This is a genomic window from Streptomyces shenzhenensis, assembly GCF_003688995.1.
Lineage (GTDB): Bacteria > Actinomycetota > Actinomycetes > Streptomycetales > Streptomycetaceae > Streptomyces > Streptomyces shenzhenensis_A.
On record NZ_PENI01000007.1, the window covers coordinates 1 to 55905 of the forward strand.

Genomic DNA, 55905 nt, shown 5'->3' on the forward strand with positions numbered 1-55905 from the left:
TCACGCACGTAACAGACCAGCACGGCGAAGACCGACAGGGCCGCGAGCCCGGTGAGCTGGGCGATGTGGTTCGAGGTGGCCACCCCGCCACTGCGCGCGGCCAGGAACGTCTGGGCACCCAGCGCCAACGCTCCGATCAGCCCGGTCAGCCGGGGACCGGCGAACGACGTGGTGATGGCGGGCGCCGCCACGAGCAGCGGACCGACATGGACGGACTCCCGGGTGCGGACGTCGGCCACCGTGATCGCCGCGATCAGCAAAAGCGGGATCGCCACCAGCGCGTGGGTGGAATGCCAGCGCTGCCATACACGGACGAGGTAGTGTCCGGCGTCCATAACTCCAATGTGCACGATCCGGCGAGGAAGTCCACCGGTGTCCTCGGAACGGACAGCCTGACGCGGCGACACGGCGCCGCCCCCTCGCCTACCGTGAGCGACGCTGCCGGCACTCCGGGTCTCTCCCGGGGTCGTACACGCTCCCAGGGTCATACATGTGAACACAGCCACGCGATCTGGTCCGAGATCCAGCGGATGCGGGCGGCATCACCCGCGTGCCCCTGTTGATCGGTACGGGGGACGATCTTGACTCCGCCGACCCGGTGCACCTGCTTGCAGAGCTCTTCCCAGTGCTGGGGCCCGGGGGTGCGGTCGGTGTGGGAGACGGCCGGGGAACCGCTGCCCGGCGCGGCTGCTGCCGCCGAGGCGGAGCCTCCGGTGGCGAGGAGTGACGCCACCGCGACGGCCGCGGAGGCGAGTGCGAGAGAGGCCCGGCGGGCGATGCTGCTGGTCATGATGATTCCTTCGTGCTGGTCCCCGGCCGGTGCCGCGGTGTCCCTGCGTTCGGGGGCCGCCCGACCGGGTTACGGCGTGCAGACGTCCATGCGTTCGTCGGCCGCGATCGCCTGAGTGAGATCATCGATCGCCGTCCTGATCTGCTGTTTCGACCTGTCCTGGATCTCGTCGAGGCTCTTCTCGATGATGACGTGTCCCTGCGGGATCCGTCGCCGCGTCCCGGCCGGCACCGTGGATCTCTCTGACGCTGTCGGCGAGGGCATCGGCGTCACTGAGTCAGTTCAGCGACTCCTCGACACTGTCGCAACCTGAGACGAGAGGAGCGCCGAACGCGATGGCATCCGGCGACGACGACGGCGTGGACCAGGACGTCGGTCGCGGGGCGTAGGGCCGCAGCCCCATGTGCGCTTCGATCTTGCTGACTAGGGTCGGCGCCATGCACCACACGAGAACCGTCCCCCGCTCGGTGGCGGAACGTATACGCGAGACTCTGGAACGGCTCGCCACGGAGCGAGACATCTGGCTGGCGACCGCCCACCCCGAACACGGGCCCCACCAGGTCCCGTTGTGGTTCTCGTGGGACGGGCAGGCGGTGTGGGTGTGCACCGGCGCCGCGTCCGCGACGGTGCGGAACGTCCGCGTGGAACCGCGGGTACGCCTGGCGCTGCCGGACTCCTTCGATGTGGTGCTGCTCCTGGGAGAGGCGCGGTGCTTCTCGGAGCAGGACGTACCGGCGGACGCGGCCGACACGTTCGCCGAGAAGTTCGGATGGGATCCGCGCACGGAGGACAAGGCCTTTGTGTACGTGCGTACAGCGCCGACGACGGTGCGTGCCTGGCGCGGCGAACCGGAGCTGTCCGGCCGGGTCATCATGCGCGACGGGGTCTGGGCGGCGCAGTCGCCGTCGTGAGCGGGGACGCCCTTCCCCGGCCCTGAGCCGCCGCGGGGTGCGTCGTGGCGGTGGGCGGAACAGGATGGTGGTTACGGGATCGCCCGAACGGCAGGCGTACCGTCGCGCTCGCCGGTACACCGTCGTGCCGGTCGCAGGCGGACCGTCCGGGCGCACCCGGCCGAGCATTGGGAAGATCTTCGGCGCTGTCGCCGTCCCCCCATCCGAAGGACACCTCATGAGCACCGCTTCCGTTTCCCGTCCCGCCGAGGCTTCCGGCACCTTCTCCCTCGGGGGCGACCTGCCTGTCCACCGCCTCGGATACGGCGCCATGCACTTGACCGGTCCTGGCATTTGGGGCCCGCCCGCGGACCCCGACGAAGCCGTGCGTGTGCTGCGGCGCGCCGTGGAGCTGGGGGTCAACCTCATCGACACCGCGGACTCCTACGGTCCCTTCGTCAGCGAGCAGTTGATCCACAAGGCGCTCCACCCCTACCCGGACGACCTCGTCATCGCCACCAAGGCCGGCCTGACCCGCCCCGGCCCGGACGAATGGCGCGCGGTGGGCCGGCCCGAATACCTGCGCCAGCAGTGCGAGCTGAGCCTGCGTCACCTCGGCCTGGACCGCATCGACCTCTTCCAGCTGCACCGCATCGATCCGAAGGTGCCGCCGGCCGAGCAGCTCGGCGAACTGGTGCTCCTCCAACAGGAGGGCAAGATCCGGCACATCGGGCTGTCCGAGGTCACCGTCGAGCAGCTCGACCAGGCACGCGAGATCGCGACCATCGTCTCGGTGCAGAACCTGTACAACCTCGCCGATCGCGGCGCCGAGGACGTCCTGGACCACGCCGAGCGTGCGAACCTGGCCTTCATCCCGTGGTTCCCCATGGCCACCGGTGAACTCGCCCGTCCGGGCGGCCCGTTGGACAGCGCGGCCAAGAAGCACCAGGTGAGCCCCTCCCAGCTCGCGCTCGCCTGGCTGCTGAGTCGTTCCCCGGTGATGCTGCCCATCCCCGGCACCTCGCGCGTCGCCCACCTGGAACAGAACGTCGCGGCCGCCCTGGTCACCCTCACCGACGAGGAGTTCTCCGCGCTGGCCGACAGCGTCGGCGCCTGACGCGCCGCCGCACCGCAGGCGCTGCCCGACGGCCGGCGCACCGGCGCCGCGACCCCGCCTCGGGTCACGTCATCGTGTCCGGCACGTCCGTCGTCCGTGCGCCGCGGCGGAGGAGGGCGATCACCGGCCCGACGGCGAGCAGGGCCGCCAGGGCCGCATAGCCGTAGGTCAGGGTGGCGAGGGTGGCGATGCCGGCCACGAGCAGCGGGCCTCCGGCGTCGCCGAGTTCGCGGCCGAGTTCAGCGGCGCCCATGGTCTGCCCCAGGCGCTCGGGTGGCGTGCCTGCCGCCAGCGCGGCGAAACCCAGCGGGGTGATGAGCCCGGTGCCCACGCCGATCAGCGCCGCGGCCGGCAGGACGCCGGCCAGGCCCGGCAGCATGGCACACGCCGACCCGGCCGCGGTGATCAGCAGTCCGGCCGCGATGCCGGTACGGGTCGTGAGGCGCCCTTCGTCGAGTGCGCGTCCGGCCTTCGGCTGGACCACCGCGGCACACGCGGCGAGCACGGACACCGCTGCCCCGGTGGCGACCGTGCCGAGGTGGGCGGCCCGGCCCGACACCGGCAGGAAGCCGACGCCGACCGACAGCGCGGCGGTGGCCGCGGCCAGCGCGGCGGTCGGGGCGAGGAAGGCCGGGTCGGCGAGGCGGCGGACCAGATCCAGCAGTGTCTGCCGGGCCTTGGGAAGCGGCTCGACCGAGGGGACGGCCAGCGCGGCCCACCCCGCGACCGCCGCGCCGAGCACCGCCAGGACCGCGAACAGCAGGCGCAGGCCGCCGGCCCACACCAGCACCCCGCCGAGCAGCGGGCCGAGGGTGTAGCCGATCGACTTGTAGAAGCCGTAACTGCCGTACGCGCGACCGTGCCTGGCCGCCGGGTTGAGCCGCGCCACCAGTGCGGAGGCCGACGGCGAGAACGCGGAAGCGGCGGCGCCCTGGCCCAGCCGGGCCGCCCACAGCCAGCCCGGGCTGTCCACGAGGACGTAGAGCGCGGACGCGGCGGCGAAGGCGATCAGACCGCCGAGCAGTACGGGGCGGGCGCCGATCCGGTCGGCGAGGGTGCCGAACACCGGCTTGAGCAGCACCTCGGCGCCGTCGTACAGGGCGAGCAGACCGCCGAGTACGAGCAGGGAGGTGACGGCGTCGTCCGAGAAACCGCCGAGGTTGGCGGCGATGCCGTGCGCGCCGAAGGCGGTCGTGAAGCCGGCCGCGTACAGCGGCCACATCCGTCTGGCCGGGGCCGCCCGCACCGTCTCCGCCCGGGTCATCGGGCGTCCCCCGCTATCCCGTGCAGGGCGGCGATGACGCGTTCGGCGTAGTCCTCGCAGGCGGCGGTGCTCTGCCTCAGGCGTTCGCCGGCCTCGGCGGCTTCCGGCGCGCCGAACACGTCGCGCGCCGTCAGGTCGCGGTGCCAGCGCCGCAGCCGCTCCAGTGACTGCTCCTCTTCCTCCAGCTCGGCCAGGGTGAACTTGGCGATGCGGATCTCCTTGGCCAGTTCCGCCTCGAACTTGCCGCAGTCGGCGAGGAACTCCGCCCAGTCCGCGGAGCGCGCGGCGGTGAACAGCGCCTGGAAGCGGGCGGCGTCCTCAGGGCTGCGTCCGGCCGCCGTCAGGGCCAGCGCCTGGCCGTCGGCCTGCTCGGTCAGGTCGACGGCGCGGGCGATGCCGTCGGCGAAGACCGGTACGTCCGGCACGGCCCACACGCCCTGGCCCACCGACAGCGCACCGATCTTGCGCAGCTCGCGCCACACCGCCACCCGGTGCCGGGACGGCTCGGCGGGGACTCTGATCACGAGGACAAGCCAGCGGCTTGGGGAATCACCATTGACCACACTCAAAAATGTAGCAGGTGTTACATCGGCAGCGGTATCCGTCCGACCCGGCACCGAAGGAGCAGGCGCCGCCCCTGTCTCCTGCTTGGCATGACCGGGCTAAACCGATCCGCAGGCGCCGGGAACTACCGTCCGCCCGAACGACTGCCCACCCGAGAACAGGACATCGCCCATGAGCATCGTCAGCCCCCTGGCCGGCAAGCACGTAGTCGTCATCGGCGGCACCTCCGGCATCGGCCTCGCCATCGCCGAGCACGCCCTGGCCGCGGGGGCCCGGGTCACCGCGGCCAGCCGCAACCCTGGGCGTACCGCGGGCACCGTGCCCAGCGGCATCGCGACCGAGCAGGCCGACATCACCTCGGCGGCCTCGATCGAGTCCCTGCTCGAACGCGTCGGGACCTTCGACCACTTGGCGATATCTGCGGGTACCACCGCCCTCGGCACGGTGCGGGAGCTCGACTCCGGCGCCGCACGGGCGTTCATGGACACCAAGTTCTGGGGCGCCTACGAGGGGGTGCGGGCCGCGGCCGACCGCATCGCGAAGGACGGCTCGATCGTTCTGATCGGGGGGATCGCGAGCCGCAAGCACGGCCCCGGGCGCCCGACGATGGCCGCGATCAACGCCGCCCTGGAGGCCTTCGGCAAGGCCAACGCCGTCGATCTGGCCCCGGTGCGGGTCAATGTCATCGCCCCCGGACTGGTCGAGACTCCCGCCTTCGCGGACGTCCCGGAGGATGTGCGACGGCGCTTGATGACCCAGTACGTGGCCAGCGTGCCCGTCGCTCGCGTCGGCCTGCCCGAGGACATCGCCTCGGCCGCGGTGTTCCTGATGAGCAACGGCTACGCCACCGGATCGGTGGTCGACGTCGACGGCGGTGTGCAGCTCACCTGATCCGCGCGGGCTCCGCCGGACCCGGATCCCCGCCGTGCTCGACCCGTCGTCTGCGCTCGCGCCACGACCGGAGCGCCCGGACCGGGTCCCGGCCCACAGGGGCCCGATGGGGTCCGGGCCGGCGGCAGCGGACACCGCGAGGGTCGCCGTGTGTCAGGGACGGCAGGCGGCCGGTTCCGCCGTGTTCCGGGCGGCGTTCGCGCGGCGCGGGAGCAGCAGCGGGGTGGCCAGGAGGAGGACTCCGGCGGCCGCGCTCGCGACACGGGGGCCGGTGAGGGCGGCCGGCAGACCCCCCACGGGGGTCGGCGAGAGGTGCGTGGCGTATGCCGGGTGGGCGGGCGCTGGGGCGGCGGTTCCGGTGGTGGTGTGGTCATCCCGGGTTTCCGGCCCGGGTGTCGGTGTCGCCATGGCCGGCTTCGGGTGAGCCGCCCATCATGCGGAGCATGGCCGGCCCGCCGGTCCGCAGGAACCGCAGCAGAAGCACGGCGGCCAGGACGAGAAAGACGATGTTGAGCCAGGTGGTGTAGTTCCATCTGACGCCTTCCGTCGGGACCTTCGCGGCCGTCTGGTCCGGGATCAGGCCGAGGCCGCCGAAGGCGAACTCCACAACGTATCCCGCGACGACCATCGCGAGGTAGAAGGTGCCGAGGAGGAAGGCGGCCATCCTGGCGCCGTAGTACTTCCGGTAGATGGTGAGGATCGGAAGGATCAGCAGGTCGGCGAAGATAAACGCCACCACGCCGCCGAAGCTGATCCCGCCCTTCCACAGCACCACCGCCAGCGGCACATTGCCGATGGAACACACGAAGGAGGCCAGCGCCACCAGCGGGCCGACGACGGGTCCCCACAGCTTGGCGGCGAGCGGGTGGCCGTCGAAGAAGAAGGCGCGCCAGAACGAGTCCGGGACCCAGGCGGCGATGGCGCCGGCGATGAGCAGGCCGGCGATCAGGTCGCGCAGGATCGCCGCCCATTCCATCACGAACACATGGCTGGTGGCGGTGAAGCCCTCGCGGGAGAGCAGCCGGCGGGGGAAGGAGCCTTCCCGCTGAACGGACATGTCCATCGCGGCATGGCCCTCCATGGACCCGGCAAGCCCCCGTTCCGCCTGCCGGCGGGCCCGGCGCAGGAGTTCGTCCCGCAGGAACAGCCGGAACAGCACGGCCAGCACGATGATCATGATGGGGCCGCCGGTGAATTCGGCGACGGTGAACTGCCAGCCCATCAGCAGCGCCAGGATGACCCCGAGTTCCACGACGAGATTGGTGGAGGCGATCTCGAAGGCCATCGCGGCGGTGAAGTTCGCGCCTCTGCGGAACAGGGCACGGGCCAGTGCCACCGCGGCATAGGAGCAGGACGAGGACGCCACGCCCAGGCCCGCGGAGACGGCGAGGGTGCGGGGCCGGTCGTCACCGAGCAGCGAGACGACGGTGGACTTGCGGACCACGGCCTGGACGACGGCGGACAGCGCGAAGCCCAGGACGAGGGCCCAGGTGATCTCCCAGGTCATGGACCCGGCGATCGACAGTGCGTGCAGTACGGCGTGCATGCGTGCAGCCTCCCCGCCGGCCCGGCGCGCGCTCGGCGGCCGGGCGGCGCCGGTTCCGCGGCGAACAGGTGGGTCAGGGCAGATACGAGACGGCCACGGCGAGGGCCGCCACCGCGGCGGTCACCGCGGAGACCGTCACCGCGGTGCACCGCAGGCGCAGCCGACGGTAACGCTGCTCGTACTCGCTGCGGAGGTCGGCCGCCCGTTGCACGATCCGCCGCAGATCCTGTTCCTCGCACTGCAGACGGTCACCGATGTACCGCCGCTCGATCTCCACCCGCTGCGAGGTGGTGAGCCAGTCGAAGGCCTCGGTGAACGCCCGGGCCCGGCACTTCGCGTCCTGCACCCGGGTCTGCCACAGGAGGTAGCCCTCCACCTGGTTCGTCCAGTCGGATCCTTCATGTCGCCGAGCGTTCTTCGCTTCGTCGGGCCGGCCCATGGCTGCTCCTCGCCCTCGGCTCAGTGTGATTCCAGGGCGGCCACGTCGGGGTGGTGCAGGTCGTACGCCGGGGATTCACTGCGGATCCGCGGCAGGGTGACGAAGTTGTGCCGCGGCGGCGGGCACGAGGTCGCCCACTCCAGCGAACGGCCGTACCCCCACGGGTCGTCGACCTCGACCTTCTTGCCGTACCGCGCGGTCTTCCACACGTTGTAGAGGAACGGCAGCATCGACAGCCCGAGCAGGAAGGACCCGATGGTGGAGACCGTGTTGAGGGCGGTGAAGCCGTCGGCGACCAGATAGTCCGCGTACCGGCGCGGCATGCCCTCGGCGCCCAGCCAGTGCTGGACCAGGAACGTGGTGTGGAATCCGACGAACAGCGTCCAGAAGGTGATCATGCCGAGGCGCTCGTCCAGCATCTTCCCCGTGAACTTCGGCCACCAGTAGTGGAATCCGGCGAACATCGCGAACACGACCGTGCCGAAGACGACGTAGTGGAAATGCGCCACCACGAAGTACGAGTCCGAGACGTGGAAGTCCATCGGCGGCGAGGCCAGGATGACTCCGGTCAGTCCGCCGAAGAGGAAGGTCACCAGGAAGCCTGACGCCCACAGCATGGGTGTCTCGAAGGACAGTGAGCCCTTCCACATGGTGCCGATCCAGTTGAAGAACTTGACCCCGGTCGGGACCGCGATGAGGAAGGTCATGAAGGAGAAGAACGGCAGCAGCACCCCGCCGGTGACATACATGTGGTGCGCCCACACCGTGATGGACAGGCCCGCGATGGAGATCGTCGCCGCGATCAGGCCCATGTATCCGAAGACCGGCTTGCGCGCGAAGACGGGGATCACATCGCTGACGATGCCGAAGAACGGCAGCGCGATGATGTACACCTCGGGGTGGCCGAAGAACCAGAAGAGGTGCTGCCACAGCAGTGCCCCGCCGTTCGCCGCTTCGAAGACATGTGCCCCGAACTTGCGGTCTGCCTCCAGCACGAGCAGCGCCCCCGCCAGCACCGGGAAGGCGAACAGCACCAGCACACTCGTCAGGAGCACGTTCCAGGTGAAGATGGGCATGCGGAACATGTTCATGCCGGGGGCACGCATGCAGATGATGGTGGTGATGAAGTTGACCGAGCCGATGATGGTGCCGAAACCGGACATGGCCAGACCCATGATCCACAGGTCCGCGCCGACACCCGTGGTCCGGATCGCGTCGGACAGCGGGGAGTAGGCGAACCAGCCGAAGTCGGCCGCGCCCTGCGGGGTGAGGAAGCCGCCCACGGCGATCAGTGACCCGAACAGATAGAGCCAGTAGGCGAGCATGTTCAGCCGGGGGAAGGCCACGTCCGGCGCGCCGATCTGCAGCGGCATGATCCAGTTGGTGAACCCGGCGAACAGCGGGGTGGCGAACATCAGCAGCATGACCGTGCCGTGCATCGTGAACGCCTGGTTGAACTGCTCGTTCGACACGATCTGCAGACCCGGCTGGGCCAGTTCGGCCCGCATCACCAGCGCCATCAGGCCGCCGACGAGGAAGAAGGCGAACGACGTGATGAGGTAGAGGGAGCCGATGGTCTTGTGGTCGGTTGTCGTGAGCCACTTGACCGCGACCTTCCCGGGCCGAATCCTCGAGATGGGCGGCTCCGCCTCGGCGCTCCGCACGGGCTGTTCGACGTCTGCCATGGGTCTGGACACGCTTTCTGATGGCCGGGCGACAGGAGCACCGAACCCGACGGCTCCCGCGGACGCCCCCGAGTATGGCGGCCATCACCCACCGGGATTCCTGCCGACGGCGGGGCGCAGGCACGCATCACTCCAATGGCCCGCGGAGCTGTCTTCGTGAACTCGTCGAACCGTCCGCGGCCCGCGGGTCGCGTCGGGAACGGAAGAGCGCGCCCTTCGCTCCCGCACCGAGGAGCAGCCCCAACTCCCCAGGAGCGGCACGGCTGTTGCCCACGGTCACGGCAGGCCCTGCGCGCACGACGCGATCGGGGACCGCGGGGCGTCTACCCGGTGGTGACCACGTCGCGCACGGCGTCCCGGACGATGTCCACGACCTGGTGGGGCGCGGTGACCAGCGGCGCGTGGTCGACCGGATGCGGCCGGGCGTGGGCGCCCATCCGCTCGGCCATGAAGCGCTGCGTATCCGGGTCGATCATGCGGTCCTGCTCGGCGATCAGGAACCAGCTCGGGCGGTCCTTCCACAGCGGCCGTCCGACCGGTGCACCGATGCCGGCCGCGGCGATGGGGCGCTGCACCGCTGCCAGGACCGCCTGTTCCTCGGGAGCGGCGTGCTGCGCGAAGGCCTCGGCGAAGGAGTCCTCGGGCAGCCAGACCAGCCCGTGGGAGTCCGGCTGGAGCTTCGGCGTCCTCGGGTGCGGCCGGCCACGATGGAAGACATCGCCGACGGTCTCCCCTTCGTCGGGCGCGAGCGCCGCCACGTAGACCAGCCCCGCGGCCTTCGGGTCGCGTGTCGCGCCGATGACGGCACCGGCGTACGCGTGCCCCACCAGGACGATCGGGCCGTCGAGCCGCTCCAGAACCCGGTCGAGCGCCGCGACGTCATCGGCCAGGGAGGTCAGCGGCAAGGGTGCCGCCACGACTTCGACGCCGTCGGCCTTCAGCGGGCCGATCACCTTGGTCCAACTCGATCCGTCGGCCCAGGCGCCGTGCACGAGCACGACACCGACGTGGTGGGTGGGCATGGCTGCTTCCTCCGCCTCTCGCGAGCTGGCCGGAGCCCGAGGGCGGGCCGCGGCCAGCGTGTCACCACGGGGACTCGGCCGGCCTCCCGGACACGCTCCGCGCTCCGGCCGAAGGGCACGATCGGCTCAGCGACGCGGCGGCGGGATCACCGCCGGTGACCCGCTCGACGCCGTGTGGACCGCTGTCCCGACACGGGCGGTTGCCGAACCTCCGTCAGCCAGGTCGCCGGATTGACGGTCGGCCGCACCGGCTTCACTCGTCCGATGGAATGCGCACACAGTAGCGGGACAGTTACGCTGCGTACGTGATCGGTTGGGGTAGCGGGTTGCGTCGCACGACCGCGCGGAGAGCCGTCCTGGCACTGGCCGCCGTGCTGGTGGCGCTGTGCGCCGCGCTCGTGGCCGATCACACCGAAAAGGTCGAGGCGACGGAGAGCGTCGCCTGCGTCGTCGACGCGAGGAAACCGCTCACCACCGGAGGCGGTGCGCGCCCTGACCGGAAAGCCCCGCAGTGCGCCGCGCTCTGCCCGTCCTTCCCCCTCGCGCATCCAGGGGACGGACGGCAGGTTCCTGCCGCCGGGCCGCTGCCCGAGCGCGCGCTCCCCGCCCCTGCCGGCTCTTCCTGCGTCCTGCGCTGCTGAGAGGAACCACGGTGTCAGGTTCCGGTGCCCGCGTGGCACGAGAGGACACCGCTCACGTAACCCCTCTCGCACACCAACGCAGCAGGAGCAGTCATGTCGGCCGACCCTGGACGCGCGCTGGAAGGATATCTGCGCGCCCTGAGTTACCCCACGCCTCCCCGAGAACCCGAACCCGCCCCGATCCTCGAAGGCACCATCGGCGCGCCCGCCGTGGAGCCGGCGCCTCGGGACGTGCCCGACGCCGCACCCCAGCCTCGGCCACGCCCCGCCGACCTGCCGCGCACCCCCGGCCTGTTCGCCAGGCTTCGCGCACGGTGCGGGCGGCGGATCGGAGTGGCCCTGCGGGCACGCCCGTAACTCGCACCAGGCGCGTCAGCCGGTTCCGGGCGGCCCGTGGCACAGCCCCGCCACCCGGGCCGGGCAGGGCAGGGCAGGGAAACACCTGGCGCGATACAAGCAACCGGACCGGAGACCGGCGTAGCGGCTCAGCCGTGCGTGAGATCCTGGAGCCCGACCACGCGCAGCAGTTCGAGTCGCTCGGCGGACTCACTGCCCGGACGGGCGGTGTGGACGATCAGCCGCTGGTCGTGCTCCGGGCTCAGCAGCACCTCGCAGTCCAGCTCCAGCAGGCCCACGACCGGGTGCAGGAACCGCTTGACGTCGGCGCGGCGTACGGCGACTTCGTGGGCGTCCCACAGCGCCGCGAACTCCTCGCTCCCGGCCCGGAGCCTGCGGACGAGCCCCACCAGCCGCGTGTCGTCCGGGCGGCCGGCGAGCGTGGCACGCAACTCCGCCACCGTCACGCGGGCGGCCCGGTCGCGCTCCTCGACCGGGAAGAGCTCACGCGCGGCCGGATTCATGAAGTAGCGCCAGATGACGTTGCGTTCGGCTTCCGGGCGGGCGGATGCGTCACCGGAGAGCGCCTTGGCCATCGCGTTCTGCGCGAGGATGTCGCCGCGGTCGGTCACGACCTGAGCGGGGGTGTCGGTCAGCCGATCGAGGACCAGGAGGAGGCCGGGGCGGACATGCTCCGTGATCGGCCGGTCCCGCGGCGGCTCCTCGCCTGCCAGATGGAAGAGGTGGTCGCGCTCGTCGCGGGTCAGCCGCAGCGCGCGGGCGACGGCGGCGAGCATCTGGCGGGACGGGCGCGAGCTCCTGGCCTGCTCCAGCCGCGTGTAGTGGTCGGTGGACATGCCCGCCAGCTGCGCCACCTCCTCGCGGCGCAGCCCCGGGGTACGGCGCCGCGCGCCCTGCGGCAGTCCCACGGCGGCGGGGGTGAGACGGGCGCGGCAACGGCGCAGGAAGTCGGCCAGCTCGGATCGGTCCACGCCTCCACCATGCCTCCGGACGCCGGACTCAGCCAGGGAGCGCCGGTCCCTGGACAACGGCGTCTCTCCCGCCCGCGCCCGCGCCGCCGCACGCCAACATGCCCTTACCACCCCAAGTTATGAGCCAGGTTCGCGCATCGTTAAATCGCGGAGAAATCTCGTACAACCTTTGGCCATGTGCGCCTGTCTGGCTTACGCAGGGCCTGTGTTGGGGTTGATGAAGAGGAGTTCAGAACGTGACCGTGCGTTCCTTTGCCCGGCGGATGCGACCACGGGTCGAGCGGAAGGCCGCCGAGCGGGTGTGGCAGCTGCGGACCATGCGGCGGCGCCGCAGGGCAGCGGTCACGGACCCGGTGCTGCGCCCGGTGGCGGTGCGCGGCCAGCAGCTCTACGGACGCGTCGTGACCCGGTTCAGCGCGGCCGAGGCCGCCGCAGCCAACCTCGGCCTGGTCGTCGCCGCGCTGGAGCGGGAAGGCATCCCCTACTTCCTGGTGCCGGCCTCTCGTACGCGTCACACCGTCGGCGTGCACGCCGTCGACCGGGAGCGTTTTCTGGACGCCCTGGAGACGCAGAACGCGGGGACGGCGGTGTTCATCGGCAAACCGCTGCCCGGCGGCAAACTCCATCATCCCGCACTGTTCATGGACGGTGTGCTGCCGGCCGCGCTGCGCTCCTCCCCCACGCTGCGGATCGGGGAGAACCACCTCGGCCCCGCGGGCCAGTTGCTCGCCGGGCCGGAACTCGCCTGCGACGTCGAGTTCTGGGACGACGGCGCACAGCTCCTCGCCTCCGCCGACGGGCCCCGGCGGCTGGCCAAGGTGCAGCCGCAGGCGTCGGCGGACATCTTCGCCGAGTCCCTGATCGCGCCGCGGAACAACGGCGTCACGGACGTCCTGCCGGCGGCCGAGCAGCGGCCGGCCACGGTGCGCATCGGCGACCGGGAGCTGCCCAGCTTCGTCCCGTTCACCCGGCCGACCGTGAACGACGTGACCTTTCCCGTCGACGTCGTCTACACCTGGGTGGACGGCGAGGAGCCCGGGATGCGGGCCAAGCGGGCCCGGTACCAGGAGCGCGGCACCGCCGAGATCCTGGACAAGGAGACCAACGCCTCCCGGTACACCAGCCATGACGAGCTGAAGTACTCGCTGCGCTCGCTGGCGATGTACGCCGACTTCGTCCGGCACATCTACCTCGTGACCGACGGTCAGAAGCCGCACTGGCTCGACGACCGGGCCCCGGGGATCACGGTCGTCGACCACCGCGACATCTTCCCGCAGGACGTCCTGCCGGTGTTCAACTCGCACGCGATCGAGACCCGGCTGCACCACATACCGGGGCTGTCGGAGCACTACCTGTACTTCAACGACGACGTGTTCGTCGGCCGCCGGGTCACCGCCGAGCACTTCTTCCACGGCAGCGGCCTCATGAAGATCCCGGTGTCCCCGCTCAAGATCGGCGTCGGCAAGCCGCACGCCGAGGAGACGGCCACCAACTCCGCGAGCAAGAACGTCCGCCGGCTGCTGCTCGACAAGTTCGGGCGGATGACGACGAACAACTTCATGCATACGCCGCTGCCCCAGCAGCGCGGGGCGCTTCGCGCGCTCGAGGAGCTGTTCCCTCAGGACGTGCGCCGCACCACGGCGTCCCGTTTCCGCTCCCCGCAGGACATCGCCATGACGGCCCCCCTGCTGTACCAGTACGCGCTGATGACCGGCCTCGGCGTGCCGGGCAGGTTCAGCTTCCGGTACGTGAACATCAACCGCCCGGACGCCGAGGCGCGCCTGGCCGATCTGCGCCGCAACCGCCGCTTCGACTTCTTCTGCCTCAACGACGTCGATGTGCTGCCCGAGGAGCGGGAGCAGGTCGGCATCCGGATGGGCGAGTTCCTGGAGAACTACTTCCCGTTCCCGAGCCCCTTCGAGAAGCAGAACTGACGGGAACGCCCCCATGGACCTACGCCACCGCCTCGCGGCGCCCGCGGGCCTGCGGGCCGCCCGGGACCTGTTCGGGTATCTCCGGCTCCGGCAGTCCGCCCGGCTCTGGACACTGCGTACCGCCCGGGCCCGGCGCCGGCTGCGCGCCGCCGTCCCCGGGCTGCTCCCGATCGCCTCCGGACCGGTGCGGCTGTACGGACGCACGGTCGCCGACTACACCGCCGCGGATGCCGCCGAAGCGGACCGCGAACGGGTGTGCACGTTGCTGGAGGCGATCGGCGTCCCCTACTTCCTCGTCCCCGCCGACCACGGGTCCGGCGCGCCGGGGCAGGTGATCGGCGTCGAGGAGACGTACCGCGGCACGGTCCTCGCCCGGGCCGGGCAGCGCTTCGCCCGCACCGCCGGGTACGTCGGCGCCGTCGGCCCGGACGGCACCGTGACGACCGCGGTGCTGTGGGCCGACGGGAAGCTGCCGCGGGCGCTGAGGCGGGCCGCGGTGCTCCGCACCGGTATGGTGCGCCTCGGCCCCGCGGGGCAGGTGCTCAGCGGTCTCGAGACGGGGTGCGACATCGAGTTCTGGTGTCGCGGCCAGGACCTGGGCGCCGCCCCGGGTGTGGACCCCTCCTGGCTCACCGTGCCCGGCAGCCGGCTGGCGGACGTCTTCGGCCCTGCGCTCGTCGCCCCGCGCCGTAACCCGGTGTCGGAGGTGCTGCCGGCGGCGGCACGGCAACCGGCCGCGGTGGCGGGCCGCCGCGGCGGCGTGCCGACGTTCGCGCCGTTCGCCGAGCCGGGCATCGACGAGGTGCGCTTCCCCGTCGACGCCGTGTACACCTGGGTCGACGGGGACGATCCGGCCATGGCCGCCAAGCGCCGCGCCCATCAGGCGCACTCCGACAACCCCATCGCCCCGCGGGAGACCGGCGCATCCCGCTACACCAGCCACGACGAACTGAGGTACGCGCTGCGCTCGTTGGAGATGTACGCCGGGTTCGTCCGGCACGTCTACCTCGTGACCGACTCCCAGCTCCCCGGCTGGCTGGATCCGGGCGCGGCCGGCCTGACCGTGATCGATCACCGGGACATCCTCCCGGCCGATGCCCTCCCCGTGTTCAACTCGCACGCGATAGAGAGCCGGCTGCACCACATTCCGGGCCTGTCGGAGCACTACCTGTATTTCAACGACGACGTCTTCGTCAACCGGCCGGTGCGAGCGGAGCACTTCTTCCACGGGAACGGCATCGCCCGGATCCCGCTGTCGCCGTTGAAGCTGGGCGTCGGCGCCCCGCATCCGCTGGAGCCGGCGCCCAACTCCGCCGGCAAGAACGCCCGCGAGGTGATCAGGCGCTTCCACGGCAGATACGTGACGCACAAGTCGCTGCACACCCCGCATCCACAACTGCTGTCGGTCATGCGGGAGATGGAGAACCTCGCGATCGAGGAGCTGGAGCGGACGTCGTACTCGCGCTTCCGCTCCGTCACCGACGTCGCTCCGGCGTCCACCCTCCACCACCACTGGGCGATCGCGACCGGCCGGGCCGTCCCGGCCGACTACCGCTTCCGCTACATACAACTGGGCACACCGGACATGCAGCGGCGCCTGGACCGCCTCGCGGCCGGGGAGGAGGTCGACTTCTTCTGCCTCAACGACGTGGAGACGGCCCCGGAGGCCAGGGCGGCGGCCCGGACCGCCATGCGGGCCTTCCTGGAACGGAAGTTCCCCTTCCCGAGCCGCTTCGAGGGTGCGCCGCGGTCTCTCTCACGGCTGATCGGTCCCCCTGCGGTGGGCCTCCCGCAGCAAGCACGGCTGGAGGACGCACAGCGCCACGAATGACACACCCGTACCCGCAGAGCGCCCGCAGGACGATACGGCCGACACCGAGTCCGATCGGTACGGTCACCCGGGGATCCGTCCGGTCTGCTACGAGGCGGCCAGCCAGAGGTCGGGACCGAACACCTCGTAGTGGATGTCCTGGGCCGGGACACCCCGACGGAGCAGGTCTCCGCGGACGGACCGCATGAACGGCAGCGGGCCGCACAGGTAGGCGGTGACGGACTCGGGCAGTTCGACGGCGGCGAGGTCGGCCAGGCCGGCCGCTGCTTCGGGCTCCTGGCCGTCGGGCTCCTCGTACCACAGATGCAGCCGGGCGTCGGGCAGCGCCCGTACCAGTTGCCTCAACTCCTCGCGGTGGGCGTGGTCGTCCGGCGTGCGATCGGCGTGGACGACCGTGACCGGCCGGGGCGATCCGGTGGCCGCCAGGTGGTTCAGCATGGACAGCACGGGGGTGGTGCCGATTCCGGCGGATGCCAGCAGCAGCGGTCCGTCACCGGGGCGCAGCGTCAGGTCTCCGAACGGGGCCGAGACGGTGAGCGTGTCGCCGACTCGCGCGTTGTGGTGCAGCCAGGACGAGACCTCGCCGTCGGGCAGCGCGGCACCGCCTGCGCGCTTGACGCTGATCCGCCACTCCGGGCGTCCGGGGGCGCAGGAGAGGCTGTACTGGCGGATCTGATGTGCGCCGTCCGGCAGTTCGACCTGCACGCTGACGTACTGGCCCGCCCGGAAGGACGCGCACGGCCGGCCGTCGGTATGCCGCAGGGTGAAGGAGACCACGTCGGGCGACTCCTGGTGCCGCTCGGCGATGGTCATCTGCTGCCATGTCTCGCCCTCGGCCGCACCGGTCTGTGCGTAGAGCCGGGTCTCGAGGGCGATCAGGGCGTTGGCCATCAGCCAGTAGACCTCGTCCCAGGCTTCGGCCACCTCCGTCGTGACGGCGTCGCCGAGCACCTCGCCCATCGCCGCGAACAGGTACTTGTGGACGATCTTGTACTGGTCGGAGGTGATGCCCAGGGAGGCGTGCTTGTGCGCGATGCGGGCGAGCATCGTGTCAGGGCGGACATCGGGGTGGGCCAGCAGTTGTTCGGCGAAGGCCGCGATCGAGCCTGCGAGCGCCTTTCTCTGCTCGCCGTTGGCCTGGTTGCCGCGGTTGAACAGGTCCGCCAGGAGTTCGGGGTGGGCGTCGAACATCCTGCCGTAGAAGACTTCGGCGATCTCGCCGATGGCGGCGCGGACGACGGGCAGGGTTTCGCGGACGACGGGCGTGGACTGCTCGGAGAGCACCGGTACCTCCATGAACTTGCATTTCAGATTCCAATTTTTGGGCGCACGTGCCCGCTGTGCGGGCCCCGGTCACTCCGGGCGGACGCCGACCAGTCCGACCAGCACCGGACCCGTGGGCGACGCCACCAGGTCGGAGACGGTCAGCGGGTCGAGGGCGGCGTAGAACGCCTCCTGAGCGTCACTCAGCGCCCGGCGCAGGCGGCAGGCCCCGCGCAGCGGGCAGGGCGGATCGCCTTCGCAGGCGACGACCTCGCCCTCCCCCTCCAGCGCGCGGACCAGCCAACCGACCGAGGCCTGTCGCCCGCGTTCGGTCAGTTCGAGCCCGCCCCCACGCCCTCGCCGGGCCTCGACCACGCCGAGGTGCTGGAGACGGGCGATCGCCTTCGCCATGTGCGCGTACGGCACCTTCACGACCTCCGCGACCTCACGCGTGGTCAGGGCGTCCCCCTGCGGGGAGACGGCCAGACGCATCACCGCGCGCAGCGCCAGATCCGTGAACTTCGTCAATCGCACGTCGGCACGCTAGCAAATGCGCATGCTAGATTCCAATTCAAGTGCGGCACTCGGCAGTGTGGTGTCCGACACGTGCCCGTACCGCTTCCCCGTCATGACCGCGAACTGGTCACACCCAGCGGGTGGGAGGAGGCTGAAGGGGACGAGGCACAGCCCCCGGCAGCGGTCACGCCCGCGCGGAAGCCGCGACCGGACGGGGTGACGGACGCAAGGGAGAGAGCCATGAAGGTCGGCATACTGACCGGTGGCGGAGACTGTCCCGGCCTGAACGCGGTGATCCGCAGCGTCGTCCGCAAGGGCGTCCAGCAGTACGCCTTCGACTTCGTGGGAGTGCGCGACGGCTGGCGCGGGGCACTCCAGAACGACGTCGTCCCGCTGGACATCTCCAGCGTGCGGGGGATTCTCCCGCGCGGCGGCACCATCCTCGGCTCCTCCCGCACCAATCCGCTCAAGCACGAGGACGGGGTGCGACGCGTGCGGGACACGCTCGCCGCACAGGACCTGGACGCACTCGTCGTGATCGGCGGCGAGGACACGCTCAGCGTGGCCGCCGAACTGGACCGGCAGGGGATCAGACTGGTCGGCGTGCCCAAGACCATCGACAACGACGTGTCGGGCACGGACTACACCTTCGGCTTCGACACCGCCGTCGGCATTGCGACCGAGGCGATAGACCGTCTGCACACCACCGCCGAGTCGCACATGCGGACGCTCGTGGTGGAGGTGATGGGGCGGCACTCCGGGTGGATCGCCCTGCACGCCGGCATCGCGGGCGGCGCCAACGTGATCCTCGTCCCGGAGCGGCCGTTCGACATCGACGAGGTCTGTGCGTGGGTGAAGAGCCGGTTCAAGATCCACTACGCGCCGATCGTCGTGGCGGCGGAAGGCGCGGTCCCCAAAGAGGGGCAGCTGATCCTCAAGGACCGGACGGTGGACGAGTTCGGCCATGTGCGGCTGTCCGGCGTGGGCGAGTGGCTCGCCCGGGAGATCTCGGAGCGCACGGGCACGGACGCCCGCACCACCGTCCTCGGTCACGTCCAGCGCGGCGGCACCCCGAGCGCGTTCGACCGTTGGCTGGCCACGCGTTTCGGACTGCACGCCGTGGACGCGGTCAAGGACGGTGACTTCGGCGTGATGACGGCGCTGAACGGCACCAGGATCGTCCGCGTTCCCCTGGCCGACGTCACGGGCCGGACCAAGACGGTCGATCCGTCCCTGTACGACGAGTTCGGGGTGTTCTTCGGCTGACCGCACGGCGGCGCGGGGCTGGGGACACCTCCCGGCCGGAGGCTGGGAGAGGGAGTACGGCGCCGGGGCCCGCAGGTCATCCGGCGTACGGAACGACCGCCACGGGACAGGGGGCATGGTGCAGCACCGCGTGGGTGACCGGCCCGAGCCGGCCCTCGGCCGTCCCTGGGCCGGAGCGAGAGCCCATGACGAGCAGGCAGGCCCGCCGCGAGGCGTTCAGGAGTGCCTGCGCGGGGTGGAGCAGCACGACGTCCGTGCGGACCGTCACCGCCGGGTACTTCTCCCGCCATCCGCGCAGGGCGTCGGAGAGCTCCAGGACCTCCTGGTCCTCCCAGGTGGCACGGTCCTCCTCGGTCACGAAGAGCGTCCGCGGGGACACGGACTCGGCGGGCAGGGCCCACGCCTGGACCGCCCGCAGTGGTGCTCCGCGCGCCCGAGCGGCCGAGAACGCGAAGTCCGCCACCTCACCGGCGGGACGGTGCGCGTCGAAGCCGACCACCACCTGGGCGTCCCCGGGCGCCGTGCTCGTCCCTCCCCCATGGGCGGGCACCAGGACGACGGGACAGGGCGCCGCTGCCGCCACCCCCAGGGCCACCGAGCCGACCGCAAGGCCGTCGAAACCGCCCGTTCCCCGCGTCCCGACGACGAGCAGCCCGGCACCGCGTGCCGCTGACGTCAGCGCCGCCTCGGGAGCGCCGTCGGCCTGCTCGCCCCGCACCTCGATGTCCGGGTATCGGCCGCTCACGTCGGCGACCGCATACCGGAGCATCCGCTCACCCACGTCGCGCAGCGTCCGCGCGGCCGGGCCGGGCAGACCGGCGCCGGGGAGCGCCGGAGCGGCGTGGACGAGGATCAGCGCGGCTCCTCGCAGCGCGGCCTCCCGGGCCGCCCAGTCGGCCGCCGCCAGGCTGTGCCGGGAACCGTCGACACCCACCAGCACAGGGTGACTCACCTTGTCCTCCTTCGCCCGGCGGGCACTGAGCGCGGGCCCCGCACACGCCGTGCCATCCGGCGTCCGAGGCCGCGGTTCCACTGTTCCACGAGGACCGCCGGGACGGGTCCGGGCCCGCCCGGTCCGGCCGGTGGGCCGACCGGCCCCGAAGCGTGGACCGGGCGGCACACCTGCGTCCCGTCGGTTCCTGTCACGCTTGACGTATCGGCCCTGCGGGCCGCCGCCTTGGGGGACGGAGGAGCGAAATGCATCACCGCACTGTCGATGACCTCATGACCAAGGACGTCGTCCGCGCTCGGCGCGGCACACCGTTCAAGGAGATCGTCAAACTGCTGGCCGGGAACGATGTCACCGCCGTACCCGTGGTCGACGAACTGGATCACCCGGTGGGCGTGGTGTCCGAGGCGGATCTGCTGCGCAAGTGCGCCGCCCGGGCCGATCCGACGGGCCGGACACCGGTTCCCTCCCGGGAAGCCTGGGAGCGTGCCGCAGCCGAAGGCACCACGGCGGACGAACTGATGTCCGCGCCCGCACTGTGCGCGCGTCCGGAGTGGACCGTGATCGAGACGGCCCGTTTCATGGCGGACCGGAACGTGAAGCGACTGCCCGTGGTGGACGAGGCCGACCGGCTCCGGGGCATCATCAGCCGGGGTGACCTCCTGCGCAGCTTCCTGCGGCGGGACGACGCCATCCGCGACGAGATCACCCAGGACGTCCTGCGGACGACGCTGCGCCTCGCGCCCTCGGAGGTCACGGTCGAGGTGCGTGAGGGGCAGGTGGCCCTCGACGGACGGGTCGAGGTGAAGAGCCTCATCCCCGTCATCGACCGGCTGTGCAGCGGCGTCGACGGCGTGGTCTCGGTCACCGACCGCATCGGCTGGCGGACCGATGACGCACCGGCCTCCCCGACCGGGGCGTGAGCACCGCGCGGAGCGCCGGCGAGGGACGCCGGTGCAGCGCGCGATCCGGATCCGCGAGAAGCGGGTGGCCCTTCCCGTCCCTTCGTGTGCCGTGGGCCGACGCCTCCGCCCGGACTCCACGAGGAGGACAGCATGCAGGGCAGTCCACACCGGGTGAGTGAGGTGATGACGCGCGCCGTCGTCGCCGTGGGACGCGAGGCCCCGTTCAAGGACATCGTCGAACGCATGAAGCAGTGGAAGGTCAGCGCTCTTCCCGTGGTCGAGGGCGACGGCCGGGTGATCGGAGTGGTCTCCGAGGCCGATCTGCTGCCCAAGGAGGAGTTCCGGGACGACGACCCGGACCGGTTCACCCAGCGGCGCCGCCTGTCCGACCTGGCCAAGGCCGGGGCGCTGACGGCGGCGGAGCTGATGAGCACCCCGGCCGTCAGCGTCCGGGCCGACGCCACGCTTGCCGAGGCCGCACGCATCATGGCGCTGCGGCACGTGAAACGGCTGCCCGTGGTGACCGCCGAGGGGCTGCTCGACGGCGTGGTCAGCCGCGGGGACCTGCTCAAGGTCTTCCTGCGCCCCGACAACGACCTCGCCGACGAGATACGGCGCGACGTCGTCGACCCGCTCTTCCCGGCACCGGTCGAGCCCGTGCACATCACGGTCACCGAAGGCGTCGCGACGCTGACCGGCCGGGTCCCGGACGCCGCCCGGATCCCGCTCGCCGTCCGCCTGGTGCGCGGCGTCGAGGGCGTGGTGCGCGTGGACTGCCGGCTCACCGGGGCCCGCGCCTAGCGCCGCCCCCGGCACGCCGACGTCAGGGCTCAGACGGTGATCCGGCGTCCGGTGACCGTGAACGGGTGGACGCGCACCCACAGATTGCGAGTGCCCCCCGCCCAGGGCATGCTGTACGCCCGCTGCGTCAGCCGGCGCTGCTCCTGCGGGTCCGTCACCTCGCGTGCGGTTCCGCGGGCCAGGACGCTCCAGCCCTGACTGAACGCGTCGTCGATGTGATCGACCTCGAAGCCCACCTGACGGCCCTCGGCCAGCGACGGGGTCGCGCCGCGCGCCGTACGGAAGACGATCGCCTCGTCCACGACGCCGTAGTTGACCGGCACGATCACCGGCCCGGACGAGGTGGGGACGGCGATCCGCCCCACCCCGTGCGACGCCAGCAGAGCCCGGCACTCACCGGGGCTCAGTCTGGTGAACTCCGGGGACCGTGCGGCGTGTCCGGTCCCGGACGGCAGCTCGACGGCGCCGCCGCTCAGCTCGGTGACGGTGGTCTCCAGCGCCTCGGCCAGCCGCATCAGCGCGCCCGTGCTCGGCGCGGCGCCCGGATGGTTCTCCAGGTAGCCGAGGTAGCTGGTGGCCATGCCCGCACGCGTGGCTGCTTCCCGTCGGGTCAGGCCGACCTGGATCCGCCGAGCAGCCAGGCGCCGGCCCAGATCGCCCAGCGGCTTCGCGGGCGCCGTGCCCGTCCTCGTCCGTTCGCTCATGTTCCGTCGAGCCCCTCCGGTCAGGCCGTGGGAACGGCCAGTTCGTGCTGCTCCCCGCCCAGCACCACTTTGAGCGCGCCGGTGTCGGCGGCCCGGGAGAAGACGTCGTAGGCCTCCTCCATCTGGTCCAGCGGGAAGGTGTGGGTGACCAACTGGCCGGTCGGCAGCCGGCCTGCGGCGGCCATCCGCAGCAGAGTGGGTGTCGAGTAGGTGTCCACAAGACCGGTCGTGATGGTCACGTTCTTGCTCCAGAGGTCTTCCAGGTGCAGCGTGACCGGCTTGCCGTGCACGCCGACGTTGGCCACATGACCACCGGGGCGGACGATCCGGGTGCACAGTTCGAAGCTCTCCGGCACGCCGACGGCCTCGATCACCACGTCCGCCCCGAGCCCGTCGGTCAGGTCGGCGACCAACTGGGCGGGGGCTTCACGGCCGTCGGCCACCGCGTCGGCACCGAACCGGCGTGCCGCTTCCAGCCGGGCCGGGGCCAGGTCGACCACGATGATCCGCTCCGGTGCGAGCAGGCGCGCCGTGGCGATCGCGGCGAGACCGATGGGACCGGCGCCCACGACGGCGACGGTGTCGCCGGGGCGCACGCACCCCTTGAGCACGCCCACTTCGTAGGAGGTCGGGAAGATGTCCGCGAGCAGTACGGCGTCCTCGTCACGGACGGCAGCAGGCAGCGCATGCACGGACAGGTCGGCGTAGGGCACGCGCACGTACTCGGCCTGAGTGCCGTCGATGAGATGGCCGAGGGTCCAGCCGCCACCGCCCTGGCACTGGCCGTAACTGGCCTCCCGGCAGAACCGGCACCGGCCGCACGAGGTGATGCAGGAGACGAGCACCCGGTCCCCCGGCCGTACGGTGCGCACGTCGCTGCCGACCTCGACGATCTCACCTACGGCCTCATGGCCGAGCACCGTCCCGGAGTGCACCTCGGGCACATCCCCCTTGAGGATGTGCAGATCCGTCCCGCAGATCGTGACGGCCCCGACCTTCACGATCGCGTCGGTCGGTTCCTTGATGTCCGGATCCGGGACGTCCTGCCAGGACGCCTGTCCAGGGCCGTGGAAGACATAGCCTTTCATGACGCTCCTCACCCTTGTCGACCTGTCGCGGAGCCCGGATCCCGGCGCGTACGGCTGAGGCCGCGGTTCCGGTCCCGGCACGGCGCCGGGGTTGCCCCGCAGGTTCAGCTTGTGCGGTGCGCGCGGGGCCGCGCTTGGGCCGACCGGCCCTCGCCCGCGGCCGGTCCGCCCATCGGCTGCGGCGGCTCACACCGGCGTGGCCCCGGTCCGGGAGCCGTACGGGCCATGCAGCCTCGGGACGTGTCCCCCGCGGGCCCGTCCAGCCGCACGCCGGGACCTATGGCCCTCCGCCGGCGCGGGAGTTGGGCCGTCCGTCGGCCGGCGGGGCTCTGTCGGCCCCTGGCCGGAGCGGCTCCGTCAGGCGCACCGTCGAGGCATGACCGCGAGGAGGAGGTGTCCCGCGATGCGCGCGACACGGCGGCTGTGGCGATGGCGGAGCAATCCGCTGCGGCGGCGCGAGGACATCGTCGAGGCATGGATCATCCTGGCCGTCTGGGTCGTGGTGGTGGTCGGCGGGACGGTCGCCGGGGTGGTGACGGCGCACGCCGCCGCGGACATGCTGGCGCAGCAGCGCGCCCGCCGGCATCCCGTCCAGGCCGTCCTGCTGGCCGACGCCCCGCCCATGACCGCCTGGGCGGCGGGCGGTCAGGTCCGGGAGTCCGTGCGCTGGACCGCGCCGGACGGCACCTCGCGTACGGCATGGACGCTGGTCGACGGAGGCCAGAAACGCGGCGCCCGGGTGGTGGTCTGGCAGGACGACCGGGGCCGGCTCGCACCGCAGCCGACGAGCCGTGCCATGGGAGCCGTGGAAGCCGGTCTCTTCGGCACCGGAGCCGCGTTCCTCGTGGCGGCCCCGGCGCTGGGTGCGGGTGCGGTCGCGCGAGCGCGGCTGGACCGACGCCGTATGGCCCGCTGGGACCGGGAGTGGGAGCTGCTGGGACGTCACCAGGGCCCGAGGACGGCCTGACCGGTTCGGCGGGACCGGGGGCGGGGAAACAGCCATGACCGAAGGCTCGCGCGGACGCAGGGGGCCGCTCCTGTCGTCCGGGCTCGGTGCCCACGTCCGCCGACGGGCCCGGCTGCGCGGCGACCTGCCGGCCGGGGGCGGTTGTCTGCTTACGTCCGCTGTCGGTCAGCCCGGAGTCCACGAGGTCCTGATGACGGCCACGGTGGTCGGCCCGCCGGCCGGCGCGGATCCTTCGGCTGGGTTCCCTCGCGGATCTGCTCTGCCGCCCGGTCCTGGTCGGCGGCGGTGGCCGCGTATCCGGCCTGGTGCCGCGGGCAGTGAGCCATGGGTGGGTGCGGTCGGCCGCCGAACGGCCCGGCCGGCGGGCCGGGCGGCCCCTGGCAGGCCGGCCGGCACCGGCTCACGCTGGAAGTGGCACACCCGCCCGCGAATGACCCGACGGAGTCATCATGTACGGCACTCCCCACATCGTCAGTGACGTCATGACCCACACGGTCGCCGCCGTCGGCCCTCGGGCCTCGTTCAAGGAGATGGTGCGGCTGATGCAGGACCGGAAGGTCAGCGCGCTGCCCGTGATCGAGGGCGAGGGCCGGGTGGTCGGTGTGGTCTCCGAGGCCGATCTGCTCCCGACGGAGGAACTCCGCGACGACCCGGACGTGGGCTACCTCCGGCTGCGCCGCCCCGCCGATCTGGCCAAGGCCGAGGCGGTCACCGCGGCCGAGCTGATGTCCTCGCCCGCGATCACCGTCCGGGCCGGCGCGACCCTGGCCGAGGCCGCGCGTGTCATGGCGCGGGCCCGGGTCAAGAGGCTGCCGGTGGTCGACGACCGCCAGGTGCTGCAGGGCGTCGTCAGCCGGGCCGATCTGCTCAAGGTCTTCCTCCGCGAGGACGAGGACATCGCCGAGGAGGTCCGCCGGGAGATCGTGTCGCACGTCTTCCCGCCGCCGTCAGCCGTCGGGGTCGAGGTGCGCGACGGAGTCGTCACGCTGAGCGGCACGGTCCGCGACTCCTCCCTGCTCCCCGTGGCCGCCCGTCTGGTGCGGGCCGTCGAGGGCGTGGTGGACGTGGAGTTCGACCTCACGGCGGACGGCGGCACGCGGGAACCGTAGCGGCGACGGGCCACCGGTGTTCCTTCGGACCGGCACCGTGCGCCGCCACCGGGCCTCGGCCCGCCACAGGCCGTCCGGCTCCGCCGCCTTCGTCAGGACCCGACGGGCCGCGGCCGGGAGGCGGTCACGGAACTCCGGGTACGACGCGGCGGCAGCGGCCCGCACGTCGCGCAGCGTCCGCGCGGCCGGGCCGGGCAGACCGGCGCCGGGGAGCGCCGGAGCGGCATGGACGAGGGTCAGCGCGGCTCCTCGCAGCGCGGCCTCCCGGGCCGCCCAGTCGGCCGCCGCCAGGCTGTGCCGGGAACCGTCGACACCCACCGGCACACGGTGACTCACCTTGTCCTCCTTCGCCCGGCGGGCACTGAGCGCGGACCCCGCACACGCCGTGCCATCCGGCGTCCGAGACCCGAGCAGCCGCGCCGACGATCACAGGTACCGGTCAGCCGGAGGCGAGCAGGTTCTTCACCTCGATGACGTCGGCGATGTTCTCGACCTCGGCCACGAGGCGGGCCGTGGTGGCCGACGGCATCCGTCCGGTCAGCTCCACGATGCCGTCGTGCACGGCCACCTCCACCGCCTTCCGGTGGGCCGGCGGACAGCAGGCTTCGATCCTGGCCTCGACCTCCGCCCGTATCGCCGCGTCGTCCCTGATGAGGGCCTGGAGCAGCGCGTTGCGGCGCACGACGCCGACCAGCCGGCCGTCGTGGTCGGTGACCGGGAGCCGCTTGAGCCGGGACAGGGCCGCCAGCCAGGCGGCCTCGGCGACGCTCGCGCCCGGGAGCACCGTGATCGCGGGGCTCGTCATCAGGTCGGCCGCCGTCTCGCCGCGGGCCTTTCCGTGCAGCCGTCGTTCGCGCAGTCTGCCGATGGGTCCGGGTCGGTGCCCGGACGCCTCGAAGGCCACCTTCGCCAGCAGATCGGACTCCGAGACGACGCCGACCACGTGGTCCTGGGCATCCACGACCGGGGCGGCGCCGACCTGCTCGCGTGCCAGCAGCCGGGCGATGTCACGGAACGGCAGGCCGTCACGCAGGGACAGCGCGGGCACGTCCATCACGTCCCGCACGCGCAGGTCCCGGGCCGGCGGGACCGCGCCGCCGGGCGGAGGCGACGGTGGCTGTTCTTCCGGCTGTGGCCGTTCTTCGATGCGCGCGTGTCCGGCCGCGGCGGTGGCCACGGCGCCCAGGTAGCGGATCAGCATGTCCTGCCGTTCGGTCTCGCCGGGGCTCCAGGGACGGGAGGGCCGGTTCCGCCGGGCCTCGGTCTCCGCATGGAAGTTCTCGTGCTCGTTCACGGCAGCCTCCGGACACCGTCGGGTCGCCTACCGTCCCAGTCTTCCGCGCTCCGGGCCCCTGCCAAGAGCCGAACGGCCCTGGTGGAACGGCGTGCCGGCCCTATCCGATGCGCGGCGGTCGGGCAACCGTGACACTGAAGGAACAGCCGACCCGGCAGGAGGCCGCCGATGAGCCTGCGGGACTTCCTGGAACGGTTCCGTCCGGTGGGGACGCCGGGAGCGTCCGCCACCGGGGTGCCGGCCGACCGTACGGCGGAGCGGGCCGCGGAACTGGAACCCGCCCTCGCGCGACTCACGGAGGTGCAGCAGGACGCGGCCCGTATCCGGGCGGCGGCCGACGAGGCCGCGGCGGCCGTCCGCAGGGACGCCGCGCGAGAGGCCGAACAGGTCGTGGCGGCCGCCCGGGAGCGCGCCCCGGAGATCCGGCGCCGGGCGGCGGAGCCCGTCCTGCGTGACGCGCGCCGGGAGGCCGATGCCCTGCGCGCCGCGGGAGACCGCGCGGCCTCGGCGGTCCGGGAACGCGCGGCGGAGCGCATGCCGGATCTGGTGGACCGGGCGGTTTCCGACGCGCTGCGGACGGCAGGCCCGGCGGACGACGTGCCATGAGCGCCGGGTGGGTGGCCGGAGCGGTGCGGGCCAAGGCCCTCGTCTCCCGGTGTCCCGGTGCCGAGGCGGTGCGGGAGATCGCGGAGAGCGCGACGCTGAGCGACGCCCGGCGGTACCTGGCCGCGACGCCGTACGCGCGGAATGTGCGCGCGGCGGACGGTCTGCTCGAAGTGCAGCGGGCGGTGACCGCCGCCCTGCTGTGGCACCTGCGTGTGCTGGCCGGCTGGCTGCCGCGGGGCGGTGCCCGGCTGCTGGTTCCGCTCGCCGCGGGATTCGAGATCGCCAACGTGGCACACCGGTTCGCGGGACCGGAGGACCGGCGCACGGCCGCCCCCGAGCCGTATCGGCTGGGTGCCCTGGAGACCGCCTGGCGGCGCCTCGATCGCGCCGGGACCCCCGCGCAGCTGCGGGCGGCGCTCACCGCCTCGTCCTGGGGCGACCCGGGTGGGGACACCCCCTGGGCCCTGCTCACCGGCATGCGGATGGCCGCCGCGCGGCGCACTGCCGTCGCCGTAGCGCCCGCACGGCGCTGGGCACAGGGGCGCGCGGCGCTGCTCACCGCCCGCGAACTCTTCCTGTACGGGCGCTCGCTGCCGGAGCCCGTGCGGCGGGACGCAACGCGGCTGCTCGGGGCGCGGGCCGCTGCCGCCGCCTCGTACCCGGAGTTCCGTGACCGCCTTCCCGCCGCGGCCCGTTGGGTCCTGACGGAGGCGGCGGAGCCGGACGGTCTGTGGCGGGCCGAGGCCCGGTGGTGGCGCACGGTGCAGGGCGACGGGGCGGCGATGCTGCGGGACGGCCGGAACGGTCCGCGCGTGGTCGTGGGTGCGGTCGCGGTGCTGTCCGTGGACGCGTGGCGGGTGCGGGCGGCGCTGGAGTCGGCGGCGCGCGGCGGACGCCCCGGTGAGGTGTTCGATGCCCTGGCGTGAGGCGATGTCGCCGGTCCGGATGCGCCGCGTGGCCGTGCTCGTGCCGCAGGCGGCCCTGCGGGACGTACTGGTGCGGATCGCCACGGCGGGCTGTGTGGAGCTGGACAGGACCGAGGACGCCGCGCCGGGTGCCGCGGCCCTGCGGCTTCAGCGGCTGCGCGGGCGGGCCGCACCGGTGGGGCCTCAGGGCGCGGATTCGGCCGCGCTGGCCCTCGACGTGCCCGACCTCGACCTGCTCGAACAGCGGCGGAACGTCGCGTTGCTGGCGGGCGAGGCGCAGTTGGAGGAACGGGCGGAAGGCGCGGTACGGCGCGGGGACCTGGCCGCGCTGGCCGGATGGTGCCCGGCGACCGAGGTGGCCCGCGTCGCGGACCGGCTGGCGGCGGCGGGCGGCGCGCTGGTCCGGCTGCCCGCTCCGCGCGGCACCGACCCGCCGACACTGCTGCGGCCGGGCAGACATGTCTCGTTCACGCCGCTGGTGACGACGTACGGCACCCCGGCCTACGCGGACCTCGACCCTTCGTGGCCGGCGGGCCTCGCCTACGTCGCAATGTTCGGGATCATGTTCGGGGACGTGGGGCACGGGGCGCTGCTGTTGTCCGGTGCGCTCGTGCTGCGTCTCGGGCGGCCTCGCCGGTTCGCCCGGCTGCGCCGGCTGTGGCCGTTCCTGGCGGGCGCGGGCGCCGCCTCCATGCTCGCGGGCGCCGCGTACGGGGAGTTCTTCGGGCCGACAGGTCTGCTGCCGGTGCTGTGGCTGAGCCCGCTGGAGGCACCTGCCCGGCTACTGGCCGCCGCCGTCCTCTTCGGGGCGGGGCTGCTGGCCCTCGCGCATGCCGCGGGCGCGGTCAACCGCGTGCGCGAGGGCGGCTGGGCAAGGGCGCTGTACGCGGCCTCCGGCTGCGCCGGGCTGTTGTTCTACCTGGGGCTCGCGCTGGCCGCCGCCGGACTGCTCCTGCGCCTGCCGACGCCGACGGTGATCGGAGCCGGGTGTGCGGTGACCGGACTGGCGCTGGTCTCGTTCGGCCTGTTCCGGGCCACGGCGGGCGGGGGCGCGGGATGCGCCGAGACGGCGGTACGGCTGTTCGACGTCGTCGTGCGCACGGGCACCAACACCCTGTCGTTCGCCCGGCTGGCGGCGTTCGGCCTCACCCACGCGGCGCTCGCGGACCTGGTGTGGCGCGGCACCACGGGCCTGGCGGGGCACGGTGTCGCCGGTGTCGCGGGAGCGGTGCTGCTGTTCGCCGGGGGCACGGCCCTCTCGTTCGGCCTGGAGGCCCTGGTGGCCGGTGTGCAGGCCCTGCGTCTGGAGTTCTACGAGCTCTTCTCCCGGCTCTTCGAGGCCGAGGGCCGCCCGTTCTGTCCATGGCACGTTCCCCCGGCGGAACCTGCCGACCGCACTGCGAAGGTGGCCCCATGCTCACCTGGCTGATCGTCCTGCCGGTGCCGGCGGTGCTGCTCGGTGCCGTCCGGCTGCTGCGGCGCCGCCGGGCCGGACACGCTCTGCGCTGGCTGCTGGCCGGCAACCTCGCCCTGCTGGGCTGCGCGTGTGTCCTCGTCGTCACCGCGCTGACCGGCCCCGCGCAGGCGTCGGCCCAGGCCGCCGCCTCGGGCGGGGGCAACGGGGCCGCTCTCATCGGGGCCGCCATCGCGGTGGCCGGCGCCTCGATCGGCGCGGCCATCGCGGTCGCCTACACGGGTGCGGCGGCGCTGGCCGCGCTGAGCGAGCGGCCGGAGATGTTCGGCCGGGCGATGGTGATCGTCGGTCTGGCGGAGGGCATCGCCGTGTACGGGCTGGTGGTCGCGGTCCTGCTGATCGGAAAGGCCTGACGATGAGCACCGTGGCCGCCATCGGCGCACGGGCCGGCGTGTGCGGGCTGGCACTGGCGGGGGTCGACGTTCTCGTCGCGGAGGATCCGGACGCGGTGCGACGGGCCTGGGAGGCGCTTGCCGCCACCGTCGGCCTGGTGATCCTCACGGCCGAGGCCGCCCGGGCGCTGGGGGACGCGGCGACGGCTCCGGACCCGGCGAGGCCGTTGACGGTGGTGATGCCCGGATGACGGCGCCCGCGGACCCGCTGGACCCGGTGCGCGCCGCACTGCTGCGTGCGGCACACACCGCGGCCGACGAGGTCCGGGACCGAGCGCGGGCCGACGCGCAGGAGACGCTGCGCGCGGCTCGTGCCTCGGCCGATGAGGTGCTCGCACGGGCCCGGGACCGCGGCGCCGCCGACGGTGCCGCCGCGGCGGCCGGGGAGCGGGTGCGGGCGGTGCAGGACGCCTGGGCGGCGGAGCTCGCGGCCCGCGCCGCGGTGTACGCGGAGCTCCGTGCCAGGGTCCGCGAGGGTGTGCGCCGGGCGCTGGCGCGGGGTGCCGTACCGCAGACCCGGCTCGCGGCGCGGGCCCGCACGCTGCTCGGGGCGGACGCGCACGTCACGGCGGCCCCGGCGGGCGGGGTGACGGGCGAGGTGCCCGGCCGCCGGGTCGATCTGTCGGCCGACGCACTGGCCGACCGTGCCCTGGAGCGGCTGGGCGCGCGGGCCGCGGCGCTGTGGGAACCGCCATGACCGCCTCCGGCCGAGCGTCGGCGGGACCCGCCGACGGCGAAGCGGGCCGGCGGGCCGAGCCCGGCACGCCGAGTGACCGGAGCCGGGACGAGCCGCGCCCCCGGATCCTTCGTGTCACCGGTCCCCTGGTGGAGATCGCCTGCCCGCCCTCGGTCGCCATGCACGACGTGGTCCTGCTCGGTGCCGCGGGGCTGCCGGGCGAGGTGGTCGCCGTCGACGGCGACGCGGCCACCGTGCAGGCCTACGCGTACACGGGCGGGCTGGCGCCGGGGCATCCGGCCCGGCCGCAGGGCCACCCGCTGACGGTGCGGCTGGCACCGGATCTGCTCGGCGGCGTGTTCGACGGCCTGCTGCGCCCGCTGGCCGGTGCGGGCGACCTGCTCCGGGGCGGCGGATCCGCCGCCGCGCCCGAACGGCGCGCATGGCCGTTCACCCCGCGGGTGTCCCGGGGAGCGCGCGTCGCCGCCGGGGACGTCCTGGGCGAGATCGGGGCGCATGTGCCGCTGCGGCTGCTGGTGCCTCCCGACCGGTCCGGAGACGTCGACCGGCTCGCGGCGGCCGGCGAGTACGCCACGGACTCCGTGCTCGCCGTGGTGGGCGGGCACGAGATACGAATGGCCCAGCACTGGCCCGTACGCAGGCCCCGTCCGGCCGGGGGCCGGCTGCCGGCGGACGTTCCGCTGCACACCGGGCAGCGCGCCGTCGATCTGCTCTTCCCGGTGGCCCGCGGCAGCACGGTCGCCGTGCCGGGCGGCTTCGGCACGGGCAAGACGATGCTGCTGCAGCAGATCGCCAAGTGGTGCGACGCCGATGTGATCGTCTACGTCGGCTGCGGTGAGCGCGGCAACGAGATGGCGGACGTCATCGAGGAACTCACGGAACTGACCGATCCGCGGACCGGGGGCAGTCTGGCAGAGCGGACCGTGACGATCGCGAACACCTCCAACATGCCGATGATGGCCCGCGAGGCGAGCGTCCACACGGGCGCGACGGTGGCCGAGTACTTCCGTGACATGGGCCTCGATGTCGTCCTGATCGCGGATTCGACCTCCCGCTGGGCGGAGGCGCTGCGCGAGTTCGCCTCCCGCATGGGCGAACTGCCCGCGGAGGAGGGCTATCCGGCGGGGCTCGCCTCCCAGCTGGCCGCGTTCTACGAGCGGGCCGCCGCGGTGCGGACCCTGAGCGGCGCATCGGGCTCCGTCACCGTGATCGGCGCCGTGTCCCCGCCGGGCGGCGACCGCACCGAGCCGGTCACGGCGCACACCGAGCGGTTCGTACGGTGCCTGTGGAGCCTGGACCGCGATCTCGCCTACGCACGGCACTATCCGGCCGTCTCCTGGGCGGACTCCTTCTCCCGCGACGCCGCCGCCCTGGCCGCCGCGCACGCGCGCGGTGGCGATCCCGAGTGGCTGCCGCGGCGCGGGCGGGTGGCGCGGCTGCTCGCGGAGGCGGACCGGCTGGCCGACCTGGTGGAACTGGTCGGCATCACGGCGCTTCCGCCCCGGGAACGGGTCAGCGTGCTGGCGGGACGGCTGGTGCGCGAGGCCGTGATCCAGCAGAACGCCCTGTCGCCGGGTGACGCCTACAGCGCGCCCGAGAAGACCTCGGCGCTCGTGGCAGCCGTGTTGGCCGTGCTCGACCGCTGTCTGGAGCTGGTGGACTCCGGCGTGCGGGCGGACGCCGTGGAAGCGGTGGACTTCACCCCGCTGCTGCGGGCCCGCGAGAGTGCGGGTCCCGCGGAGACCGCCGCGGTGGTGGCGGCCCGCGATCAGGTGCTGGCCCGGCTCCGGGATGCCGCATGAGCGGCGGCCCCGTGGGCGTCGAGTACACGGGCGTGCGGGAACTGCGCGGGCCGCTCGTGGTGGTCGAGGGCGTACGGGAGGTGGGCTGGGACGAGTTCGCCACGATCGTCCTGGACTCCGGGGAACGACGGCACGGGCTGGTCCTGGACGTGGACCGGGATCTCGCGGTGGTGCAGGTGCTGGAGGACACGGCCGGCATGGCACGGACCGGTACGCGGGTCGCCTTCGCCGGGACGCCCCTGCGCATTCCGGTCGGTCCCGGGTGGCTGGGGCGGATGTGCGACGGGCGGGGCGAGCCCGCCGACGGCGGGCCGCCCGTGCTCGGCGACACCCGGGCGGCGGTCGGCGCCGCGCCGATCAACCCGGTGCGCCGGGAGCCGCCCGGCGAGCCGGTGCTGACGGGTGTGGGCGCCGTGGACGTGCTCACCACCCTGGTACGGGGCCAGAAACTGCCGGTGTTCTCCGCGGCGGGGCTGCCGCATCTGGAGCTGGCGGTGCAGATCGCGGCGCAGGCGACCTGCGCGGGCGAGGCCTTCGCCGTCGTCTTCGCGGGCATGGGCCTCACCCATGCCGACGCGGAGTTCGTCCGGGCCGGGCTGGCGGCCCGCGCCGCCGCGCGGGACCTGGTCCTGCTCGTCAACACGGCGGACGACCCGGTGATCGAGCGGTTGCTCACCCCGCGTCTCGCCCTGACCGTCGCCGAGCACCTGGCGTTCGTGGTGGGCCGCCATGTTCTGGTGGTGATGACGGACATGACGGCCTACTGCGAGGCGTTGCGCGAAGTGTCGGCGGCACGGGGTGAGATACCGGCCCGCCGGGCGTACCCCGGCTACCTGTACAGCGACCTCGCCTCGCTCTACGAGCGGTGCGGCAGGATCCGGGGCCGCCCCGGATCGGTGACCGTGCTGCCGGTGCTCACCATGCCCGCGGGCGACATCACCCACCCCGTCCCGGACCTCACCGGCTACATCACGGAGGGCCAGATCGTGCTGTCCGCGGAGGTTCATGCCTCCGGTGCGTATCCGCCGGTCGATCCGCTGTCCTCCCTGTCCCGGCTGATGCGCAAGGGGGTCGGGGCGGGCCGGACCCGGCCGGACCACCCGGCCGTCGCCGCGCAGTTGACCGCCGCACTCGCCAGGTCCCGGCAGGTGCGGGAACTCGCCGATCTGATCGGACGGCCGGCTCTCAGCCCGACCGACCAGCGTTTTCTCGACCTGGAGGACGTCTTCCGGCGCCGGTTCCTCGCCCAGGGCACGGACGAGAACCGGTCCATGGACGAGTCCCTGAACGGGGCCTGGGACGTGCTGCTGACCCTGCCGCGCGGCGAACTCGGCATGATCCCGGTCGATCTGCTCGACACCCGTACGGCGGCGCGGGAGAAGGAGTCACCGTGAGCGCGCACGGGCGCCGCGCGCCGACGGGACGGGCGGGCCGCCTGCGGCTGCGCCGCAGTCTCGCCACCGCACGGCGCGGAGCCGGCCTGCTGGAACGCAAACTCCGGCTCCTCCTGGACCGGGAGCGGGCGGAGCGAGAGGCGGCCGACAGCGCGGGCCGGGTGTGGCGGGAACGGCTGGCCGACGCCGAGACCTGGCTGGTACGCGGGGTGTTGCTCGGCGGTGAGACCGCACTGGCGGAGGCGGTTCCCGCGGACCGGGCACGCGTCGACGTCCGGTGGGGCGCGCTGATGGGCGTACGTCATCCCGCGGCCGTGGCCTGGACCGGCCCTGTCCGCTCCACGGCGGAGCCGACGCCGCCCAACACCGCGCTCGCCCATGCCGAGGCCGCCTACCGCGACGCGGTCCGGGCGGCGGCGGAACACGCCGTTCACCGGGCGGCCGCGGAGCTGCTCGCGGCCGAGGCCGACCGGACCCGGCAGCGCGTCCGTGCCCTGCGCCGCCACTGGATCCCCCGGCTGGAGGGCGAACTGACCGCAGTCGAACTGGCCTTGGAGGAGACCGAGCACCAGGAAGCGGTACAACGCCGCTGGGCCGCCTCCCACCGGACCGGCGGATGAGGCGGACGCGTCCGGGCGGCCCTCCCCCACCCGGTACGCGGCTCACATACTGGAGGAGGGACATCCACGGAGAAATCCTCCGCCTGCCGTGCACGGCAGGTCGGGCAGCGAAGGGAAGCCGCCGTGACCGCACACCCCTTGGACACGAACGCCGTCACCGCGCTCGTCGCGGCGGCCACGGCGGCGCCCTCGCTGCACAACGCGCAGCCCTGGAGGTTCCGCTTCCTGCGTCGAAGCGGTGTCCTGCGCCTGTACGCCGACCTGGAGCGCGGCCTGCCGCGCACGGATCCGGAGCGGCGGGGCCTGCACCTGGGGTGCGGTGCCGCGCTGTGCAACCTGCGCGTGGCCGCCGCGGCGGCGGGACACGCGGCGGTCGTCCGGCTGCTGCCCGATCCGGCCGACGCCGAGCTGCTCGCGGAGGTGGAACTCGACCGTGCCGCGCCCGGCGACGCGTCGCTGGCCCAGCTGCAGCCGGCGATTCGCCGCCGCCACTGCAGCCGTCTGCCCTTCCGGGCCGAGGAGATCCCGGCAGCCGTGACGCAACGGCTGTGCGAGGCGGCCCGTGCCGAGGGCGCGCAGCTGCTGTTCCCCAGCGCCTGGCATGTGCGGTCGGTCCTGGAGCTGGTGCGGGACGCCGAGGGCCGGGAGGCGCTCGACCCGGACCTGCGGGGCGAGACGGCGCGGTGGGCGCGGACGGAACCGTCGGGCGGCGCGGAACCGGCCGACGGCATTCCCGCCGAGGCCTTCGGCCCCCGCCCACGAAGCGGGGCAGCCTCCGTACGCGACTTCGCCGTCGGCCGCTCGACGCACGGACGCGGCTGGGCGGCCTTCGAGGAGAACCCGCACCTCGCCCTCCTGGGCACGGCCAGTGACCTGCCCGCGGACTGGCTTCGGGCCGGACAGGCGCTGGAGCGGGTGCTGCTCCGGGCCACCACGGACGGCCTGGTCGCCTCGGTGACCTCCCAGCCGCTGGAGTGGGAAGAGCTCCGGTGGGCCGTCCGCGACCCCGTCTCGGCCATGGCCCAGGTGCAGATGGTGCTCAGGCTCGGTTACGGCCCCGCGGGCCACCCGAGCCCGCGCCGCCCCGTGACCGACGTACTCGAGGTGCTCTGAGCACGGCGCGCACGGCACCTTCCGAGCCTGTCTACGACCGTTGCGGCACGACCGCGACCGGGCACTGTGCGTGGTGCAGCAGCGTGTGGTTCGCCCGGCCGAGCTGGAGCCCGAAGTGGCCTGCTGTCCGGCGCCGCGCCCCGACGATCGCGAGATCGGCGGCTGCCGACCGGTCCACGAGGGCCTTGCCCGTCGGTCCCTCGGGCGCCGCACGGCGGACGCGGACGCCCGGGTGGTCGCTGATCGCGTCCGCGAGCGCCGCGTCGAACACGGCGGAGACCCGTTCCTCGGCGTCGCGTGCCGATTCCCCGGGACCGCGGGTCGTGTCGCGGGCGGGGGTGCGCCACGCACGGACCACATCGAGGACGCACCCGCGCGCCTCGGCCTCTCGGAAGGCGAACCGCACGGCTTCGGGCGTCGTCTCGGCGTCTCCCAGACCGAGCAGGATCCGCTCGTGCGTCCCCGCGACGCCCGCGCGGTCACCGCGGACCACGATCACCGGGCAGGGGGCCCGGGCCGCCACGGCGAGACCGACCGACCCGAGCAGCATCCCCGTGAGCTGACCACGGCCACGCGATCCGGTGACGAGCGCGAACGCTCCGTCGCCGGCCCGGACGAGGGCGGCAGCGGCATCCTCCGGGAGGAGGTCGGTGGTGACCTTGACCTCGGGGTTGCGCCGTTCGGCGCGTTCGGCCGCGGAGGCCACGATGTGCTCGGCCAGCACCCGCTCGGAGGGGCGCCCCGAGCCGGCCGGGGCCAGCGCACCCTCGTAGTGCTCCCAGAGGGAGGCATGGATCAACCTGAGGGGAACGCCGTGGCGGGACGCCTCGTCCACCGCCCAGTCGAGCGCGAGCAGAGACGAGTCCGATCCGTCCACGCCCACGACCAGAGGGAGTGTCATCTTCCCCACCGCCTTTCGGGGACGCCGGGTTCTGCGGCACCGGGTTCTGTGGCACCGGGTTCTGTGGCACATGGGGCCGACTTCACCGTCGCATCCCGTCCCGGAGCGGCACGAGGGCCCTTCGACCCCTTCGGAGGGCCTTCGGCCCCACCCCGGCACCGTCCGGGCCCGGGGAGGGTGCGGGAGTCTCGCGGTCCCCCGGTTTGGACCACCCGGCCCTTACCGTCCGGGGCGTTCTGACCGAGCCTGGACCGTGGGGGACGTCCGAGCACCCCGGGAGGTCGAGATGACCGGCCGTCGCTATGCCGTCAGTGATGTGATGACCAGCAAGGTCGTTGCCGTGCGGGTCAAGGCTTCCTTCAAGGACATCGTGCGGACCCTGCGCCAGTGGCAGGTGACGGCGCTGCCGGTGCTGGACGACGAGCGACGGGTCGTCGGCATCGTCTCCGAGGCCGATCTGCTGCCGAAGGAGGAGGCCAGGGACGGCAGTCCGGCGTCCGTCACCGCGGGGGACGGCTCGGCCGCGGCCAAGGCGACGGCGGTCACCGCCGACCAGTTGATGACCGCGCCCGCCGTCACCGTGGCCGGGAGCGCGACGCTGGCGCTGGCCGCCCGGACCATGGCCCGCAACCGGATCAAGCGGCTGCCCGTCGTGGACGCCGCCGGTGTGCTCACGGGCATCGTCAGCCGGTCCGACCTGCTCAAGGTGTTCCTGCGGGACGACGAGGAGATCGCCGAGGAGGTGCGCAGGGACGTCCTCGACCGGCTGTTCGTCGCCCCGTCCGAACCGCTGCGGGTCGAGGTGCACGACGGCGTCGTGACGGTCACCGGCCGTGTCCGGGACACCACACTCGTACCCGTCGTGGCACGGCTGGTGCGGGGCGTCGAGGGAGTGGTGGACGTCGACTGCGCGCTCATGGGACCGCTGCGCCACCCGGACCTCGATCCGGACCTGCCGGACATCGCCGGTATGCCGCCGGCCTGACGCGCGCGCCTGCGCCGCCGGGCTGTCCGTCCGTACGGCCGAGCGGGGCGGGGCCCGAAGGCCGCCGCCCCGCCGGGCACAGAGCCGGTCCGGCTGCCCATGCGGGCGCGCGGAGCCGTCAGTGCGCGAGCCCGGACGACCTCTGTGTCTCCTCCTCGGCCCTGCGCTGCAACGCCGTGGTGGTCTTGAGCGGTGTCTCCTTCACGAACAGCACGGCGACCAGCGCGAGCACCGCGAAGGGGAGGGCCATCAGGAACAGATCGCCCGTGGCCACTCCGTAGGCGTGCTCGATCACACCCTTGATCGGCTCGGGCAGGGTGGTCATGTCCGGGACCGCCCCGTGGCCGCCTGCCGCGGCGCCTCCGCCGGCCTCGGCGGGCAGGCCCTTCATCCCCTTGGCGATCTCGTCGGCGACCCGGTTGGCCAGCAGGGCGCCGAGGACGCTGGTGCCGACGGTGCCGCCGAGGCTGCGGAAGAAGGAGAGCGTGGAGGTCGCGGCGCCCAACTCGTGCGCGGGGACGTCGTTCTGCGCCGCCAGCACGAGGTTCTGCATCAGCATGCCGACCCCGATGCCCAGGACGGCCATGTAGAGGCTGAGCAGCCCGAACTCGGTGTCGGAGTCCAGCAGGGACAGCAGGGCGAGGCCCACGCTCATCACGACGCCACCGGCGATCAGGAAGGCCTTCCAGCGTCCGGTACGGCTGATGATCTGTCCGGCCACGGTGGAGGAGACCAGCAGACCACCGATCATCGGCAGGCTCATCAGGCCCGCGACCGTGGGCGACTTGCCGAGTGCGACCTGGAAGTACTGGGCGAGGAACACCGACCCGGCGAACATCGCGAGACCGACGAAGAAGCTGGCCACCGTGGTGAGCGTGACGGTGCGGTTGCGGAAGACGGTGAGCGGGATGATCGGCTCGGCCGCCCGGGACTCCACGAAGACGGCCCCCGCCAGCAGCACCGCACCGGTGACGGTCAGCGCGGCGGTCTGCCAGGACGCCCAGGCGAACTCGTTGCCGGCGAGCGAGGTCCAGATCAGCAGGGCGCAGACGCCGGCCACGATGAGGAAGGCGCCCAGCCAGTCGATCCGCACCTCACGGCGCACGGTCGGCAGCCGCAGCGTCCGCTGCAGGATGACGATGGCGGCCAGGGCGAAGGGGACGCCGATGAAGAAGCACCAGCGCCAGCCCAGCCAGTCGGTGTCCACCAGCACGCCGCCGACCAGCGGTCCTGCGACCGTCCCGACGGCGAACACCGCGCCGAAGATGCCTCCGTAGCGGCCGAGGTCACGCGGCGGGATGATCGCGGCCATGACGACCTGGGCGAGCGCGGTGAGACCGCCCGCGCCGATGCCCTGGATGACACGGCTCACGATCAGCAGGCCGACGCCCTGGGAGAAGCCGGCCACCAGGGAGCCGACGACGAAGAGACTGAGGGACAGCTGGAGCAGCAGCTTCTGGTCGAACAGGTCGGAGAGCTTGCCCCACAGCGGCACGGTGGCCGTCATCGCGAGCAGCTCGGCGGTGACCACCCAGGTGTAGGAGGACTGGCTGGCTCCGAGGTCGGCGATGATCCGGGGCAGTGCGTTGGAGACGACGGTTCCGGCCAGAATGGCCACGAACATGCCGGCCATCAGCCCGGACATCGCCTGAAGTATCTGACGGGACTGCATCTGGGCAGGGGGCGCCTCGGCGCTCACAGCACTCACTGGGGATCCTTCGAAGGACGGAAAGAAATCGGTTCAGGACTCGTCGACCGGGCGGACGAACCCCGCGGCGAGCTGATCGAAGACCTGGTGGAAGACGTCGAGGAACGTGGCGCCGCCGTCGTGTTCGTACCAGTGCGTCATGGCGACGCGGGTCGCCGCGGCACTGAGCGAGGCGAGCAGGCCGGCGTACAGCTCGGCCCGGGGACCGGTCTCGCCCTGCGCACGAAGCCGTACCGTGAACGCCTCGGCGAGCGCCCGTTCCTCCTCCGCCTGCAGGGACAGCAGCCGGGAGGTGAGTTCGGGGGAACGGGAGAGCACCACGGCGACCAGTGACCACAGTTCGCGGTCCAGCTCCAGGCCGGCGATCTGTTCGGCGATGACCTCGCGCAGCACGTCCAGGCCGGAGCGCTCGGCCGGAGCTTCGCGCACCGCCTGCCGGATCCGCTCCCCCACCTCCGGATCGGACATGACGAACGCGTCTTCACGGCACTTGAAGTAGTTGAAGAACGTCCGCGGCGAGACCCCGGCTCGCTCACTGATCGCCTCGACCGTCACCTGCTGCGCGCCGTGCTCCGCGGCAAGCCGTATCGCGGCCTCGAACAGGGCGTGCCGGGTCGCTCTCTTCTTCTGCTCACGCAGCCCGACGGGGCGCTCCCGCTTCTCCATATCTTGCACACTACTGAAAAAATGCAGAGGCATGCAAAATAGCCCGGCGGCGCCTGTGGTTCGGAGGGCGGGCAGCCATGACGTGATGGCGTCCGTGAGCCTCGCCGGCTCGGACCGCCCGTGTCTCCCCGGCCCGCTTCACCCGCACCTTCCGAGCGAGCCGCTCCCCGAGGGCGTACCGCAAGGAGACGGCGGCCGTCCACGTCCCCGTTCACCCCCAACGCCAGATCCCGCTGTCTCATCTTCAGCACGAGAAACCCACCGAGCCCCGTGCGGGACCCCCCGCTCACGTGCGGGGCTTGGTCTGTCAGGTTCGGGGGTCGGCGCGGGCCGTGACCGAGACGTCGGTGAATTTCGCGCGGCCGGTGCTCGTGGTGGTGTGGAGGCCGACGAAACCGGCGGCCGGAATCAGGGTGGGGTCGACTGCGGACACGACGAGCCGGTCGCCGTCGTAGAGGTCGAGCCGCGAGCCGTTGAGGGCGAATGTCAGCCGGCGTGCCTCGCCGGGCCTGACGTCGGAGGCGTTGCCGGCACCGGCGAGTCCGGTGTTCACGCCGTCGGCCATCAGGCCGATGGCGTACTCGTTCCCCCAGGACGCGATGCCGGCGTAGTAGTAGCTGTCGCGATCGGTGAAACGCGCGAGCAGGACGTTGTCACGGTCGGGGACACCCTCGCTGATGGGTGTGACCGACGCCGACACCGTGTGGTCCGGAGCATCGATCCGCACATTGCCCTGGAGGGTCTGGCCATGGCCGTCCAGAGCGTTTCCCAGGGACACCGCGTATCCGTCACGCACCTCGAACGACGCGCCGTCGGGCACCTGCCAGTCCTCTTCCAGAAGTGTGCGGTCGCGTCGTATATGAGGGAGGAGTTGTAGATCCAGCGGTCCTCCCAGGGCATGGTCGAGGTGAGCACGACGCCGTGCTTCTCCCAGGGGCCCGCCGGGTCGTCGGCCGTCGCGTAGTGGATCTGTCCGTTCCCGTCGCCCGCCACGCCGAAGTAGGTCATGTGCCACCGGCCGTCCCGGTGGACGACGCTGGGCTGGTTGAGCGCGTTGCTCTCGGAGGGCAGGGTGGGCGTCAGCACCGGTTCGGCGGCCTTCGTCCAGTGCACACCGTCGTCGCTGGTCGCGTAGCCCACGGCGTGCAGCGACCCGTACCACATCTTGAACAGCGGTCCCCCACCCTCGCCGTAGACGAGGCAGGGATCCTGTAACAGAGAGCTCTCCCAGGGCAGGGAACGGCTCATGATCACGCCGCGCCGTTCCCAGCCGGCGATCGCGGCGAAGTCGTCGCGGAACACGACCTTCTCGCCGGGGCGTCGGCGCGGGGCCGCCGCCGCCCGGGGCACGGGTCCGGCGAGTGTGCCCAGCAGCGCTCCCCCGGTGACGGCTCCGGCTCCCCGGACGAGAAAGCCGCGTCTGCCCGACCTCGTTGGTGTCATCCCTCATGGCGTCTCTCCTCACCGCGATGTCGTCGCCCGCTACGGCCGTACGGCGCCGAGGCCGCCCTGACGCAGGGGTCGACGGCGTCCTGGCGGCCCGGTTGTGTGTAGTCGCCCCTCCATGTGCCGGTCAAGGCTCGTGCGGCTGCGAGAAACATGTGGTGCCGGCCTTCCCCCACCGCCGCCCCTTCGCCATGCCGCGCCTCCACCCCGGCCGCGCCGACGATCAGGTGCTTCACCTGATGGTCGACACATATTCATGCATTTCGACCGTCTTGTACGTGTGGGTGTCGCCTCCGTGGTGCCGTCCATGGCCACTTGGGCCGGTGACGGGTTCCCTGATTCGACATCCGGGCCGGGGATGCCCGCGGGATGCGGCGAGGACGATCTGTGGCCAACCGACGTACCGTGCTCGGTGGCGTTCGCGACGTGGCGAAGCAGCACTCGCTGCATGCCACGAGTGCGTGAGGAGCCAGATGACCGCCCGACCCCTGCCCCGGACCGACCGCCGTTTCACCCTGCTCGGCGCGCCCTACGACGGCGCCGCCACGCTCGGCTGGCCCGGCAGCCGCTACGCCCCCGCCCGGATCCGTGCCGCGATGGCCTGGATCCTGCAACGCCGTGAGGACGGGCAGATCTACTGCCTCGACCACGCCACGCTCCACCCGTTCCCCGAAGACCTGCTGGTCGACGGCGGCGACGTGCACACCGTCGGCCACGACCTGGACGCCACACTCGACGCCGCCCGCGCCGGCGTGGCGGACACCCTCGCCGCCGGGCGCACACCCGTGCTGCTGGGCGGCGACGACTGCCTGCTGTATCCGGCCGCACGAGGGCTCGCGGAATCCACCCCGGGCACGGTCGCCGTCATCCACCTCGACGCTCATCTCGATCTCCTCGACGAGAACGAGCAGCAGGGCCGGTACAGCCATTCGTCCGGGATGCGCCGGGCGAGCGAGCTGGCGAACGTCGACGTCTCCGCGAGCGTCCAGCTCGCCTCCCGGCACTTCAACTTCCCGTCGTCGCTCGCCTTCCGGGAGAAGGCGGGACTGCGCAACATCCCGGCGGCCGAGATCCACCGGCGCGGCACCGAGGCCGTGGCCGCCGACGTACTCGCCCACGTCGCCGCCGCGGACCGCGTCCTGCTGGCCTTCGACATCGACTGCATCGACCCCGCGCACGCTCCGGGCGCCGGTGCCCACGAGCCCGGCGGCCTCACCTCCCACCAGGCCCTCGACCTGGTGCAGCGGCTGGCCCCGTACACCGACGCCATGGTGCTCACCGAGGTCAACCCGCTCACCGACGCGAACGACCGGACCGCCAACCTGGCCGCCTACCTCGTCGCGCACTTCGTCGTCCACGGCGGGCTCGCCGCCCCATCCCACGAAGGGGCGCCAGCATGATCGACAAGCTCATCATCCTTCTGTACCTGCTGCTGATGGTCGGGGCCGGCTACCTCGGCATGCGCCGCAGCCGCACCTCCGAGGACTTCACGGTCGCCGGGCGGCGCCTCGGCCCGTTCATGTACACCTCGGCCATGAGCACCGTGGTACTGGGCGCGGCGTCCACCGTCGGCGGCGTCAGCCTCGGCTATCAGTACGGGATCTCCGGGATGGTGCTGGTGCTCTCGCTCGCGATCGGCATCGCCGCCATCGGCGTGTTCTTCGCGGGCACCCTCTTCCGCAGCGGCGTCTACACGGTGCCCGACGCGATGAGCCGGCGCTTCGGCGGCCCGTCGCGCACACTCAGCTCGGTCATCGTCGTCTTCTACACACTGATGGTCGGCGTGGGCCAGATCATCGGCATCGGCACGGTGCTGACCGTGGTCTTCGGCGTCTCCCCCGGTACGGCGGCCTTCATCGGCTGGGCCACGATCATGCTGTACAGCGTCGCCGGCGGTATGTGGTCGATCACCCTCACCGACGTGGTGCAGTTCCTCGTCAAGACGCTGGGTGTCTTCGTGGTCCTGCTGCCGCTCGTGATCCACCGGGCGGGCGGCCTCCCGCACATACGGGACAGTCTGCCCGCCGACTTCTTCTCGCCCACCGGCATCGGGGTCGGCACCATCGGCGCCTACTTCCTGCTCTTCTTCTTCGGGTTCCTCATCGACCAGGGCAACTGGCAGCGGCTGCTGACCGCGCGCTCCGAGCGGGTCGCCCGCTGGGGCGCCGTCGTCTCCGGTCTCTACTGCGCGCTGTACGGCCTGGCCGGCGCCCTGATCGGCACGGCGGGCCGGGTGCTGCTGCCGCACCTGGCCAACCCGGACGACGCCTACGCCCGGATCGCCGCGCTCGTCCTGCCCGTCGGGCTGTTCGGTCTGGTGGTGGCCGCCGCCCTCGCCGCGTCGATGTCCACCGCGAGCGGCCTGCTGATCGGGGCGTCCACGGTGCTCACCAACGACGTGCTGCGCCCGCTCGGCGGCACCCGGCTGAGCAGTGTGCGCGCCAACCGGATCGCGCTGTTCGCGGTGGGCCTGGTGGCGCTCGCCGTGTCGTACGCCGTCGACAGCGTGGTCGGCGCGGTGACGGTGGCGGCCGATCTGCTGGCGGCGGCGCTGCTGGTGCCCGTCGTCGGCGCGATGTTCTGGCGGCGCTCCACGACGCCGGCGGCCATCGGTTCGGTGCTGGCCGGCTCGGTGGTGTGTGTGGCCTTCATGGCGGTCTCCGGGCTCTATGCGAACGAGCCCGTCATGTACGGGATGGCGGCGGCCCTCGTCGTCTTCGTGGCCGTGAGCCTGGTCACCCGGCCCGATCCGGCCGTCGCCGGTCTGGCCTTCGAGGAGCTGCCGGACCGAGCCGCGGCACCGTCGGCGACGGACGAACGGCCGGCGGCGGCTCAGCCGGTGCCGTCCTCCCGGAGTGCGTGAGCGGCCAGCGCCAGGGCCAGTTCGAGCCGTACGTACGACGCGTCGAGGTCACGGCCGAGCACCTGCCGCACCACTGTGAGCCGGTGGTGCAGGGTGTGCCGGTGAATGCCCAGCTCCGCCGAGGCCCGCGCCACGGAGCCGTTGTGGTCGAGGAAGGCCCGCACCGTCGCGATCAGCGGGACACCGCGGTCGGCCTCGGCGCGGCGGAGCGGGTCGATCAGCCGGGTGACGAGCAGCTCGGGCACCGACTGCTCGGCGGAGGCCAGCAGCAGCTCGATCGCGCCGAGTTCGCGGACGGAGGTGACGGCTCGGCCCTCCGTGCGGCCGATCGCGAGTGCCTGCCTGGCCTGGCGCACCCCTTGCGCCAGGCCATGGGCCGGCACCGGCTCGCTCACCCCGGCGGGCCCGGGGCACACCTGGCCGAGTGGTGAGCCGGGGTCCCGCAGGAGGGCGAGCAACGGCTCGGGGCGGGAGGTCAGCAGCACCGTCTCGCCGGTGTCCACGGTGACGGCGAGCACCGGGTGCGCGTAGTCGGTGAGCACGAGGTGCACGTCCGCGCCGGTCGCGGGGCGCGGGTCGGGGTGTACGACGACGACCGTGATGTCGCCGGGGTCGATCCCCCAAGCCGCGACCAGCCGGGTGGCCGCTCCGGGATCCGCCTCGTCCCGCAGCGCCTCGCGCAGTGTGTCGGCGTCGGCCCGCCGCGCCTCGGCCCGCGCTCTGCGACGCTGTTCGAGGTCGTAGGTGATCAAGGAGGCGGCCGCCGCCGCGACCGTGTAGTCGGGGCGGGTGAACGGCTCGGCGCGCCACAGCAGCAGACGGCCGCGTACGGCGTCCGCGCCCAGGGTGTGGCCGACGAGATGCCCGGCGGAGTCGACGGCGGACAGCGACTGTCCGGCCCAGCCGGCATCGGCGGCGGTCCGCTCGGCGGTCCCGGCGGCGGACTGCGGCGCCACGGCGAGCACCTGTCCCGCCGGGTCGGTGACGGCCGCCCAGCCGCCGTACTCCCGCACCAGCTCGCGCGTCGCACCGTGCACCGCGCCCAGCTCCAGCGCCGCGGCCGTCAGCCGCGGATAGACGTGCAGGGCGCGCCGCAGGGCCGAGCGCTCCTCGCTCGCGATCCGGTCGGCGACCGCCTGGGACAGCGCCACGAACGGGGTGGCGTACGGCACCATGAGGACCGGCAGCCCGGTCTCCTCGCCGACCTCGACGACCTCCGACGGCACGTCGTCGTAGACGAGGTCGACGGCGATCCCGACGGCGGCCGCCCCGGTGTCGGCGAGTCTGCGCGCCGTCTCCGCCACGGAGTGCGGTCCCGGGTGTCCGACCCCGGTGATCAGGACCAGCGAGCCCTCCTCCAGCCACGGCGTGGGATCGGGCACCTCGCTCGCGTGCACCCAGCTGATGGCGCGGTCGAGCCCGGCCGTCCCCGCGGCCACGGCGAGACCGAACTCGCGCCGCGCGACGAGTTCACGCACGCTGAGCGGCATACGCGCTGTTCCTTCCCCGTCCGGACGCGCCGCCCGTTCCGGGCGGCCGCCTCGCAGCGTACGCCGCCGAGCGGGCCCCGGGTCCGCCCGGCCTTCCTCGTGGGAGGGCCCGTGGCGCGCGCCCGACGGGCAGGCGTGCCACGCTCGAGACAGAGCCGCAGCGCGGCGGGACAGGCCGGAGTGTGCGTGCCCTGGTCGAGGAGGGCGAGCCATGACCCACAGCGACGCCGGTCGGACACCTCGGCCGGAGCCTGACGAGACGCGCGGCAACCAGTTGTTCGGTCCCCAGCCGAACGTGGCGGGCGCCGCCGGCTACCCCGACGCCCCGCCGCGCATGGGCTTCTTCACGGACACCACCGTGTGCATCGGCTGCAAGGCGTGCGAAGTCGCCTGCAAGGAGTGGAACGCCGTACCGGAGGACGGCCTGGAGCTGACGGGCATGTCCTACGACAACACCCAGGGGCTCGGCGCCGACACCTGGCGGCACGTGGCCTTCATCGAGCAGCGGATACCGGCGGGCCGGGACTCCGCGGCCGGGCACCCGGACGTCGACGTCTTCGACGCCGCACGCGGCCTAGGCGGCTCCCCCGAGGCCACGGCACCGGCCACCGGCACCGCCGCCCTGGCCGGGCAGATCTCGCCCGTGTCCCCCGACGGCCGCACCGAGCTGCGCTGGCTGATGTCCTCGGACGTGTGCAAACACTGCACCCATGCCGCCTGCCTCGATGTGTGCCCCACCGGATCGCTGTTCCGCACCGAGTTCGGCACGGTCGTCGTCCAGCAGGACATCTGCAACGGCTGCGGCTACTGCGTGCCCGCCTGCCCCTACGGCGTCATCGACCAGCGCCGGGGCGACGGACGCGCCTGGAAGTGCACCCTGTGCTACGACCGGCTCGGGACCGGTCTGGAACCGGCCTGTGCCAAGGCCTGCCCGACCGACTCGATCCAGTTCGGCCCCCTGGACGAGCTGCGGGAGCGGGCGGCGGACCGGGTGGCGCGACTCCACGTGTCCGGTGTCACCGAGGCCCGTCTGTACGGGGAGAGCCCGGACGACGGGGTCGGCGGGGACGGCGCGTTCTTCCTGCTGCTGGACGAGCCGGAGGTCTACGGCCTGCCGCCCGACCCGGTCGTCACCACCCGGGACCTCCCGGACATGTGGCGGCACGCGGCCGTCGCCGCGGTCTCGCTCGCCGCGCTGGCCGTCGCCAGTTTCGTCAGGAGGCCACGATGACCGGATCCGATGTGCCCCGCGGCGGTGTGCGGGGCGCGGCGTTCGGCCGGGCCGCCGCCATGGCGCAGGCGGGGCGCCGCCGACGCCGCCGCGGACGCGGCGAGCAGGCCATGGTGCCCGAGGCGCAGTTCTCCTCGTACTACGGCAGGCCGATCCTGAAGAAGCCGGTCTGGGCGCCCCTCGACATCGCCGGGTATCTGTACCTCGGCGGGCTCTCCGGGGCCTCGTCGCTGCTGGCCGCCGGCGGGCACGTCACCGGGCGGCCCGCGCTGGCCAGGTCGGCGAAACTGGCCGCGGCGGGCGGCATCTCGCTGTCGCTGGTCGCGCTGGTGCACGATCTGGGCCGGCCGGTGCGCTTCCTCAACATGCTGCGTGTCTTCAAGCCGACGTCGCCGATGAACCTGGGGTCGTGGCTGCTGGCGGGCTACGTTCCGCTGACGATGGCCGCGGCCGCGAGTGACGTCGCCGGCCGCTACCGGCTCGTCGGCTCCGCCGCCACGGGGGCCGCGGCGCTGCTCGGCCCGGCGGTCACGACGTACACCGCCGTGCTGATCTCGGACACCGCGGTGCCCTCCTGGCACGAGGGCCACCGCGAGCTGCCGTTCGTGTTCGCCGGTTCGGGCGCCACCGCGGCGGCGGGGCTCGCGCTGGCCGCGGCCCCGGTCGCGCAGACCGGTCCCGCACGCCGGCTGGCGCTGCTCGGGGCGGCCCTGGAGCTGGGCGCGTTCCAGTTGATGAAGCGGCGCATGGGGCTGATGGCGGAGCCGTACGAGGAGGGCGGGCCGCGGGCGCTGCTGCGGTCGGCGGAGATCCTCGCGGCCGGCGGGGCGGCCCTCGCGGCGTTCGCGGGCCGCCGGCGCAGCCGGCCACTGGCCGCGGTGGCCGGGGCCGCCCTCCTGACCGGCTCGGCAGCCCTGCGCTTCGGCGTGTTCCACGCCGGGGTGGCCTCCGCCGAGGACCCGAAGTACACCGTCGTCCCGCAGCGCGAACGCCTGCGGGCCCCCACCGACTGACGGCGATCCACCGCACGATCGAAGATGCTGTCTGTGCCGTGCTGCGGGACAATCGTCCGAAGGAGCGGAAGCGGGCGGGAGGTGCATTCATGGGCGTGCGCACCTGGATCGATTCGTGGCCGGTGTACCGCCAGCTCAAGGGCACCGACCCGCTGGGCCGCGGCGCCGCCGCCAAGAGCGCGCGCAGCGCACGGCTCACCCCGCGCACCGCGAGCGCCGACCGCGTGGTGAAGTCGGTGTGCCCGTACTGCGCGGTGGGCTGCGGCCAGAACGTCTACGTCGAGGGCGGGCGGGTCACCCAGATCGAGGGCGACCCCGATTCCCCCGTCTCACGCGGCCGGCTGTGCCCCAAGGGCTCGGCGAGCCTCCAGCTGACCACCGGCGACGCCCGCGAGCACTATGTCCTCCACCGGCGCCCGTACGGCACCGAGTGGCAGCGGCTCGATCTCGACCGGGCCATGGACATGATCGCCGACCGGGTGATCGAGGCGCGGCGGGCCGGCTGGCAGTGGGAGGTCGACCGGGCCCGCACCCGGCGCACGCTCGGCTTCGCGAGCCTGGGCGGGGCCACGCTCGACAACGAAGAGAACTACCTGATCAAGAAGTTGTTCACCGCGCTCGGCGCCATCCAGATCGAGAACCAGGCGCGTATTTGACACTCCTCCACCGTTCCCGGTCTGGGAACCTCGTTCGGCCGCGGCGGCGCGACCACCTTCCAACAGGACCTGCAGAACTCCGACTGCATCGTCATCCAGGGCTCCAACATGGCCGAGTGCCACCCGGTCGGGTTCCAGTGGGTGACGGAGGCCAAGTCCCGCGGCGCGAAGGTGATCCACGTCGACCCGCGCTTCACCCGCACCAGCGCGCTGGCCGACCTGCATGTGCCGCTGCGGGCGGGCACGGACATCGTCTTCCTCGGCGGGATCATCAACTACGTTCTGGAGCACGACAAGTACTTCCGTGACTACGTGGTGGCGTACACCAACGCACCCGTGATGCTGCGGGAGGACTTCCGGGACACCGAGGACCTGGACGGCGTCTTCTCCGGACTCGACCCGGACAACCGCCGCTACGACAACGCCACTTGGCAGTACAAGGGCATGGAGATCCAGGCGGCCTCCGGCGAGCGCGAACGCTGGATCGAGGACCGCGCGGACGGCGGCCGGGCGGTGACCGAGGCCGCGCGCGGCGAGGCGCACGGAGCGGGCGGCGCGGACATCGGCGCGGGCGTGCCGGAACGGGACGAGACACTGAGCCACCCGCGCTGTGTGTTCCAGGTCCTCAAGCGGCACTACGCCCGGTACACACCGCAGATGGTGGAGCAGATCTGCGGCGTGCCGCAGGACGTCTTCCGCCAGGTGTGCGAACTGGTCACGGACAACTCGGGCCGGGACCGCACGACGGCCTTCGCGTACGCGGTCGGCTGGACCCAGCACACGGTAGGCGTGCAGTACATCCGCACGGCCGCCGTCCTCCAGCAACTGCTCGGCAACATCGGCCGGCCCGGCGGCGGCATCCTCGCCCTGCGCGGACACGCCTCCATCCAGGGTTCGACGGACATCCCCACCCTGTTCGACCTGCTGCCCGGCTACATCCCGATGCCGCACGCGCACCTGAACCAGGATCTGGACGCCTTCGTCGAGGCGGACTCCACGCGCAAGGGCTACTGGGGCAATATGCGCTCCTACCTGGTGAGTCTGCTCAAGGCGTACTGGGGCGAGGCCGCGACCGCCGAGAACGACTACTGCTTCGACTACCTGCCGCGGCTGACCGGCTCCCACTCCACCTACGAGACGACCATGGCCCAGCTGGAGGGCACCTGCAAGGGCTACTTCCTGTACGGCGAGAACCCGGCGGTCGGCAGCGCCAACGCCAAACTGCAGCGCCTTGGCATGGCCAACCTGGACTGGCTGGTCGTCCGGGACTTCTCCCTGATCGAGTCGGCCACCTGGTGGCAGGACGGCCCGGAGATCGAGACGGGCGAGCTGCGCACCGAGGACATCCGCACCGAGGTGTTCTTCCTGCCGGCCGCCGCGCACACCGAGAAGGACGGCAGTTTCACCAACACCCAGCGCCTGCTGCAGTGGCACCACCAGGCCGTCGAGCCGCCCGGCGAGGCCCGCAGCGACCTGTGGTTCACCTTCCATCTCGGCCGGCTGATCCGACGCAAGCTCGCCGGCTCGGCCGACCCGATGGACCGGCCGGTGCTCGATCTGACCTGGGACTACCCCACCAGGGGCGAACTCGCCGAGCCGGACGCGGAGGCCGTACTCGCCGAGATCAACGGCCGGGCCGCCGACGGCCACCCGCTCTCCTCGTACCAGCAGCTCCAGGACGACGGCTCCACCGCGTGCGGCTGCTGGATCTACTGCGGGGTGTATGCAGACGGCGTCAACCAGGCGGCTCGCCGCAAGCCGGGCGCGGAGCAGAACTGGGTGGCGGGCGAGTGGGCATGGGCCTGGCCGGCCAATCGCCGCATCCTGTACAACCGCGCCTCGGCCGACCCGGACGGCCGGCCGTGGAGCGAACGCAAGGCGCTGGTGTGGTGGGACGCGGAGCAGGCCCGGTGGGTGGGACACGACATCCCCGACTTCCCCCTGGGCACGCCCCCGCAGCACCAGGCGCCGCCGGACGCGACCGGCGCCGAGGCCCTGTCCGGCACGGACGCGTTCATCATGCAGGCCGACGGCAAGGCCTGGCTGTACGCGCCTTCGGGACTCACCGACGGCCCGCTTCCCGCGCACTACGAGCCGCAGGACTCCCCGTTCCGGAATCTGCTGTACGGCCGGCAGCGCAACCCCGTGCGGCATGTGATGCCACCGCTGCCCGACAACCGCTACCAGCCGAGCGCCGACGAACCGGGCGCGCAGGTGTTCCCCTACGTCGCCACCACCTACCGGCTCACCGAGCACCACACGGCGGGCGGCATGTCCCGCTGGCTGCCCTATCTCGCGGAGCTGCAACCGGAGTTCTTCTGCGAGGTCTCGCCCGAACTCGCGGCGGAACGCGGTCTTGCCCACACCGGCTGGGCGACGATCGTCAGCGCCCGCAATGTCATCGAGGCCCGCGTGCTGGTCACCGACCGGGTGCCGCCGCTGACCGTGCAGGGGCGGACCCTGCATCAGATCGGGCTGCCCTACCACTGGGGTCCGAACGGCTACAGCACGGGCGACGCCGCCAACGAACTGCTGCATCTGTCCCTCGACCCCAACACCCACATCCAGGAGGCCAAGGCGATCGCCGTCGACATCCGGCCCGGACGGCGCCCCCGGGGGCCGGCGGCCGTGCAGTTGGTGCGGGCCTACCAGGTGCGGGCCGGCATCGACGAGCACACCGGCACGGAGATGTGACCGGCACCGGATTCACCTGAGCACGAGGGTGTGCGGTCCGCCGGGCACGAGTTCCCCGATCACCGGCGCCCCGGGCACCTCACCGGCGACCAGCAGCCCGCCGGAGGTCTGGGCATCGGCGAGCAGCACACGGGTGTCGGCGTCGGTCGTGCCGAAGTCCGTGAAGGGCGCCACCCACTCCAGGTTGCGCCGGGTGCCGCCGCTGACGTACCCGTCCCGTACGGCCTCCCGTGCGCCGTCGAGGTACGGCACGCCGGCCGTGTCGATCACCGCGGTCACCCGCGAGGCCCGGGCCAGCTTGTGCAGATGGCCCAGCAGACCGAAACCGGTGATGTCGGTGGCGCAGGTCGCCCCGGCCGCCAGGGCGGCGGCCGATGCGTCCCGGTTGAGGGCCGTCATCGTGGCGACGGCCTGCTCGAAGCGTTCGCCGGTGGCCTTGTGCCGGTTGTTGAGCACGCCGAGACCGAGGGGTTTCGTCAGCGACAGCGGCATGCCGGGGCGGCCGGTGTCGTTGCGCAGCAGCCGTGCCGGGTCGGCGAGTCCGGTGACGGCCATGCCGTACTTGGGTTCGGGGTCGTCGACGCTGTGCCCGCCGCCCACATGGCAGCCGGCCTCGGTGGCGACCTGCAGCCCGCCGCGCAGCACCTCGCGGGCCAGCTCGAACGGCAGCACATCGCGTGGCCAGGCCAGCAGGTTGACGGCGAGGACGGGCCAGCCGCCCATCGCGTACACGTCGGACAGGGCGTTGGCCGCGGCGATCCGCCCCCAGTCGTACGGGTCGTCGACGACCGGGGTGAAGAAGTCGGCGGTGGACACCACGGCCTGTGCGGGGGTGTCGCCCTGCGTGGGCAGCGCGATGACGGCGGCGTCGTCGCCGGTGGCGAGGCCGACCAGGAGCGGTGTGCCGGCCGTGGCCGGCAGGGGTGCCGAGAGGACGCCGAGCACGTCCTCCAGCTCACCGGGCGGGATCTTGCAGGCACAGCCGCCACCGTGGGCGAACTGCGTGAGTCGTACGGATGCGTGGCGGGTTGTGGTCATATCGGTCTCCTGCGCGCGTAGCCTGGCGGTCGGTGGAGGCGTGTGGGTGCCTGGTGGCCCTCCCGGTCTTCAAAACCGAGGTGCCCGAGGATCTCGGGCAGGCGGGTTCGATTCCCGTCCGCCTCCGCTTGCCGTGCCGTTCCGGCAGCGCCGCCGCCGGTCGTCGATGCGCTCCGTGTACCCGTGGGCGTCCAGGTACTCCAGCAACGGCACGGCCACCCGGCGGGTGGTGCCCAGGGCCTGCCGGGCCTCGCTCAGTGTGAACGGCTGGGGCAGCCGGGCGAGCACGGCGGCGGCCCGGGCGTCCGCCCCGGGCAGCAGGACGATCCCTTCGCCGACCCGGAGCAGCGCGCCGGCGGTGACCGCGGCGGCCACCGTCCTGCCGGTCAGGCCCAGTTCGGTGAGGCGGTCGGCCTCGGGCGCGTGGAACGGTGCCGCCGCCAGCTCCCGCCCCACGGCGTCGACGGCCGCCCGGACGGCGGCCGGCAGGGTCGGGCCGGTGCTTTCGGAGCGGTACAGCCTGCCCTGACGGCAGGTGAGCGGACGGTCACCCGGCGCCTCGGCCAGGGCGTCCACCAGCGGCCGGTCGGGCAGGCCGAGCAGATGCCGGGCCGCCTCCGTGGGCAGCCCCGGATCCAGGGGATGCCGGTGCGCGTGGCGTTCCGCCTCGGTGGCCAGGCGCTCCCGCAGCCCGGCCCAGTGCGCCGGGTCGGCGAGCCAGTCCCCGGAGACCGGGGGGACCGGGGGCGGCACTCCCATGGCGAGCAGTTCCGCACGGCGGATCAGCCCGCGGCGGCGCAGCTCCGCCGCCCCGTCGGGCACACCGGTCATGGCGGCCAGTTGCTCCGCCCGGGCCCGGCCCGCGCCCCGCCGGGCCAGCAGCGGCGGGCGGACGTCGAGCACGGTCACCCCGCACGGCACCCGGCGGCCGCCCGGTTCGCGCAGCACCGCACGGTCGCCGACGCGCAGGGGCAGGGCCCGGTCCAGGGTCAGCCGGGCGGTGTCCTGGCCGAGCGGCCGGACGGCGACCGGGACGGCCGCGGTGCCGATGTGCAGGGTGACCGTCCGGGGCAGGTCGTCGACCGGTTCGCCGCCGACCCGGACGTCGACGAGGCCCGTGAGCAGCCAGCGCTCCGGTGCCAGCAGCACCTGACCGCGCCGCAGTCCCCCGGCCGCGGGACCGTGCACATTGATCGCGACCCGCGCCACCCCGCTGACGGCGGAGCGTTCCTCGTTCAGCGTCTGCAGGCCGCGGACCCGGAGCGAGACCGTCCCGTCGCCCGTCACCAGTCGGTCGCCCGCCCGGAGGGTGCCGGCCCCGAGCGTGCCGGTCACCACCGTGCCGTGCCCGCGCACCGTGAAAGCCCGGTCCAGCCACAGCCGTACGTCCGCGTCGGCGGGCGGGACCGGGAGCACGTCCGTCAACCGGGCCAGTGCTCCGCGCAGTTCGTCCAGCCCGGCACCGGTCACCGAGCTGACCGCGACGGACGGTACGGCGCCCAGCGAGGTGGCCGCCATCCGGTCCAGGGCGGCGGCCCGGACCGGCTCGGGGTCGGCCAGGTCGCTGCGGGTCACGGCGAGGACCGCGTGCCGCACGCCGAGCGCGTCGAGGATCGCCAGGTGCTCCTCGGACTGGGGCTGCCAGCCCTGGTCGGCGGCCACCACGAACAGCACCGCGGGCACGGGTCCGGCCCCGGCGAGCATGGTCGGGACGAACTTCTCGTGACCGGGCACGTCCACGAAGGCGATCTGCTCGCCGTCCGGGCGGAGCCGGGTCCACACGAATCCGAGGTCGAGGGTCAGCCCTCTGCGCCGCTCCTCCTCGAGACGGTCGGGTTCCATGCCGGTCAGCGCCCGTACGAGGGCGGACTTGCCGTGGTCGACGTGGCCGGCGGTGGCCAGGACGCGCATGCCCGCTACCCTCCCGCGGCCGACCGGACCGCTGCGGCCAGCCGTTCGTCGTCGGCGGGCGGCACCGCGCGCAGATCCAGCAGGCAGCGCCCCGCCTCCAGCCGTCCGACGACCGGAGTGGGTCCGGTGCGCAGCGCGGCGGCGCACGACTCCGGCAGGGACAGCGCGGCACTGGGCAGGGTCACCCCGGGCGCGCCGCCGCCGCCGACCGTCGCCGCGCTCTCGACGGACCGGACGTCGACGCCGTATCCGGCGAGGGCCGAGGCGAGCCGGTCGGCGCGGGCCCGGAGGACAGCCGGGTCGGCGGTCAGCGCCTCGGCGGTCGGGGTCGGCGGCCCGGTGAGCGTGGCCTCCAGGGCGGCCAGGGTCAGCTTGTCCACGCGCAGGGCGCGGGCCAGCGGATGCCGGGACAGCCTGCGGACGAGGTCCGCCTCGCCCAGGACGAGCCCGCACTGGGGTCCGCCGAGCAGTTTGTCCCCGCTGGCGGTCACCAGCGAGGCACCGGCCCGCAGCTGCGTCCCGGCGTCCGGCTCGTCGGGCAGCAGCGGGTGGGGGGCCAGCAGCCCGGAGCCGATGTCGACGACCACCGGGACGCCCAGCGGGGCCAGTTCCCCGACGCCGGCGCCGCGGGTGAAGCCGGTCATGCGGAAGTTCGAGGGGTGCACCTTCAGCACGAACCCCGTGCCCGGTCCGATCGCCGCGGCATAGTCGGCGGCGGTCGTGCGGTTGGTGGTGCCGACCTCGCGCAGCCGGGCACCGGTGGACACCAGGAGGTCCGGGAGCCGGAAACCGTCCCCGATCTCCACCATCTCCCCGCGGCTGATGACGATCTCCTTGCCGACGGCGAGCGCGGTGGCGGCCAGGACCAGGGCGGCGGCGCCATTGTTGACGACGTGTACCGCCGCCGCGGACGGCACCCGGTCGCGCAGGGCCCGCAACGCCGTACGTCCGCGCCGGGCCCGTACCCCGGTGGCCAGGTCCAGTTCCACGTCGGTGGGGCCCGATGCCTCCGCCACGGCCCGGCGTGCCGCCGCGGACAAGGCCGCCCGGCCGAGGTTGGTGTGCAGCAGGACCCCGGTCGCGTTGATCACCGCGCGCAGTCCGCCCGCCGTCTCCGGCAGGAGCGCGACGGCCGCGTCACCGATTCGTTCCGGCGGGATACGCCCGGTCCGCGCGCGCTCCTGCGCCTCCCGGACCGCGGCCTTGACGACGGACGTGCCCAACCGGCCGGCCGCCTCGGTCAGGCGCGGCTCCCGCAGGAGGGCGTCGGTGCGGGGGATCCTGCGCCGCGCGTCCCCGCCCGGGCCGCCGGACATCTCTTCGGGCCCGGGCACGGCGGCCCCGGCCCGGCCCTTCCCGGCCTCCTCCGATGCGATCCGCGGCTCCACGCGGCCCTGCCTCTCCACCCGCCTCCGGCTGTCCGAGATGTCCATCGTCTCCACGTGCCCGGGCCTGATCGCCCGACACGCCGAAGC

General features: G+C 73.0%; 49 protein-coding genes, 1 tRNA gene and 4 pseudogenes. 28 read left to right on the forward strand and 26 right to left on the reverse strand.

Annotated elements, in window-relative coordinates; translation table 11 throughout:
* The 3 genes and pseudogenes from CTZ28_RS13520 to CTZ28_RS46990 form a co-directional block, all read right to left on the reverse strand.
* Positions 1-335 (reverse strand): annotated as a pseudogene (locus CTZ28_RS13520) (serine/threonine-protein phosphatase); the annotation flags it as partial.
* A gap of 149 nt (positions 336-484) precedes the next feature.
* Positions 485-790 carry a hypothetical protein gene (locus CTZ28_RS13525; protein WP_121889609.1) on the reverse strand — a complete coding sequence of 102 codons (306 nt, stop codon included), beginning with the start codon at positions 788-790 and terminating at the stop codon, positions 485-487.
* Between the two features lie 69 nt (positions 791-859).
* Complete coding sequence (locus CTZ28_RS46990; RefSeq protein ID WP_183154385.1) at positions 860-1021, reverse strand: hypothetical protein; 162 nt, start codon at positions 1019-1021, stop codon at positions 860-862.
* Between the two features lie 206 nt (positions 1022-1227).
* Here CTZ28_RS46990 and CTZ28_RS13535 point away from each other — a divergent pair, with 206 nt between their 5' ends.
* Together CTZ28_RS13535 and CTZ28_RS13540 are read left to right on the forward strand one after the other, a co-directional pair.
* Positions 1228-1701 (forward strand): pyridoxamine 5'-phosphate oxidase family protein, encoded by a 474-nt coding sequence (locus CTZ28_RS13535; protein WP_121889611.1) that lies wholly within the window; start codon positions 1228-1230, stop codon positions 1699-1701.
* A gap of 217 nt (positions 1702-1918) precedes the next feature.
* The gene (locus CTZ28_RS13540; protein ID WP_121889612.1) at positions 1919-2797 is read left to right on the forward strand and encodes an aldo/keto reductase; all 879 of its coding nucleotides are present in this window, start codon (positions 1919-1921) and stop codon (positions 2795-2797) included.
* 64 nt (positions 2798-2861) lie between these two features.
* Here CTZ28_RS13540 and CTZ28_RS13545 read toward each other — a convergent pair whose 3' ends face one another.
* Entirely contained in the window at positions 2862-4019 is a 1158-nt protein-coding gene (locus tag CTZ28_RS13545) for an MFS transporter (protein ID WP_121889838.1), read from the reverse strand.
* 38 nt (positions 4020-4057) lie between these two features.
* Positions 4058-4585: a Chromate resistance protein ChrB gene (locus CTZ28_RS13550; RefSeq protein ID WP_259471587.1), complete on the reverse strand. Its 528-nt coding sequence runs from the start codon at positions 4583-4585 to the stop codon at positions 4058-4060.
* Positions 4586-4796: 211 nt separating this feature from the next.
* Here CTZ28_RS13550 and CTZ28_RS13555 point away from each other — a divergent pair, with 211 nt between their 5' ends.
* Complete coding sequence (locus CTZ28_RS13555; RefSeq protein WP_121889614.1) at positions 4797-5516, forward strand: SDR family oxidoreductase; 720 nt, start codon at positions 4797-4799, stop codon at positions 5514-5516.
* Positions 5517-5886: 370 nt separating this feature from the next.
* Here CTZ28_RS13555 and CTZ28_RS13565 read toward each other — a convergent pair whose 3' ends face one another.
* The 4 genes from CTZ28_RS13565 to CTZ28_RS13580 all read right to left on the reverse strand — a co-directional run bounded on the left by CTZ28_RS13565 (position 5887) and on the right by CTZ28_RS13580 (position 10208).
* Positions 5887-7062, reverse strand: coding sequence for a permease (locus CTZ28_RS13565; protein WP_121889615.1), 1176 nt, complete (start codon positions 7060-7062; stop codon positions 5887-5889).
* 73 nt (positions 7063-7135) lie between these two features.
* Entirely contained in the window at positions 7136-7501 is a 366-nt protein-coding gene (locus CTZ28_RS13570) for a cytochrome C oxidase subunit I (RefSeq protein ID WP_121889616.1), read from the reverse strand.
* Positions 7502-7521: 20 nt separating this feature from the next.
* Positions 7522-9186 (reverse strand): aa3-type cytochrome oxidase subunit I, encoded by a 1665-nt coding sequence (gene ctaD, locus CTZ28_RS13575; protein ID WP_121889617.1) that lies wholly within the window; start codon positions 9184-9186, stop codon positions 7522-7524.
* Between the two features lie 323 nt (positions 9187-9509).
* A complete protein-coding gene (locus tag CTZ28_RS13580) occupies positions 9510-10208 on the reverse strand; it encodes an alpha/beta fold hydrolase (RefSeq protein WP_121889618.1) in 699 nt (232 codons plus the stop codon).
* 305 nt (positions 10209-10513) lie between these two features.
* Here CTZ28_RS13580 and CTZ28_RS46605 point away from each other — a divergent pair, with 305 nt between their 5' ends.
* Positions 10514-10849: a hypothetical protein gene (locus CTZ28_RS46605; RefSeq protein ID WP_147481145.1), complete on the forward strand. Its 336-nt coding sequence runs from the start codon at positions 10514-10516 to the stop codon at positions 10847-10849.
* 485 nt (positions 10850-11334) lie between these two features.
* Here the strand turns inward: CTZ28_RS46605 and CTZ28_RS13585 are convergent, their stop codons facing one another.
* Positions 11335-12177, reverse strand: coding sequence for a helix-turn-helix transcriptional regulator (locus CTZ28_RS13585; RefSeq protein WP_121889619.1), 843 nt, complete (start codon positions 12175-12177; stop codon positions 11335-11337).
* Positions 12178-12413: 236 nt separating this feature from the next.
* On the opposite strand from CTZ28_RS13585, the gene CTZ28_RS13590 reads away from it, so the two are divergent.
* Complete coding sequence (locus tag CTZ28_RS13590; RefSeq protein ID WP_121889620.1) at positions 12414-14111, forward strand: stealth family protein; 1698 nt, start codon at positions 12414-12416, stop codon at positions 14109-14111.
* Between the two features lie 13 nt (positions 14112-14124).
* Positions 14125-15942 (forward strand): stealth conserved region 3 domain-containing protein, encoded by a 1818-nt coding sequence (locus CTZ28_RS13595; RefSeq protein WP_121889621.1) that lies wholly within the window; start codon positions 14125-14127, stop codon positions 15940-15942.
* An 87-nt stretch (positions 15943-16029) separates the two neighbouring features.
* On the opposite strand, the gene CTZ28_RS13600 is transcribed toward CTZ28_RS13595, so the two are convergent.
* Together CTZ28_RS13600 and nsrR are read right to left on the reverse strand one after the other, a co-directional pair.
* The gene (locus CTZ28_RS13600; protein WP_121889839.1) at positions 16030-17226 is read right to left on the reverse strand and encodes a globin domain-containing protein; all 1197 of its coding nucleotides are present in this window, start codon (positions 17224-17226) and stop codon (positions 16030-16032) included.
* Between the two features lie 69 nt (positions 17227-17295).
* Positions 17296-17739 (reverse strand): nitric oxide-sensing transcriptional repressor NsrR, encoded by a 444-nt coding sequence (gene nsrR / locus CTZ28_RS13605; RefSeq protein WP_121889622.1) that lies wholly within the window; start codon positions 17737-17739, stop codon positions 17296-17298.
* Positions 17740-17961: 222 nt separating this feature from the next.
* On the opposite strand from nsrR, the gene CTZ28_RS13610 reads away from it, so the two are divergent.
* Positions 17962-18987 carry a 6-phosphofructokinase gene (locus CTZ28_RS13610; RefSeq protein WP_121889623.1) on the forward strand — a complete coding sequence of 342 codons (1026 nt, stop codon included), beginning with the start codon at positions 17962-17964 and terminating at the stop codon, positions 18985-18987.
* Between the two features lie 76 nt (positions 18988-19063).
* Here the strand turns inward: CTZ28_RS13610 and CTZ28_RS13615 are convergent, their stop codons facing one another.
* The gene (locus CTZ28_RS13615; protein WP_121889624.1) at positions 19064-19939 is read right to left on the reverse strand and encodes a universal stress protein; all 876 of its coding nucleotides are present in this window, start codon (positions 19937-19939) and stop codon (positions 19064-19066) included.
* 245 nt (positions 19940-20184) lie between these two features.
* On the opposite strand from CTZ28_RS13615, the gene CTZ28_RS13620 reads away from it, so the two are divergent.
* Both CTZ28_RS13620 and CTZ28_RS13625 read left to right on the forward strand, forming a co-directional pair.
* Positions 20185-20859, forward strand: coding sequence for a CBS domain-containing protein (locus CTZ28_RS13620; protein WP_121889625.1), 675 nt, complete (start codon positions 20185-20187; stop codon positions 20857-20859).
* Between the two features lie 132 nt (positions 20860-20991).
* Entirely contained in the window at positions 20992-21642 is a 651-nt protein-coding gene (locus tag CTZ28_RS13625; RefSeq protein ID WP_121889626.1) for a CBS domain-containing protein, read from the forward strand.
* Positions 21643-21671: 29 nt separating this feature from the next.
* On the opposite strand, the gene CTZ28_RS13630 is transcribed toward CTZ28_RS13625, so the two are convergent.
* Together CTZ28_RS13630 and CTZ28_RS13635 are read right to left on the reverse strand one after the other, a co-directional pair.
* Positions 21672-22346 carry a helix-turn-helix domain-containing protein gene (locus tag CTZ28_RS13630; RefSeq protein WP_121889627.1) on the reverse strand — a complete coding sequence of 225 codons (675 nt, stop codon included), beginning with the start codon at positions 22344-22346 and terminating at the stop codon, positions 21672-21674.
* 20 nt (positions 22347-22366) lie between these two features.
* The gene (locus CTZ28_RS13635) at positions 22367-23434 is read right to left on the reverse strand and encodes a zinc-dependent alcohol dehydrogenase family protein (protein ID WP_121889628.1); all 1068 of its coding nucleotides are present in this window, start codon (positions 23432-23434) and stop codon (positions 22367-22369) included.
* Positions 23435-23837: 403 nt separating this feature from the next.
* On the opposite strand from CTZ28_RS13635, the gene CTZ28_RS13640 reads away from it, so the two are divergent.
* Positions 23838-24401 carry an Rv1733c family protein gene (locus CTZ28_RS13640; protein WP_121889629.1) on the forward strand — a complete coding sequence of 188 codons (564 nt, stop codon included), beginning with the start codon at positions 23838-23840 and terminating at the stop codon, positions 24399-24401.
* 449 nt (positions 24402-24850) lie between these two features.
* Entirely contained in the window at positions 24851-25510 is a 660-nt protein-coding gene (locus CTZ28_RS13645; RefSeq protein WP_121889630.1) for a CBS domain-containing protein, read from the forward strand.
* 141 nt (positions 25511-25651) lie between these two features.
* Here the strand turns inward: CTZ28_RS13645 and CTZ28_RS13650 are convergent.
* Together CTZ28_RS13650 and CTZ28_RS13655 are read right to left on the reverse strand one after the other, a co-directional pair.
* Positions 25652-25846, reverse strand: a pseudogene (locus tag CTZ28_RS13650) (universal stress protein); the annotation flags it as partial.
* Positions 25847-25949: 103 nt separating this feature from the next.
* Positions 25950-26804, reverse strand: a complete 855-nt coding sequence (locus CTZ28_RS13655; protein ID WP_121889631.1) for a CBS domain-containing protein — start codon at positions 26802-26804, stop codon at positions 25950-25952.
* Positions 26805-26972: 168 nt separating this feature from the next.
* On the opposite strand from CTZ28_RS13655, the gene CTZ28_RS13660 reads away from it, so the two are divergent.
* The 10 genes from CTZ28_RS13660 (at position 26973) to CTZ28_RS13705 (ending at position 35828) form a co-directional block, all read left to right on the forward strand.
* Positions 26973-27410 (forward strand): hypothetical protein, encoded by a 438-nt coding sequence (locus CTZ28_RS13660; RefSeq protein ID WP_259471588.1) that lies wholly within the window; start codon positions 26973-26975, stop codon positions 27408-27410.
* Complete coding sequence (locus CTZ28_RS13665) at positions 27407-28336, forward strand: hypothetical protein (RefSeq protein ID WP_121889632.1); 930 nt, start codon at positions 27407-27409, stop codon at positions 28334-28336. Before CTZ28_RS13660 ends, CTZ28_RS13665 begins: the two co-directional genes overlap by 4 nt.
* Entirely contained in the window at positions 28323-29765 is a 1443-nt protein-coding gene (locus CTZ28_RS13670) for a V-type ATPase 116kDa subunit family protein (RefSeq protein ID WP_259471589.1), read from the forward strand. Before CTZ28_RS13665 ends, CTZ28_RS13670 begins: the two co-directional genes overlap by 14 nt.
* Complete coding sequence (locus CTZ28_RS13675; protein WP_121889633.1) at positions 29750-30163, forward strand: ATP synthase subunit C; 414 nt, start codon at positions 29750-29752, stop codon at positions 30161-30163. Before CTZ28_RS13670 ends, CTZ28_RS13675 begins: the two co-directional genes overlap by 16 nt.
* 2 nt (positions 30164-30165) lie before the next feature.
* Positions 30166-30393: a V-type ATP synthase subunit F gene (locus CTZ28_RS13680; protein ID WP_259471590.1), complete on the forward strand. Its 228-nt coding sequence runs from the start codon at positions 30166-30168 to the stop codon at positions 30391-30393.
* Entirely contained in the window at positions 30390-30899 is a 510-nt protein-coding gene (locus tag CTZ28_RS13685; RefSeq protein WP_121889634.1) for a hypothetical protein, read from the forward strand. Before CTZ28_RS13680 ends, CTZ28_RS13685 begins: the two co-directional genes overlap by 4 nt.
* Positions 30896-32701 (forward strand): V-type ATP synthase subunit A, encoded by a 1806-nt coding sequence (locus CTZ28_RS13690; protein WP_121889843.1) that lies wholly within the window; start codon positions 30896-30898, stop codon positions 32699-32701. Before CTZ28_RS13685 ends, CTZ28_RS13690 begins: the two co-directional genes overlap by 4 nt.
* On the forward strand, positions 32698-34095 hold the full coding sequence (locus CTZ28_RS13695; RefSeq protein ID WP_121889635.1) for a V-type ATP synthase subunit B: 1398 nt from the start codon (positions 32698-32700) through the stop codon (positions 34093-34095). Before CTZ28_RS13690 ends, CTZ28_RS13695 begins: the two co-directional genes overlap by 4 nt.
* A complete protein-coding gene (locus CTZ28_RS13700) occupies positions 34092-34715 on the forward strand; it encodes a V-type ATP synthase subunit D (RefSeq protein ID WP_259471591.1) in 624 nt (207 codons plus the stop codon). Before CTZ28_RS13695 ends, CTZ28_RS13700 begins: the two co-directional genes overlap by 4 nt.
* A gap of 123 nt (positions 34716-34838) precedes the next feature.
* On the forward strand, positions 34839-35828 hold the full coding sequence (locus CTZ28_RS13705) for an Acg family FMN-binding oxidoreductase (protein ID WP_121889636.1): 990 nt from the start codon (positions 34839-34841) through the stop codon (positions 35826-35828).
* A 31-nt stretch (positions 35829-35859) separates the two neighbouring features.
* On the opposite strand, the gene CTZ28_RS13710 is transcribed toward CTZ28_RS13705, so the two are convergent.
* Positions 35860-36729 (reverse strand): universal stress protein, encoded by an 870-nt coding sequence (locus CTZ28_RS13710; protein WP_121889637.1) that lies wholly within the window; start codon positions 36727-36729, stop codon positions 35860-35862.
* Between the two features lie 286 nt (positions 36730-37015).
* Here CTZ28_RS13710 and CTZ28_RS13715 point away from each other — a divergent pair, with 286 nt between their 5' ends.
* The gene (locus tag CTZ28_RS13715; RefSeq protein WP_121889638.1) at positions 37016-37714 is read left to right on the forward strand and encodes a CBS domain-containing protein; all 699 of its coding nucleotides are present in this window, start codon (positions 37016-37018) and stop codon (positions 37712-37714) included.
* Positions 37715-37832: 118 nt separating this feature from the next.
* Here the strand turns inward: CTZ28_RS13715 and CTZ28_RS13720 are convergent, their stop codons facing one another.
* The 4 genes and pseudogenes from CTZ28_RS13720 to CTZ28_RS49515 all read right to left on the reverse strand — a co-directional run.
* Complete coding sequence (locus CTZ28_RS13720) at positions 37833-39386, reverse strand: MDR family MFS transporter (protein ID WP_121889845.1); 1554 nt, start codon at positions 39384-39386, stop codon at positions 37833-37835.
* 69 nt (positions 39387-39455) lie between these two features.
* Positions 39456-40088, reverse strand: coding sequence for a TetR/AcrR family transcriptional regulator (locus tag CTZ28_RS13725; protein WP_121889639.1), 633 nt, complete (start codon positions 40086-40088; stop codon positions 39456-39458).
* A 307-nt stretch (positions 40089-40395) separates the two neighbouring features.
* Positions 40396-40908: a hypothetical protein gene (locus CTZ28_RS48205; RefSeq protein ID WP_259471592.1), complete on the reverse strand. Its 513-nt coding sequence runs from the start codon at positions 40906-40908 to the stop codon at positions 40396-40398.
* Between the two features lie 83 nt (positions 40909-40991).
* Positions 40992-41531 (reverse strand): annotated as a pseudogene (locus CTZ28_RS49515) (family 43 glycosylhydrolase); the annotation flags it as partial.
* A 476-nt stretch (positions 41532-42007) separates the two neighbouring features.
* Here CTZ28_RS49515 and CTZ28_RS13740 point away from each other — a divergent pair.
* The gene (locus CTZ28_RS13740) at positions 42008-42934 is read left to right on the forward strand and encodes an agmatinase family protein (RefSeq protein WP_121889642.1); all 927 of its coding nucleotides are present in this window, start codon (positions 42008-42010) and stop codon (positions 42932-42934) included.
* Positions 42931-44397: a sodium:solute symporter family transporter gene (locus CTZ28_RS13745; protein ID WP_121889643.1), complete on the forward strand. Its 1467-nt coding sequence runs from the start codon at positions 42931-42933 to the stop codon at positions 44395-44397. Before CTZ28_RS13740 ends, CTZ28_RS13745 begins: the two co-directional genes overlap by 4 nt.
* Here CTZ28_RS13745 and CTZ28_RS13750 read toward each other — a convergent pair.
* Positions 44367-45887: a PucR family transcriptional regulator gene (locus CTZ28_RS13750; protein ID WP_183154387.1), complete on the reverse strand. Its 1521-nt coding sequence runs from the start codon at positions 45885-45887 to the stop codon at positions 44367-44369. The genes CTZ28_RS13745 and CTZ28_RS13750 overlap by 31 nt on opposite strands.
* 211 nt (positions 45888-46098) lie before the next feature.
* Here CTZ28_RS13750 and CTZ28_RS13755 point away from each other — a divergent pair, with 211 nt between their 5' ends.
* The 3 genes from CTZ28_RS13755 to fdh all read left to right on the forward strand — a co-directional run bounded on the left by CTZ28_RS13755 (position 46099) and on the right by fdh (position 51481).
* The gene (locus CTZ28_RS13755) at positions 46099-47118 is read left to right on the forward strand and encodes a 4Fe-4S dicluster domain-containing protein (protein WP_121889645.1); all 1020 of its coding nucleotides are present in this window, start codon (positions 46099-46101) and stop codon (positions 47116-47118) included.
* Positions 47115-48131, forward strand: a complete 1017-nt coding sequence (gene nrfD, locus CTZ28_RS13760; protein ID WP_183154388.1) for an NrfD/PsrC family molybdoenzyme membrane anchor subunit — start codon at positions 47115-47117, stop codon at positions 48129-48131. The genes CTZ28_RS13755 and nrfD overlap by 4 nt, the downstream gene beginning before the upstream one ends.
* A gap of 89 nt (positions 48132-48220) precedes the next feature.
* Positions 48221-51481: a formate dehydrogenase gene (fdh, locus tag CTZ28_RS13770; protein ID WP_259471593.1), complete on the forward strand. Its 3261-nt coding sequence runs from the start codon at positions 48221-48223 to the stop codon at positions 51479-51481.
* A 12-nt stretch (positions 51482-51493) separates the two neighbouring features.
* On the opposite strand, the gene selD is transcribed toward fdh, so the two are convergent.
* Positions 51494-52519 carry a selenide, water dikinase SelD gene (selD, locus tag CTZ28_RS13775; protein ID WP_121889648.1) on the reverse strand — a complete coding sequence of 342 codons (1026 nt, stop codon included), beginning with the start codon at positions 52517-52519 and terminating at the stop codon, positions 51494-51496.
* Positions 52520-52553: 34 nt separating this feature from the next.
* On the opposite strand from selD, the gene CTZ28_RS47000 reads away from it, so the two are divergent.
* Positions 52554-52647: transfer RNA gene (locus CTZ28_RS47000), tRNA-Sec, on the forward strand.
* 34 nt (positions 52648-52681) lie between these two features.
* Here CTZ28_RS47000 and CTZ28_RS13780 read toward each other — a convergent pair.
* Together CTZ28_RS13780 and selA are read right to left on the reverse strand one after the other, a co-directional pair.
* Positions 52682-54430 (reverse strand): annotated as a pseudogene (locus tag CTZ28_RS13780) (SelB domain-containing protein); the annotation flags it as partial.
* Positions 54431-54435: 5 nt separating this feature from the next.
* Entirely contained in the window at positions 54436-55746 is a 1311-nt protein-coding gene (gene selA, locus CTZ28_RS13785) for an L-seryl-tRNA(Sec) selenium transferase (protein WP_121889650.1), read from the reverse strand.
* Between the last annotated feature and the right edge of the window lie 159 nt (positions 55747-55905).

Bases quoted from the DNA above. Each gene is read 5' to 3' on its own strand.
- CTZ28_RS13525 (WP_121889609.1), bottom strand. From the start codon at position 790: ATGACCAGCAGCATCGCCCGCCGGGCCTCTCTCGCACTCGCCTCCGCG.
- CTZ28_RS13535 (WP_121889611.1), top strand. From the start codon at position 1,228: ATGCACCACACGAGAACCGTCCCCCGCTCGGTGGCGGAACGTATACGC.
- CTZ28_RS13540 (WP_121889612.1), top strand. From the start codon at position 1,919: ATGAGCACCGCTTCCGTTTCCCGTCCCGCCGAGGCTTCCGGCACCTTC.
- CTZ28_RS13545 (WP_121889838.1), bottom strand. From the start codon at position 4,019: ATGTGGCCGCTGTACGCGGCCGGCTTCACGACCGCCTTCGGCGCGCAC.
- CTZ28_RS13555 (WP_121889614.1), top strand. From the start codon at position 4,797: ATGAGCATCGTCAGCCCCCTGGCCGGCAAGCACGTAGTCGTCATCGGC.
- CTZ28_RS13565 (WP_121889615.1), bottom strand. From the start codon at position 7,062: ATGCACGCCGTACTGCACGCACTGTCGATCGCCGGGTCCATGACCTGG.
- CTZ28_RS13570 (WP_121889616.1), bottom strand. From the start codon at position 7,501: ATGGGCCGGCCCGACGAAGCGAAGAACGCTCGGCGACATGAAGGATCC.
- ctaD (WP_121889617.1), bottom strand. From the start codon at position 9,186: ATGGCAGACGTCGAACAGCCCGTGCGGAGCGCCGAGGCGGAGCCGCCC.
- CTZ28_RS13580 (WP_121889618.1), bottom strand. From the start codon at position 10,208: ATGCCCACCCACCACGTCGGTGTCGTGCTCGTGCACGGCGCCTGGGCC.
- CTZ28_RS13595 (WP_121889621.1), top strand. From the start codon at position 14,125: ATGGACCTACGCCACCGCCTCGCGGCGCCCGCGGGCCTGCGGGCCGCC.
- CTZ28_RS13610 (WP_121889623.1), top strand. From the start codon at position 17,962: ATGAAGGTCGGCATACTGACCGGTGGCGGAGACTGTCCCGGCCTGAAC.
- CTZ28_RS13620 (WP_121889625.1), top strand. From the start codon at position 20,185: ATGCATCACCGCACTGTCGATGACCTCATGACCAAGGACGTCGTCCGC.
- CTZ28_RS13625 (WP_121889626.1), top strand. From the start codon at position 20,992: ATGCAGGGCAGTCCACACCGGGTGAGTGAGGTGATGACGCGCGCCGTC.
- CTZ28_RS13630 (WP_121889627.1), bottom strand. From the start codon at position 22,346: ATGAGCGAACGGACGAGGACGGGCACGGCGCCCGCGAAGCCGCTGGGC.
- CTZ28_RS13635 (WP_121889628.1), bottom strand. From the start codon at position 23,434: ATGAAAGGCTATGTCTTCCACGGCCCTGGACAGGCGTCCTGGCAGGAC.
- CTZ28_RS13640 (WP_121889629.1), top strand. From the start codon at position 23,838: ATGCGCGCGACACGGCGGCTGTGGCGATGGCGGAGCAATCCGCTGCGG.
- CTZ28_RS13645 (WP_121889630.1), top strand. From the start codon at position 24,851: ATGTACGGCACTCCCCACATCGTCAGTGACGTCATGACCCACACGGTC.
- CTZ28_RS13660 (WP_259471588.1), top strand. From the start codon at position 26,973: ATGAGCCTGCGGGACTTCCTGGAACGGTTCCGTCCGGTGGGGACGCCG.
- CTZ28_RS13665 (WP_121889632.1), top strand. From the start codon at position 27,407: ATGAGCGCCGGGTGGGTGGCCGGAGCGGTGCGGGCCAAGGCCCTCGTC.
- CTZ28_RS13670 (WP_259471589.1), top strand. From the start codon at position 28,323: ATGCCCTGGCGTGAGGCGATGTCGCCGGTCCGGATGCGCCGCGTGGCC.
- CTZ28_RS13675 (WP_121889633.1), top strand. From the start codon at position 29,750: ATGCTCACCTGGCTGATCGTCCTGCCGGTGCCGGCGGTGCTGCTCGGT.
- CTZ28_RS13680 (WP_259471590.1), top strand. From the start codon at position 30,166: ATGAGCACCGTGGCCGCCATCGGCGCACGGGCCGGCGTGTGCGGGCTG.
- CTZ28_RS13685 (WP_121889634.1), top strand. From the start codon at position 30,390: ATGACGGCGCCCGCGGACCCGCTGGACCCGGTGCGCGCCGCACTGCTG.
- CTZ28_RS13690 (WP_121889843.1), top strand. From the start codon at position 30,896: ATGACCGCCTCCGGCCGAGCGTCGGCGGGACCCGCCGACGGCGAAGCG.
- CTZ28_RS13695 (WP_121889635.1), top strand. From the start codon at position 32,698: ATGAGCGGCGGCCCCGTGGGCGTCGAGTACACGGGCGTGCGGGAACTG.
- CTZ28_RS13710 (WP_121889637.1), bottom strand. From the start codon at position 36,729: ATGACACTCCCTCTGGTCGTGGGCGTGGACGGATCGGACTCGTCTCTG.
- CTZ28_RS13715 (WP_121889638.1), top strand. From the start codon at position 37,016: ATGACCGGCCGTCGCTATGCCGTCAGTGATGTGATGACCAGCAAGGTC.
- CTZ28_RS13720 (WP_121889845.1), bottom strand. From the start codon at position 39,386: ATGCAGTCCCGTCAGATACTTCAGGCGATGTCCGGGCTGATGGCCGGC.
- CTZ28_RS13725 (WP_121889639.1), bottom strand. From the start codon at position 40,088: ATGGAGAAGCGGGAGCGCCCCGTCGGGCTGCGTGAGCAGAAGAAGAGA.
- CTZ28_RS13740 (WP_121889642.1), top strand. From the start codon at position 42,008: ATGACCGCCCGACCCCTGCCCCGGACCGACCGCCGTTTCACCCTGCTC.
- CTZ28_RS13745 (WP_121889643.1), top strand. From the start codon at position 42,931: ATGATCGACAAGCTCATCATCCTTCTGTACCTGCTGCTGATGGTCGGG.
- CTZ28_RS13750 (WP_183154387.1), bottom strand. From the start codon at position 45,887: ATGCCGCTCAGCGTGCGTGAACTCGTCGCGCGGCGCGAGTTCGGTCTC.
- CTZ28_RS13755 (WP_121889645.1), top strand. From the start codon at position 46,099: ATGACCCACAGCGACGCCGGTCGGACACCTCGGCCGGAGCCTGACGAG.
- nrfD (WP_183154388.1), top strand. From the start codon at position 47,115: ATGACCGGATCCGATGTGCCCCGCGGCGGTGTGCGGGGCGCGGCGTTC.
- selD (WP_121889648.1), bottom strand. From the start codon at position 52,519: ATGACCACAACCCGCCACGCATCCGTACGACTCACGCAGTTCGCCCAC.
- selA (WP_121889650.1), bottom strand. From the start codon at position 55,746: ATGTCCGGCGGCCCGGGCGGGGACGCGCGGCGCAGGATCCCCCGCACC.